The organism is Streptomyces ficellus, assembly GCF_030406405.1.
GTDB lineage: Bacteria > Actinomycetota > Actinomycetes > Streptomycetales > Streptomycetaceae > Streptomyces > Streptomyces ficellus_B.
The window spans coordinates 115,344-173,014 of the sequence record NZ_JAUEPL010000006.1; the positions used below are offsets into that span (position 1 = coordinate 115,344).

The following is a 57,671-nucleotide window of genomic DNA, read 5'->3' on the forward strand; positions in this document are numbered from 1 at the left end:
GGTCCTGTTCACCGCGGCCGGGGTGGTCCTCGGCGGCGGAGGCGTCGGCGATGGCGGCGCGGTCGCCCTGGCCCAGCCGGGGCGCCCGTCCGGGGAGACGGGCGCCGCTCGGGTGAAGGACGACCCCGACGCGCCTACCCCGCAGGGCAGCGCCGGGCCCCTGCACGGCGGCGGGCGCCCGCACGCCGGGCCGACCAGCCAGGACACCGCCCCGGTCCTGCGCAAGTCCACGCGAGCCGAGATCATCAACCGCGCCAGGCGCTGGGTCGCCGAGAAGGTCCCGTACTCCATGGAGAGGTACTGGACGGACGGCTACCGCCAGGACTGCTCGGGCTTCGTGTCGATGGCCTGGAACCTCACCGGCAACGAATGGACCGGCACGCTGGGCCGGTTCGGCACCCGGATCGACCGGTCGGAGCTCCAGCCCGGCGACATCCTGCTCTTCCACAACCCGGCCGACCCGAACAGGGGCTCCCACGTCACCATCTTCGGTGGCTGGACCGACTACACGCGCACCACGTACATCGCCTACGAGCAGGCCCGGCCGCACGCCCGCAGGCAGGTCACCCCCATGGCGTACTGGAACAACTCCAGCCGTTATGTCGCCTACCGCTACAAGGGGTTGACCAGCGGCGACCCCGGGAATCCCGGCGCCCCCGGCGTCTCGGTGGCCTACCCCGGCCCGGTGTTCGGGCTGGGCGCGGCCAACGGCCACGTCACCCGGCTCGGGCGGATGCTCGTCGAGCGGGGCGGCGCGCGGTTCTACCGGTCAGGTCCCGGGCCGCGCTGGGGCGAGGCCGACCGGAGGGCCACGCGGGCCTTCCAGCGGGCGCAGGGCTGGACCGGGCGGGAAGCGGACGGGCTCCCGGGGCCCCACACCTGGCGGCTGCTGGTGAACGGGCAGGGCCGCGACATCACCTCGGCGGCCTCGGCGCCCGCCTTCCCGGGGCGTGGCCACTTCCGGCCCGGCCAGTCCAACAAGCACGTCGAAAGACTCGGCCGCCGGCTGGTGCAACGGGGCTTCGGCGCCCACTACCGGTGGGGCCCGGGGCCGCGCTGGACGGAGGCGGACCGGCGCAACGTCGAGGCGTTCCAGCGCGCGCAGGGCTGGCGCGGCGGGGCCGCCAACGGCTACCCGGGGCCCGAGACCTGGCGGCGGCTGTTCCGATGAATGATCACGAGGAGGCAGGGTTGAGTACGGCGATGCCGGAGGGTGGTGGGGCGGCGGGCGGTCGGCGCGTCCCGGTGATCGGAAAAGAGACCACCGGGCAGATCCCGGTGCATCTGCTGTTCCGGGACGGTGGTGAGGAAGGCGCGGGCCTGCCTGTGACCTCGGTGGGTCCGGTGACCACCACGGGACCGGCCACGGTAGTAGAGGAACGGTCGGCCGCGCGCCCGCCGACGCCGCCCGCGCCGACGCCTGCGCCCCAGCCGACGACCCCGGCACTGACGCCTACGTCGAAGCCGACACCGGCACTGACGCCTGCGTCGAAGCCGACACCGGCACTGACGCCTGCGTCGAAGCCGACACCGGCATCGACGCCTGCGTCCAGGCCGGCACCGGCACCGGCACCGACGCCGAGCCGGGCACCCGCGCCCAGCCCGACCCCGGACCGGACCCGGAGGCCGGAGGGGGACCAGATTCGGGAACGAAAAGGGGAGCGGGAGGGGGAGCGGAAGGCGGCGGCCGATCCGGTGGGGGTGAGGCCCGCGCCCTCGGCCGACCCCGCGCTGGTCGAGCGGACCGGGCCGGTGCTGCCCGGCTGGGCGGGGGTGGCGGCCGGGGCGGTCGCGCTCGCCGGGTGCGCGGCGGTGCTCTGGTGGGTGGGGGCCGTGCCGGAGGCGGTGACCGTGATGCTGGGGCTGCCCTCCCGCCCGTACAACGGCATCGCGATCGGGGCGTGGGCGCTGCTGGCGCTCGGCGTGCTGATGGTGCTGTTCGCCTTCGGCGGGCTGGGGCGAGGGCGGGTCGGGTACGCGTGGGTCCTGACGCTCTTCGGGGACTATCGGGGCAGTGTGCGGCGCACCGGCCTGATGTGGGTCAGCCCCCTGCTGCTGCGCCGCCGGGTCGACGTACGGCTGAGGCACTGGCGCAGCGAGCCGCTGCCCGCCGTCGACGCGAACGGCACCGCGCTGCGCGTCGTGGTGCTGGTGGTGTGGCGGATCAGGGACACGGTGCGGGCGGCGCTCGGGGTGGCGGACCACGAGCGGTACCTGCGCGAGCAGGTGGAGGCGGCGATGGCCCGGGTGCTGTCCCAGCTGCCGGCCGACGCCTTCCATGAGGACGCCCCGACCCTGCGGGACGCGGAGGTGGTCGGGCGGGCGCTGACGCGGATGTTGTCGGCGGAGTGCGCCCCGGTCGGGATCGACGTCTTCTCGGCGCAGCCGACGCGGATCGAGTACGCGCCGGAGATCGCGGCCGCGATGCAGCGGCGGCGGATCGCGGCGATCGACGCCAAGCACCGGGACATGGTGCTGACGTCGGTGGTGGACGCGGTGGATGACATGGTCCACCGGCTGACCTCGCGTGGTCTGGTCGAGCTGGACGACTACGACCGCAAGGCGCTGGTCAAGGACCTGACGGTGGCGTTCTACACGGGGCGGACCGGACTTCCGGAAGGCCCGTGATTGGTATGGACATGCTCAATACCTGTCCATACATTGAGACTTGGTCCAGACCAAATCAGGCACCACCGCACGCGTGCAGCAGGGCTCACCGAACTCCCCCACGTTCTCCTGGAGCGACAGCATGCGACACAAGATAGGCGCGGCCGTGGTGGCCCTCGGCGTGGCCGGGGCCTCCCTCCTGGCCACCAGCAGCGCCAGCAGCCACGGCTACACCGACAGCCCCATCAGCCGCCAGAAGCTCTGCGCCAACGGCACCGTGACCAACTGCGGCAACATCCAGTGGGAGCCGCAGTCCGTCGAGGGCCCCAAGGGCTTCCCGGCCGCCGGCCCCGCCGACGGCAGGATCTGCGCCGGCGGCAACGGGCAGTTCGCCCAGCTCGACGACCCGCGCGGCGGCAACTGGCCCGCCACCAGGGTGACCGGCGGTCAGAGCTACACCTTCCGCTGGCAGTTCACCGCCCGGCACCGCACCACGGACTTCCGGTACTACATCACCAAGAACGGCTGGGACCGCACCAAGCCGCTCACCCGCGCGGCCCTGGACTCCCAGCCGTTCCTGACCGTCCCGTACAACAGCCAGCAGCCGCCGTCCACGCTTACGCACCAGGGGACGATCCCCAGCGGCAAGACCGGCAAGCACCTGATTCTGGCCGTCTGGACGATCGCGGACACGGCGAACGCCTTCTACGCCTGCTCGGACGTCCAGTTCTGACGGCTGACGGCTGACGGCTGACGGCTGACGCCTGAGGGCTGACGGCTGGCAAGCACAACAAGGAAGCCCCCCGCTCGCGCGAGGGGCTTCCTTCGTCTGTGCGCCGCCAGGGACTCGAACCCCGGACCCGCTGATTAAGAGTCAGCTGCTCTAACCAACTGAGCTAGCGGCGCCTGCTGACAGGATTAATACTACCTGGTCCGGAGGGGTGCTTCGACCACCGCGCAGTGGCCCGGCTCACAGTGCCAGGGAGAGCACCACCGGGGCCGCCTTGCGGTTCAGGGTGTCCGCCGCCGTGCGCAGCCGGTGGGCGTGCTCGATCGGCAGCGAGAGCGCCAGGCAGCCGACCGCCGACCCGGCCGTGAGCGGCACCGCCGCGCAGACCGTGCCCACGGCGTACTCCTGGAGGTCGAGCACCGGGACGGTCGGCGGCTGGCTGTCCAGCTTGGAGAACAGCACCTTCTCGCTGGTGATCGTCCGCGAGGTCAGCCGGGCGATCTTGTGGCGGGAGAGGTGATCGCGGCGGCCGTTCTGGTCGAGCTGGGTCAGCAGGCACTTGCCGACCGCGCTGGCGTGGGCGGCGGAGCGGAAGTCGACCCATTCGTTGACCTTGGGCGTGTGCGGGCCGTCGGCCATCTGTGTGATCTTGACTTCGCCGTCGATGTACCGGCTGATGTAGACGGCGGCGCCGACGGAGTCCCGCAGCTCGGTGAGCGTCTCCTGGAGCTTGCTCTCCAAGGCCTCGCGGCGGGTGGCGCCGGAGCCCAGCAGGACCAGGGAGTCGCCGACGACATAGCCGCCGTCGGTGACCTGCTCGACGTACCCCTCGCGGCGCAGCATGAGCAGCAGCGGCTTCAGGTGTCCGGCCGGGAGCCCGGTCTCGCGTGCGATCTGGGCGTCGGACACCCCGCCACCGTGCTTGGAGATCGTTTCGAGAACGCGCAGGGCGTACTGCACCGAGTGGAACGGCGCGGTCGGCTCGGGCTTCAGCGCCACGGTTTCCCCCTACCAGGTTGTGACCGCAAGCTTCCGTACCACGATAGCCGCCAAGAGCCGTTTGGTGGGCTCCTGTTGACAAGAAACTGTTCCGTCCCTCACGCATACGCTGCGACGGGACACCATGGCATATGCCGATGGCACACTTACGGACGGTAGAGGGAGGTCAGGGCACCGCACCGACGAAGTCGCGCGTGCGTTCGTCCTCGGGAGCGGAGAAGATTTTCTCCGCCGAGGCCGACTCGATGACCTTGCCCGAGTCGAACATCACCACCTCGTCCGGGGGCGGCGCGGTTCTGTAGCGACGAGCTGTTCGAGCCATGGTGGCGCGGCTACCCGAGTCGTGGCGGGGTATGCGTACGCGGTGCCGGCAGGTCGGCCGAAGGACAGGAGGGCGTGACATGACGACGGTGGGACTGCTCTGTCCCAAGCACTGCGCCGAGGACGACTACCCCCGGATCGAGACGCTGCTGACCGGCGTCAACGTGCCGATCGTCCACACCGGCGACGGCGAGGACGCCCACCGGCCCGGGGCGCTGCGGGAGATGGGTGCGGTGCCGCGGCTCGCGGGCGAGGTGGAGGCGCTGCGGCTGTCCGGCGCCGAGTCGGTGGTGTGGGGCGTGCACCAGCGGTTCGTTCGTGTACGGGTGGGAGGGCGCCCATGAGCAGATCCGCGCCCTCGCCGTGACGGCCGGGCTCCCGGCGTCGAGCACGGCGTTCGCGTTCGTCCACGCCGTACGGGAGGTGGGCGCCGCGCGGGTCGCGGTGGCGGCCACGTACCCGCAGGACGTCACGGAGCTGTTCGTCCGGTTCCTGGAGGCGGCGGGGATCGAGGTGGTCGCGGCCCGGTCGGGCGGGACCGTCACGGCGCCGGAGGTCGCGACCTGGGGGCGCGACCAGGTGCTGGAGCTGGTGCGGGCGGCCGACGACCCCCGGGCGGAGGCGGTGCTCGTGCCGGACACGGCGCCCGTCGACCAGGCGCCCCGCCGCTCCGCCAGCCGCAGCCCCTCCCATACGGTCACCTGGTTGGCCGTGAGCATAGCTGGGGACGCTGTTCGCCCGCAAGCAATAGCCCGCAAGCAATAGCCCGCAAGCAATAGCCCGCAAGTAAGAGCGCGCAGGCAAGAGCGCACAGGCAGGAGCCCACCAGGAATCGCCCGCCAGGAATAACCGGAGATCCCCTCCTGTTGACGGTGCCCGTACGTATGTTTCCGCGCAGGAGGGTCCACACCGGTGAGCGACGCGATTCGAGGCACGGCGAACGGCGCCGCGCCCGTACCCCTGTCCGTACTGGACCTGGTCACCGTCGGCAGCGGCCGCACCGCCACCCAGGCCCTGGCCACCAGCGTGGCGCTCGCGCGGCTGGCCGAGCGGCGCGGGTACCACCGCCACTGGGTCGCCGAGCACCACTCCATGCCCGGCGTCGCCTCCTCCTCCCCGGCCGTGATCCTCGCGCACCTCGCCGCCCACAGCGGCCGCATCCGGCTCGGTTCGGGCGGCGTGATGCTGCCCAACCACGCGCCGCTGGTCATCGCCGAGCAGTTCGGCACCCTGGAGGCCATGGCCCCCGGCCGTATCGACCTCGGGCTGGGCCGGGCCCCCGGCACGGACGGCGCCACCGCCGCCGCCCTGCGCAGGACCGACCGGCTGAACGAGGGCGCCGACGACTTCCCCGAGCAACTCGCCGAGCTCACCCGCTTCCTGGACGACGACTTCCCGGACGGCCACCCCTACGCCCGCATCCACGCCGTGCCCGGCCCGGTGCAGGGCCCGTCCGCGCGGCCGCCCATCTGGCTGCTCGGCTCCTCCGGCTTCAGCGCCCGGCTCGCCGGAACGCTCGGCCTGCCGTTCGCCTTCGCCCACCACTTCTCGGCGCGCAACACCATCCCGGCCCTCGACCTGTACCGGGACTCCTTCCGCCCCTCGGCCGTGCTGGACGCCCCGTACGCCCTGATCGGCGTCTCGGCACTCGCGTCGGACGACGAGCGGGAGGCCCGCCGCCAGGTGCTGACCGGCGCGTTGTCGATGGTCCGGCTGCGCACCGGGCGGCCCGGGCTGATCCCGACGCCCAAGGAGGCGGAGGCGTACCCATTCAGCGCCATGGAGCGGGACTTCGTCGACGGCTGGCTGGCCAACGTCGTGCACGGGACCCCCGACGCGGTACGCGCGGGCCTGGACGACCTCCAGAAGCGCACGGGAGCCGACGAGTTGATGATCACCGCCAACGCGCACGGCTCCGACGCGCGGCTGCGCAGCTACGCCCTGATCGCGGACGCGTACGGCCTCCCGGACTCGGCGCCCGAGGCGTAAAGCGTCGTTGACGGCACCGGTCAGCCGGGACCGACCCCGATCAGCGCGGCGATACGGTCCGGAGCCACCGCGCGCGAGTACAGCCACCCCTGCCCGGTGTCGCAGCCGATCCGCCGCAGCCGCGCCGCCTGCCCCGAGGTCTCGACGCACTCGGCGGTGACCGTCAGCCCGAGCCGGTGCGCGAGCTGCACCAGCGCCTCCACGATCACCTCGTCGGCCGGGTTGGGGTGCTCCTCGTCCTGGAATCCCCGTACGAAGGAGCCGTCCAGCTTCAGTACGGAGACGGGCAGCCGGCTGAGGTAGGCCAGGTTCGAATAGCCGGTGCCGAAGTCGTCGATGGCGATCCGTACGCCCATGTCGCTCAGCGCCTGAAGGGCTTGCAGGGGCCGCCCGGCCGAGCCCATCACCGCCGACTCGGTCAGCTCCAGCTGGAGCAGATGGGGCGCGAGCCCGGTCTCGGCGAGGATCCCGGCGACATCCGCGACCAGGTCGGAGTCCCACACCTGGCGTACGGCGACGTTCACGCTGACGAACAGCGGGCGTTCACCCGGGTGGTCCTTCTGCCACTGCCGTGCCTGGCGGCACGCGGTACGCAGCACCCAGCGGCCGAGCTGGACGATCGAGCCGTCCTCTTCAGCAATTCCGATGAACCGATTCGGCGCCAGCGGGCCGAACTGCGGGTGGTTCCAGCGGACCAGTGCCTCCACCCCTCGTACGGTCCCGTCCGACATGCCCACCAGCGGCTGGTACTCCAGCGCGAACTCGCCCCGCTCCACCGCCGGACGGAGGGTGGAGGAGAGCGACTGCCTCGTCATGCGGTGGGCGTTGCGCTCGGGGTCGAACAGGGTCCAGCGGGCCTTGCCGTCGGCCTTGGCCCAGTACAGCGTGGTGTCGGCGGCCTGCATCAGACCGTTCACGGTGGTGCCGGCGGCGGTCCGTTCCACGACCCCGATGGACGCCGAGACCGACAGCCGCTGCCCCGCCAGGTCGAACGGCCGCTGCACGGCGGCCAGTACGGACCGGGCGAGGTCGGCGAGCTGCTCCGTACCGGTGGAGTCCTCGACCAGGATCGCGAACTCGTCCCCGCCGAGCCGGGCCACCAGATGGCCGCCGCCACGGGTGTAGCCGTCGCTGTCGGCGCACTCGGTCAGCCGTGCGGCGACGGCGGCGAGCAGCCGGTCGCCGACGCGGTGCCCGAGCGTGTCGTTGACGGCCTTGAACCCGTCGAGGTCCAGGTAGCACAGGCCCACCCGGCCGGTGCCGCCGTCGTCGTACGACGAGTTCTCCAGCGCGGAGGTCAACCGCTCGATGAACAGGGTGCGGTTGGGCAGCCGGGTGACCGGGTCGTGCATCTGGAGGTGGCGCAGCCGGGCCTGGAGCTGGCGCCGGTCGCTGATGTCCGCGATGGACAGCAGCACACGGCGGCTGCGCGGTACGGGCGCGACGGTGACCTCGGCCCACAGCGAGCGCCCGTCCGGGTGTTTGAGCCGGCGCGTGCAGCGGAACCGGGAGCGGCGGCCGCGCAGCACCTCGCGGTAGGCGTGCCAGGTGCGGCTGTCGGACATGAGGTCGACCAGGTCGGCGGCGGCCTGCTCGCGCAGGGACGCGGTGTCGGTGCCGAGGAGCGCGGCGAGGGCGTCGTTGGCGGAGACGACCAGCCCCTCGGGGTCCACGACGGCCATGGCGAGGTGGGCGGCGTTGAAGGCCGCCCGGTAGTCGTGCGCGTCGCGCGGGTCGGGGTCACCGGGGTCGTGGGGGTCGCGGGGGTCGCGCGGGTCGGGCTCACCGGGGTCGTGCGCGTCCGGTTCGGTACCTGTGTCCCGTTCGGCGCCCGCGCCGTGCGAGGCGGGGGCGGCGGTGGGCGAGAGGCGCAGTTCTCCCACGGTGTGGTGACACTCTGTGACCGACCGGCGGGTCGTTCCGGTCGGTGAGACTGCCGCAGCTCCCGGTCCTTCGGAGGTTCCGTTCACGGCTCGCTCCCGCAAGGCAGTTGTGACGCACATATGTGGTCGGGATGGGTCGGCCTGGAAAGTGTGCCGATCATAGAGGCTCTTATGGCGGCCATTCCAGCGATGACGTCCAGTGGGGCGGGTGGGGTTGCTGTGGGGCACCTCACCCTCCACCCCTGCCCGATCGTTTCTGCGCGGGTCTGGCACGGGCCGGTCCCGCCACGATCGATTGTGACTGTCGGTGAACTTACCGGACCGGTGGGGCGCGTCGCGGACTCACCCAAGTGGGGCAGTGGAACAGGGCGTATCACCATAAAACGTCACAGGGTGGTGGGACGTCCCGTATCCCGCATCCGGAGGTCGACGTGGAGGGTCAGCAGACACCCGAGGGAGTGGAACGCCGCCTGCGGTCCACCGCCGCCGGGATCTTCGCTCTCCTCTCGCTCGCCGCGACCGGCCTCGTCGCCGGGCCCGCGGTCGCCGCGCCGGCGGCGGGCCCGTGCGCCCTGCCGCGTACCGACGCCCATCACTCCCTGGGCCTGGACACCTGGAACACCGCCTACCCGCGCCCCGTCCGCGACCTCGACGCCGTCATGGTCTTCCTGTCGTTCCCGGACTCCCGGCCGCTGACCCGCCCGGCGGAGCTCGCCGCCGACCACTTCCCCGCCACCAGCCACTTCTTCCAGCGGGCCTCGTACGGCAGGTTCACGCTGCGCCCGCACCCACGGCAGGAGTGGATCCAGATGCCGCACGCCTCCACCTCGTACGCCATACAGCGCGACTGGGAGCCGGGCAGGCGCGCGGCCTACCTGCGCGACGCGCTCGCCGCGGCCGATCCGGTGGTCGACTTCTCGCGGTACGACATCGTGTACCTGGTCGCCGACCCGGACGCGCCGGGCGTGGACTCCGACGCGACGAAGGTCGTCAACTTCGAGACGCCCCTGCGCGCGGACGGCACGGACCTCAAGCGGGTGGTCACGGTGTTCGAGCGGCACCCCCCGGACCGCAATGTCCTGGCCCATGAGACCGGCCACGTCTTCGACCTGCCGGACCTCTACCACCGCCCCATGGACGGCAAGGGCGACTGGGACACCCATGTGGGTGACTGGGACGTCATGGGCAGCCAGTTCGCACTCGCGCCGGAACTCTTCGGCTGGCACAAGTGGAAGCTCGGCTGGCTGGACCGGCAACAGGTGCACTGCGTGGAAGAGCCTGGCAGCAGCCGTTTCACGCTGGAGCCGCTGGCGGCGGCGCCCGAGCGCGGCGTCTCGGTCGGTACCCGGCTCGCGGTGGTCAGGACCGGCGACAACAGCGCGCTCGCGATCGAGGCGCGGGAGGCGACCGGAAACGACGGCGGTACCTGTACGGAAGGCGTGCTGATCTACCGGGTCCGTACGGACGCGGTGTCGGGCGCAGGCCCGGTCGAGGTCGTGGACACCCACCCGTCGACCGGCGCGTGCCCGGACCGGTCGGTGTACCCGCCGCTGGCGGACGCGCCGCTGGGGGTGGGGGAGACCTACACGGTGCCGGGGGAGAAGGCGCGGGTGGAGGTGGCGGACCGCACGCGTACGGGCGCGTGGACGGTGCGGGTCACCGTACCGTGACGTAGCGACCACGCAGAGCCCATACGCCGGCGTGCGAGAACCGGCGTACGAAAAAGCCCCCCGCTTCCGCGAGGGGCTTTTCCCGTCTGTGCGCCGCCAGGGACTCGAACCCCGGACCCGCTGATTAAGAGTCAGCTGCTCTAACCAACTGAGCTAGCGGCGCCTGCTGACGTCGTAGACCTTAGCACCCTGGTCGGCGGGAGGAAAAATCGATACCCGCACCCCGGCGGCGGACGCCGACCTGGCCGCCCGTACACAGGCCCAGAGGAGTACCTCCGGCCCCGGCAGCCAGGGATTCCGGGTGTCCGGCGCGACCAGCCAGCGAGGCCCGCCGTCCCCGCCGGGGGTCAGCGCCGGGACGGTCACCGCGTCCCCGGTGCCGTGGCAGAGCAGGGGCGGTACGGCGGCACCCCACTCCTCCCAGCCGAGCAGGGACGGCAGCCGCTGGGCCGTACCGGGGGCGCAGAACAGCAGCATCCGGCCGCGCTGCACGGCGACCGGGCCGGAGCCGGGCCCCTCCTCCCAGAGCCGGTCCAGCATGCGGCGGCCGAAGACCGACTCCACGTTCACCACGTCGAACACCGTGCCGCACGGCAGCACCGCCGGGGCGGTCGGCCGGTTCTCCCACAGCGCGAGCGTGGAGCGGGGGTGCGCGGCGGCCGACGTCAGCCAGTCGGCTCCGGCGGCGGTGACGTGCGTGGCGTGGTGCCGGCCCTCGTCCCGCAGGAAGCGGAAGGCGTCGGACCGTTGTCCGTCGTGTCGCTGTCCCTCGTGTCGCTGTCCGTCGAGGTGTTGTGCGTCGTGGAGGTCGTCTCGCAGCCATGCGCTCATGGCATCCACATCTACCGGCTGTGACGGAACGGTTCCGGCGGGTTCATGGAAATCGGGACAGGATGGGGTGGGAGGGAGTATCTTTCGCCGCCGTCATATGCCATCCGGCTACTCCGCCGTAGTCGGCGTTTCTGCCCCCTCGTCCGCCGCGGCGCGCGCCCTGTCGTCCCGGCTCCGGCGCATGCCCGCTCGGAGCCCGGCTGCGGGCCTGCCTACTTGTCCGGGCCCGGCGCGCGCCCTGTCGCCCCGGCTGCGGGCCTGCCTACTTGTCCGGGCCCGGCGCTGCCCGCTCGGTCCCGGCCGCGGCGCGCGCCTGCTCGTCCCGCCCCGCGTCGGCCTACTCGTCCAGGCCGCGGCCGCCGGCGCGGATCAGGTCCCGGCCGAACTCGATCATCTTCCTGGCGTAGTCCTCGGTCCACTCCGCCCGCTCGGCGATGTCCGCGGCCGTCAGCCGGTCGAACCGCCGCGGATCCGCGAGCTGCGCGGCCGCGACCGCCTGGAACTCGACCGCCCGGTCGGTCGCCGCCCGGAACGCCAGCGCCAGTTCGGTGGAGCGCGCGAGGAGCTCCCGGGGGTCGTCCATCGACTCCAGGTCGAAGAAGTGCTCGGGGTCGGAGGCGGCCTCCGCCGGCTCGAAGAGCAGGGGCGCGGGCCTCAGCCGCCGCTGCTCGCCCCGCTCGGTCTCCGCCATGTCCCTCTCCTCTGCTCCCCGGCCCCCCGCCCTCCGGTCGGCCAACGTCCATTGTCCCGCTCCGCGCAACCCCGCACCCCGCGCCCGGCATTCCGCGCCCGGCAGCCCGCACTACGGTGCCCAGCTCACCCGGTGCTCCGACAGGTGCGACAGCACCGCGTGGTTGGCCTCCCACCCGTCCGGGAACTTCACCGTGACGCCCAGCTGCACCGGCTCCGTCGAGGGATGCTCGTCCAGGAGCTCGGCCACCCCCGCGCGGCACACCACGATGCACGCGTGCCGGTGCCGCGACGCCAGCACGCACAGGCGGCCGGTCTCCAAGTGGAACGCCGTCGCGTCCGGGCGGCCGGACAGCGGGTGCAGCACGACCGTCACGTCGTACTCCCGCCCCTGGAGCCGGTTCGCCGTGTCCACCGTCACGCCCGCCACGCCGAGCCCCGCCAGCTCCGCCCGCACCGCCGCCGCCTGGTCGCGGTGGGCAGTGCCGACCGCGATCCGGTCCGGGGTGAGCGGCACGGGGGCCTCCGCCCGCTCGCTGGTCGCCGCCCCGCCCCGGTCCAGCAGCCGCCGCACCACCAGCGCCACCGCCCGTACCGCCTCGGGGTCCGTACGCGGGGTGTGCCGGGCGGGCAGCTCCAGCAGGCCCCAGCCCGACTCGGCCGCCTCGTCCAGCACACGGTCGGGCGCCGACCCGTCGGACGGCACCCCGAACGCCAGCCGCCGGTCGGCGGGCCCCGTCCCGCTGCGGAAGGGCGTGTACGGGTAGAACGCGTCCGACACCAGTGGCGCAGCCGATGCCGGGAGCCGCCACGACACCGGCAGCCGGTGCTGCGGCAGCTCCGGATTGTGCGCGAGCAGGGTGGAGACGGCGCTCGCGGAGGGGTCGTACGACAGCCCCGCCCACTGCTCGGCGCCCACCACGCTGAACGGATCCAGCTGCCCGGGGTCGCCCACGAACAGCGCCCGCTCGAACAGCCCCGCCACCGCCAGCAGCGCGTCCGACCGCATCTGGTACGCCTCGTCCACGATGGCGTGCCCCCACGGCTCGACGCCCTTCACGTGCGCCCACTTCGCGGCCGTGGAGATCACCACGTCGAGGCCGGCCAGGTCCGCCGCCTTCGCCGACTTCCGTACGTTGTCCAGGTCGTCCAGCGCCTTGTCGTACGGGTCCGACTCGTTGCTGTGCAGCCGGCCCACCGGCAGCTCGGGCTCCTTCTCGGCGAGCCGCAGCACCAGGTCGTCGACCTGCGCGTTGGTCTGGGCGACCACCATCAGCGGCCGGCCCGCCCCGGCCAGCTCCAGCGCGGCGCGCACGACGAGGGTCGACTTGCCGGCGCCCGGCGGCGAGTCCACGACGACGCCCCGCGCGTCACCGCGCAGGGTGTCGTCCAGGATCTCCCGGGTCGCCCGCGCGGCCTCCCTGCCGGGATCGAAGCTCACAGCAGGTCCTCCGGGGTCACGGCATCAGGGGCTTCCGCCACGTCGGTGCGCGGTGGGCCGCCATGCGTCCACGGCGTCTCCTCCGGGTCCGGCAGCTTGGGGCCCACCCGCTGGTCGTGCTCGAACAGCGTCCACACCAGACGGTCGCCCTTCTCCGGCACGGAGCCCTCCGCCGGTTCCTTGGACCGGCCCATCCGGTCCATCAGCCGCAGCACCAGCGCCCCGCCCTCCTCCTCGTACCGCACGAACTCCGCCGTCTGCGGCTTGCCGTCCAGCGAGCGGTACACCTTCCCCCGCTCGCCCAGGTGCGGCCGGTCATCCGTCCGCACGGTCAGCAGGGGGCGGGGTGAGGGCCGCTTCGACTCCGACCAGGCCATGGTCACGTCCACCACCTCGGCCAGGAACGCCTCCCCCGCGAGCCGCCGCCCCGCCAGCACCAGCGGGTCGTCCAGCGCCTCCTGCGCCTCCAGCTGCGCCTGCGCGCTCTCCCGCGCGGCCAGCTTGTTCGCCGCCGTCACGGCGTCGTCCCTGCGCGGCTGCGGCGGTTCGCCGGCCCGCACCCGGTCCCGGTGGCCGGTGAACGACCAGCGGTCGCGCGTCCACCGGTCCACGACGCGCGCGCCCGGCGGCAGCTCCCGCACCAGCTCGACCGCCCGCCACACCGCCCGCCACGTGGGCCGCAGCTGCGACGCGATCAGCCGCCGGACCTCGCCCTCGGCGCGGTACAGCGCGCCCAGCCGCTCGTCGGCCGCCTCACCGTCCTCCGCAGCCGCGAGCGCCTGACGCGCCCGGTCGTACCGCTCGATCGCGGGCGCCAGCAGCCGGTTGTCGAACGCCGGATCGGTCGCCGGACCGGCCGGCGGGCACAGCAGCTGACCGTCCCGGTCCCGCGCCAGCTCCGCCCGCAACGCCGCCTCCGCGCCGGATTCACCCGCCGGGGGGTCGATCCAGGCCAGCAGCGCCCCCAGGTGCTGGTCCTCCAGCGACGACTGGCCCGTCGCCCAGTGCCGGTTCAGCAGGTCGGTCGCCGCCAGCAGCAGCGACGAGCCGGGCACCCGCGCCCGCTCCCCGTAGTGCGTCAGCCACCGCCCCAGCAGCGGCACGCGCGGCGGCGCCGGGAACGGCGTCTCCGGATCCTGCTCGGCCGTGCGCCGGAACCGCATGGAGCGCCCCAGCAGCCGTACGTACGCGATGCCCGCCCGGCTCGGCACGATCAGCTGCGGCGCGTCCGCGCACAGCTCGACCTCGACCTTCACCTTCTTGCCGGTCTCCGGGTCGGTCTCGTTCCGCTCCGCCGCCTCGACGTCGTCGGCGTACCCGTCGAGATACGGGATGACCACCTCCGCCAGATCCGCGAGGAACGCGAACCGCAGGTCCCGGTCGCGCGGCTGCGGCACCACCAGCAGCCGCGGCTCCTCGGGGTCCGTCCCGACCAGCGCGCCGAGCGGCGCCCCCGCCTCACCGGCGGTCGTCAGCGGTACGAGGACGAGGGGGCGCCGCGACACATGCCGGTGCCGCACGGTCGCCAGCGGCTGCGCCCGCCCGGCCTCGACGGCCTCCAGCCGCGCGAGCGTGGAGATCAACGACATGACCCCGCCCCCTCCGCCGCCACCGGGGTCCGGGCGGCCGGGACAGCCCCCGCCTCCGCCCCGGTCTGGGCGACCGCCTCCGCCCGCAGCGCCGCCGCCCGCCGCAGCGCGGCCACCGTCGGGTCGTCCGGGTCGCCGGACTCCCCACGGGCCGCCGCCAGCACCGCGCCGACCGTCGTCAGCCCGCCCAGCTCGCCGCGCACCGAACGGCCCAGCGCCTCCACGGCGCCCGCCTCCCGGGCCCGGTCGCGGCAGTGGAACGCCAGCTCGCAGGCGGCCAGGCACTCCGGCGCGTACGCGTGCGGGACCGCCTCCACCGCCGCCGCCAACTGCTCCGCCGTGCACGCCTCCACGTCGAAGGTGAGCCCGTCCGGCAGCGCGGCGGCGATGTCCTCGATCCGGGTCAGCCGGGCCAGCTGCCGCCGCGTCACCGACAGTTGCTTGCGTACGTCGACCACCGACCCGGTCGGCTGGTTGGAGAAGTCCTTGGGGCACACCAGCAGCACCGAGTGCCCCACTTCCGCCCCGTCCGTCAGCGCCGCGACCCGCTCCAGCGCCAGCACGTACACGGCGGCCTGCCGGGCGGCGGCGCCCACCTTCGCCGCGTCCGCCGAGCCGTCGAGCATCGGGAACGACTTGATCTCGACGACCGTCCACCGCCCGTCGGGGTGCACCACGACCGCGTCCGGCTCCAGATACGCGGGCGACCCGGCGACCTCCAGGGCCAGCATCGGATGGTCCAGCAGCGACCACGCCCCGGCCGCCGTGGCGTCGCGCAGCGCCAGAGCCGTACGGGCGGCGCGCCCCTCGGGCCCGGCCGCCGCGAGATCCGGCACCCGCACCCCGTCCGGCTCGGGCACACCCAGCAGCCGCATCAGCTCCATGCCGCCCTCGGCCTTCACCTTGGCCTCGAAGGCGTTGCCCCGCATGAACGCGAACTGCGACTGCCCATAGCCCGAAGGCGACCCGAGCGCGGACGCCAGCGCCGCCTTGTCGACCCCGGCGCCGTCCAGCAGCGCCCGGCGCTCGCAGCCGGGATTGGCGGCCAGCGCCGCCAGCGCGCGGGCGTCCAGCGGATGCGGCGCGGCGGTGGGGCCGCGCAGCTCCGCCAGCCTTCCCCAAGCGCTCGGCCGCGCTGGAGTGGGGCAGGCGGCAGGCCGGAGTGTCGTCTGCGGCGGTCGAACCGGTCCGCCGCCCAGGGATTCGCTCACCCGCGGAAGTCTCGCATCCGGCACTGACAATCGCCGGACGCCCCCGGAGCCGTGGCCCCGAGTTCCCGTGCGCGATGATGGACGGGCACCCCACTTGTGAACCCCAGGAGAGCCCTCATGGCACCGCGGATCCTGCTCGCCCGGCACGGCCAGACCGAATGGTCACTGCTGGGCAGGCACACCGGCAGGACGGACATACCGCTCCTGGAGGAGGGCCGCCGTGGCGCGAAGCTGCTCGGCGAGCGCCTCCACCGCGGTCCCTGGGACGGCCTGGACGGCGTCGAGGTCCGTACCAGCCCACTGGCACGCGCGCGGGAGACCTGCGAACTGGCCGGCTTCGGCGGCCGGGCGGAGCGCTGGGACGCCCTGATGGAGTGGGACTACGGCGCGTACGAGGGCATGACGCCGGCCGAGATCAAGGCCACCCGTCCGGACTGGTTCATCTGGCGCGACGGCGTCCCCGAGGGGGAGACGCTGGCGCAGCTGTCCGACCGCGCCGACGAGATCGTCGCCTGGGCGCGCTCGGCCGACCGTGACGCCCTGGTCTTCGCGCACGGCCACATCCTGCGCTCGATCGCCGCGCGCTGGCTGGGCGAGGACGTGTCGTTCGCGGCCCGTATCCGCCTCGACCCGACCAGCCTCTCGGCCCTCGGCTGGGCCTACGGCGCCCCCGCGATCGAACGCTGGAACGACACGGGGCACCTGGAAAACTAGGCCCTGCCTGGTGGATCAGGCGCCCAGGGTGGCGCGGCGGTCCAGGAAGGCGGCCACCGGGGGCGTGCCGTGGTGCGGGGCGAGGAGGCGGACCGTTTCGGTGAGCATCGCGCGGATGCGGCTCGACCGGACCTCGCCGAGCAGGTCCAGGACCCGTTCGCCGGCCGCCGCGGCCTCCTCCAGACGGCCGCCGCGTGCCAGGTCCGCCGCCAGTTGCGCCCGGTACAGCGCCAGATTGCGGGCGAAGTGCGAGCTCGACAGCACCGTCGCGCGGTGCGCGTGCCGGGCGGCGCGCGCCCAGTCGCCCAGGGCCGACCAGCACTGCGCCTCCAGTGCCTCCACCTCCGGTTCGCCGAAGAAGGACATCCACTCCGGGTCCGCGTCGCACGGCCCGCGCCCGAACAGCGTGTGCGCCCGCCCCAGGGCCTCCTCGCACGCCGCCCGGTCGCCCAGCCCCGCCCAGCCGCCGGCCTCCCGCAGCGTCAGCAGCGCCAGCAGCCGCGCCGACGACAGGTGCTTGCCCGCCCGCTGCCCCGCCTGCGCGGCCCGTACCGCCTCCCGGTACTTGCCCGCGTCCCTGGCCAGGAACGACGTGTTGGAGAACGCGTGCGCCTCCAGGGCCGGGTCACCCGCCACGCGCGCGGTGGCCAGGGCTTCCGCGTAGTGCGAGCGGGCGTCCTCCAGACGGCCCGAGTCATGCGCCAGCCACCCCACCGACAGCGCCAGCTCACCGGTGCCCGCGTGCATCCGGTCGGCCGTCGACTGGCGGGTCGCCCGGCCGGAGTCCAGCAGCGCGTAGGCGGCACGGAGCGGTTCGGCGGCCTTCCGGTACAGCCCGTCCGCGCCGTGCCGGTCGTCGAGCAGCCGGATCCGCCGCACCGCCTCCTCGACGGCGTTCACCTCGGCCTCGCCGAACCTGTCGCCGGCGCGCGGCGCCGGGATCGGGCCGAGGCCGCCGATACCGAGCGAGGCGGCCGCCACCGTGGCGGTGCCGCCCGTCATGAATGCGCGACGCAGCACGTCGCTCTCCTCATCGTTCCGGGTGGTGATCTCTGGCGCCGGTGCGGCGGCGACCGCGGCACGCGCCCCCCGGCCGCGTACGTGCTCCCGCGCGACGAACCCCAGATCCGTCAGGGACAGCCCGGGGAACATGTGCAGGAACACCCGCTCGTACGCGTAGTTCGGGCAGCGGATCTCGCCCGACTCCACGCGCCCGATGTAGCGGGCGTCGCACGCCACCTGCTCGCCGATCTCCCGGGCGGCCCTGCGGACCGCGGCCGCGAACTCCCCCGGGGAGCGCTGCCCGCGCAGGCGGCGGAAGGCGAGATTGGGAACTGCCCGTGACGTCGCCATGGCCGAGCCCTCTCCTGCGTACTGCACTGCCGTTGTTCCGGCGAAGCAGAACGTACATGGCGTGACGGAATGAGTACGCAGGGTTTGGCTGCAAACGGGATATCTCACCCACGATCCGCCATGAACTGCCATCCTTTGCGGCGGCGTGCCGCCGTAGCTGTTGACGCGCGCGGGCGTTGAACCATGCGGAGAGACGCAACGTGTCTTCATACGGGGACTCGAGCGAGGAGGGATCCCTTGTTGGAGGTCGGCATGGAGGCGAACCGGCGGTCCGTTGACGGATCGCAGAGCATCGCGCGGCACCGGCCGGCACCGGACGCGAGCGTCCCGCCCGAGGACGGCGAGCCCTGCGACCTGGTGACCGTTCCGGCCCGGCAGGGCCTCGAAGCCGTCGACATCCTGCGGCGCGGCGGCGCCCCGCTGGTGGGGCCCGTGCTGCACGACGGGACGTGCGACACCCTCGGATTCCTGGTTCCGCCCGGCACCGCCGCCGGCTGGGACATGCCCGGCAGCGCCTGCACCCGGACCTCCGGGCGCGGCCTGCGGATCGCCGACGCCGCCGGCGAGGCCCAGCCGGAGCCCCCCGTCTCCGGCTCCGGCTGGCTCCTGCCCCCCACGGACACCGTCCCGGTCACCGACCCCGTCATGCTGCGCGAGGCACTCGGCGAAGCCGCCCGCCTGATCGAGGCCGCCGACAACTGCCGCTAGGGCCCGCGCCGGCCCGTGGTCGGCGCGCGTCCGTCGATAATGGGCGGATGGCAAGGAACAAGCAGCGTGGGCGGGTGGCGGTCGTGGAGACCGTGGCCGGCGGGGTCGCCGAGCTGATACCCGATCCCGAGCACGCCCGCGCCTGGACCCTGCTCATCGACGGCGCGCCCCAGTCGCACGTCGACCTGGACGACCCGGCCCGCCTGGGCTTCGCGTACCAGCGGCGGCTGGGCCACATCGCCGACCTCGTCGCCCCGCCGGGCCGTCCCCTCCAGGCCGTCCACCTCGGGGGCGGCGCCTTCACCCTCGCCCGCTACATCGCCGCCACCCGGCCCCGCTCCACCCAGCAGGTCGTCGAGTACGACGCGCCCCTCGTCCAGCTGGTGCGCCGCGAGCTGCCGCTCGACCCCGGCGCCCGTGTCCGCGTCCGGGGCGCCGACGCCCGGGCCGGGCTCGCCAAGGTGCCGGACGGCTGGGCGGACCTGATCATCGCGGACGTCTTCAGCGGAGCCCGTACCCCCGCGCACCTCACCAGTACGGAGTTCCTCGCCGAGGTGCGGCGCGTCCTGAAGCCCGGCGGCCACTACGCCGCCAACCTCGCGGACGGCCCGCCGCTGGCCCACCTGCGCGGCCAGATCGCCACCGCCGCCACCGTCTTCCCCGAGCTCGCGCTCGCCGCCGACCCCGCCGTGCTGCGCGGGCGCCGCTACGGCAACGCCGTGCTCCTCGCGTCCGCCGTCCCGCTGCCCGTCGCCGAGCTGACCCGCCGGGTCGCGACCGACCCGCACCCGGGGCGGGTGGAGCACGGGCGGGCGCTGACCGACTTCACGGGCGGGGCGGTCGCCGTCACCGACGCGAGCGCCAAGGACTCACCCGTACCGCCACCCTCGGTGTTCCAGTAGCGGGCGGTGTCCGCATGGTGGGCGCGTGCTTGCGATGCGTGGCCGGCGGAGGCGAGAATCGGCCAATTGTTCCCAATGATGGAAAGAGGCCCTCATGGGTAATCATGTCCATGTTCGCGTCCATCAGGGCATGGGTGTCTCGGACGGCGGCGAGCTCATCGAGCACTACCACTGCCGCTGCGGGGAGACCTGGACGAAGTCGTACGAGGTCGAAGACGAGTGAGCGTGACGCCCTAGCGGCGCTCCTCGATCCGGACGGTCGGCGCATGGTCGTGCCAGGTGCAGAAGACGTCGATCTCCGTACCGTCCCGGCTGAACGTCACGCGGATGTAGGTCGGCTGCTTCCACACCTGCATCTGCCAGCCGGCCGCCGGGGTCGCCGAGACCAGTTCCGCCGACGAGGCGCCGATGTCGAAGGCGACGCGGCCGCCGTCGACCGTGTAGCTCTTGACCTCGCCGGTGCCGGCCTTCTCCGGGGCCTTCGGGGTCTCCCGGACCGCCGGCGCCTCCCCGGCCGTCGTGCCCTCCCGGCTCGGTGACGGTGCGCGGCTGCCGCCCGGAGCGGCGGACACGGAAGGCCGCGGCGAGGGCGGCGACGAGGGCGTCGGGGACGCCGGGCGCTGAGTGGACGAGGCCTGCGGCTCCACGACCCGCGCGGCCGGGCGATCGGTGGCGAGCGGCAGGGCGCGCGGCGGGTCGTACGCCGTGCCCGCCATCACCGTGTGCACGCCCCACCACGAGAGGGTGACCGCCGCGCCCGTGGCGAGCGACCACGCCAGGGCGTGTACGAGTCCTCTACGCATCCGGGCCATAGTGCACCACCCGCCCACGCCGTCAACACCGGTCCCCCTCATTCCGCCGTATGGCGTACGGTGCCGCCCATGGCAAGTGTGCTCGTGGTCGAGGACGACCAGTTCGTACGCTCCGCCCTCATCCGGCACCTGACCGAGGCGTCCCACACCGTACGGAGCGTCGGCACGGCCCTGGAGGCGCTGCGCGAGGTCGCCCATGTCCGCTTCGACGTGGTGATCCTGGACCTCGGACTGCCCGATCTGGACGGGTCCGAGGCGCTGAAGATGCTGCGCGGCATCACCGACGTACCGGTGATCATCGCCACCGCGCGGGACGACGAGGCCGAGATCGTACGGCTCCTCAACGACGGCGCCGACGACTACCTCACCAAGCCGTTCTCGGTCGAGCACCTGTCCGCGCGGGTGGCCGCCGTGCTGCGGCGCTCCCGTGCGGCCACCGGTGAGGGCTCGCCGTCCAGCGTCCTCCGGGTCGGCGGGCTGACCGTCGACCCGCTGCGGCGCCAGGCGGAACTGGACGGCGCGCGGCTGGACCTCACGCGCCGGGAGTTCGACCTGCTGGCGTTCCTTGCCGGGCGGCCGGGCGTGGTCGTACCGCGCAAGGAACTGCTCGCCGAGGTGTGGCGGCAGTCGTACGGGGACGACCAGACCATAGACGTCCATTTGTCGTGGCTGCGGCGCAAACTGGGCGAAACGGCCGCGAAACCCCGCTACCTGCACACCTTGCGGGGTGTCGGCGTGAAGCTGGAGCCGCCGCTGTGAGCGTCGCCCCCGACATCAGCCGCTGCCGCGGCGGGGCGGCCGCCGGGCCCCGGGCGACCGTGATGGCCGCACCTCCGCTCCTCCTGCCTTCGGCGGGCGGTACCCCCGGCGCGGGCGGAGACGGGGGTACCTGCCGGGCGGAAGCCCTGGGGGAGGGCCGAGAGCGGTGAGGTGGGCGCTCGTCAAGGTGGCGCTGGCCGTGACCGTGATGGTCGTGGTGGCGTTCGCCATCCCGCTGGGGCTCGTCATCAAGGAGATGGCCCGCGACCGGGCCTTCACCAATGCCGAACGGCAGGCCGCCGCGATCGGCCCCACCCTGTCCATCACCACCGCCCGGGAGGAACTGAACCGGGCCGTCGCCTCCACCCAGGCCGGGGCCGCCGGACGCATGGCCGTGCACATCCCGGCCCCCGACGGACCGGGCGGCCGGGCCATGGAGATCGGCACCGGCCGGGCAACCGAGGAGGACCTGGCCACCGTCCAGCGGGTGCCGCGCGCCTCGACCGCCGAGGTACCGGGTGGCTACGCCCTGCTCCAGCCGACCGCCATCAGCACCGGCCGGATCGCGATCGTCGAGGTGTACGTGCCCGAGGGCGAGGTCTCCAACGGACTCGCCACCGCCTGGCTGATCCTCGCCGGGGTGGGCGTCGCCCTGATCGTCGGCTCCGTCGCGGTCGCCGACCGGCTCGGCGTACGCATGGTGCGGCCCGCCCAGCGGCTTGCGCGCGCCGCGCACGACCTGGGCGAGGGCAGACTCGGCGCCCGCGTACCCGAGGACGGGCCGCCCGAACTGAAGTCCGCCGCCGTCGCCTTCAACTCGATGGCCGACCAGGTCGTCCAGCTCCTGGCCAACGAGCGGGAACTGGCCGCCGACCTCTCCCACCGGCTGCGTACGCCGCTGACCGTGCTGCGCCTGAACGCCGCCTCGCTCGGCGACGGGCCCGCCGCCGACCAGACGCGGGCGGCCGTCGAACAGCTGGAGCGGGAGGTCGACACCATCATCCGTACGGCCAGGGCGGCCAAGCCGCAGACCCAGGCGGCGGGGCCCGGCGCCGGGTGCGACGCCTCCGAAGTCGTACGGGAGCGGATGGAGTTCTGGTCCGCGCTCGCCGAGGACGAGGGACGCAAGGTGCGCCTGGCCGGTGTCGACCGGCCCGTGCGCATCCCGGTCGCCCGCCCCGAGCTGGTCGCCGCCCTCGACGCGCTGCTCGGCAACGTCTTCCGGCACACCCCCGAGGGCACCGCCTTCTCGGTCGACGTCCACAACGGCGAGGACGCGGTCATCGTGCTCGTCTCGGACGCGGGGCCCGGCATCGCCGACCCGGACGCCGCCCTGGCGCGCGGCAACAGCGGGGCGCGCGACGGGTCCACGGGGCTGGGGCTCGACATCGTGCGCCGGGTCGCCGAGTCGACCGGCGGGGACGTACGCATCGGGCGCTCCGTCCTCGGCGGTACGGAGGTGCGCGTCTGGCTCGGGCTGGACGAGCGGCGCGCCACCGAGCACCGCCGGCGCGGGCACCGGGTGCGGCGCCGGCGCGGCCGCCTTCTTTAACCGGCGCCCATGCCGTCCTTAAGCGGAGCCTAAGATCCCCACCCCCCGTCCCAAAGTGGGCATTTGTCCGCTTCCTGCTCGCTAGCGTGCTGCCACACCCCCCACCCGCGACGCACCCCGTAGCCACTCCTCAGCCACTCCTCCAGCGCTCCGGCCGGGTCACCCCCCATCCGGCCGGAGCGCGCCCCCGCGCGCGTCGCGGGTCACCCCTTCACCGCGCCCTGCATGATGCCGCCGACGATCTGCCTGCCGAAGGCGACGAAGACCAGCAGCAGCGGCAGCGTGCCCAGCAGCGCGCCCGCCATGATGACGGACTGGTCGGGGATGTAGCCGCGGCCGAGGCCGGTCAGCGCCACCTGCACCGTGGGGCTGCCGTTCTGGGTGAGGGCGATGATCGGCCAGAAGAAGTCGTTCCAGGCCATGACGAACGTCAGCATGGCCAGCACCGCCATCGCTGGCCGGGCGGCCGGGAAGACCACGTGCCACACCACCCGGAGGCCGCTCGCGCCGTCCACTCTGGCCGCTTCGAGCAGCTCCACCGGCAGCGCCTCCAGCAGGTACTGCCGCATGAAGAACACCCCGAAGGCGCTGACCAGGGCGGGCAGGACGACCGACTGGAGCTGGTCGGTCCAGGACAGCTCGGCGATCAGCATGAACAGCGGGACGACACTGAGCTGCGGCGGCACCATCATCGTGCCGATCACCAGCAGCAGGAGCACGTTCTTGAAGCGGAAGCGCAGCTTGGCGAAGGCGAAGCCGGCCAGCGTGGAGAACAGGACCGTGCCCGCCGCGACCGTGCCCGCCACGATCACCGTGTTGAGCAGGGCGACGCCCATGTTGGCGTCGGTCCAGGCGATCCCCAGGTTCTTCGGCAGGTTCCCGCCGAACCAGAAGGGCGGTGGGGTCCGCGCGAGCCGGCCGTTGGTGCCGGACGCCGCGATCGCCGTCCACACCAGCGGAAACAGCGACAGCACGGTGAAGACGATGAGCACGGCGTACGTCATCCGGCCCGCACGAACTCTCAACCCGTCCTCCTCCGGTAGGCGTTGATCAGCCCGGCGGCCGTCCCGAGCAGCACCAGGATCAGGAACATCGCCCACGCGATCGCCGAGGCGCGGCCGAGATGGAGGTTCACCCAGCCCTGCTCGTACAGGTAGAGCCCCAGCGTCTGGAACTGATGGTCCGAACCGCCGGTCGCGCCCGCGCTGCCGTTGAACAGCAGCGGCTCGCCGAACAGCTGGGTGGCGCCGATCGTCGACACGACGATGGTGAACAGGATCGTCGGCCGCAGCGACGGCACCGTGACATGGACGAACTGCCGCCAGCGCGAGGCGCCGTCGAGCGCCGCCGACTCGTACAGCTCGTCCGGGATCGACTGCATCGCGGCGAGGTAGATCAGCGCGTTGTAGCCCGTCCACCGCCAGATGACGATCGTGGACACCGCGAACTGCGAGGCCCACGCGCCGTTCTGCCAGTTGACCGGGCCGATCCCGGCGAGCCCGAGCGCCCAGTTGACCATCCCGTAATCGCGCCCGAAGAGCAGCACGAAGACCAGCGTCGCGGCGGCGACGGAGGTGGCGTACGGGGTGAGGGCCACCACCCGGAAGAACATCGACCCGCGCAGCCGGCCGTGCAGCAGGTGCGCCACGCCGAGCGCGATCAGCAACTGCGGCACGGTGGACAGCAGCCCGATGGTGACCGTGTTCTTCAGGGCGTTCCAGAAGAACTCGTCCGCCACCAGCCGTGAGAAGTTGCGCAGCCCCACCCACTCCATGTCGGCGGGCGCGGTCAGCTCCACGCGGTGCAGCGAGGCCCAGGCCGTGTAGAGCAGCGGGACGAGCCCGAAGGCGGCGAAGAACACGAAGAAGGGGGCGATGTACGCGTACGGGCTCCACCGCACGTCCCAGCGGTGCCGGCGCGCACGCCACCGCCGCTCCCCGGCCGCGTCCTGCCGCAGTGGCGCACCGCCGGCCGTGGTCGTCCCGCTCGCCATGCCGGTCACAGGTCCAGGGCGTTGTCGATGGTCCTGACCGCCGCGTCCCAGCCCGCCTCGGGCGACCTGCCCCTCTGGTCGACCTGGAGCATGCCGACGTCGGCCAGGTTCTGGGCGATGACCAGGTCCTTCGGGCCGAGGATCGTCACCGGCACGCCCTGGGCGGCGCGGGTGTAGATCCGGCCGGTGGGCGCGTCGTTGAAGTACGGGTGCCTGGCGCCCGACACGGCGGGCAGGGCGTGTGCGGCGGATGCGCTCGGGAAGCTGCCGCGCCGCTGGAACAGCTTCGCCTGCTGCTCGGGCGCGGTCAGCCAGGCCGCGAGCCGTACCGCCTCCGCCCGGTGCTTGGCGGACCTCGGTACGACGAGGAACGAGCCGCCCCAGTTGCCCGGTCTGGGCGCGGCCGCCACGTCCCACCTGTCGCGCCCGGCCGCCCCCGCCTTGTCCTCGATGTAGCCGAGCATCCAGGCGGGGCACGAGACGGTGGCGAAGGTGGCGTTGGCGTACGCCTGATCCCAGGCGGGGGTGAACTGCTGGAGCCGGGCGGTCAGGTTCTCGGTCGCGAAGGAGGCGGCGATGTCCCAGGCCTCCCGCACGGCCGGGTTTCTCTTGTAGACGACGGTGCCGTCCTCGTCGTAGAACCTCCTGGCGCTGCTGCCGGTGATGGCCGCCAGGACGCCGGAGGCCGAGTCGGTGAACGCCGTGCCCGCCGGGGCCTTCGCCCGGTAGCGCTTGCCCGTCTCCAGATACGCGCGCCAGTCGCCCGCCCACAGCCTGCCGACCGCCTCCCGGTCGGTGGGCAGCCCGGCCCTGGCGAAGAGGTCCTTGCGGTAGCAGATGGCCTGCGGCCCGATGTCGGTGCCGAGGCCGACCGTCCTGCCGTCCTTGGTGGTGGCCTGCGCCCACTTCCACGGCAGGAAGTCGTCCTTCCGTACGCCCGGGGCGGTGCCCAGGTCCTCCAGCCGGTGCGCCTGGGTGGCGGTGATCTCCGCGATGTTGATCGCCTCGACGGCCTGGATGTCGGCGAGGCCGCTGTCGCTGACCAGGTGGGTGAGGAGCTGCGGGTAGTAGTTCTCGTTGCGCTGGATGGACGTCTGCTCGATGACCACGTCCTTGTGGAGCCTCATGTACTCGTCGTAGAGACCGGCCTCCTTGAAGCCGAAGCTGCCGAAGAGCCCCACGCTGATGGTGGTGCGGCCGTCGTCGCCGTCCCTGTCCGCGGCGCAGCCGGCGGCCGGCGCGGCGCCGAGCGCGACGGCGGCCGCGAGCAGCAGGGCCCGCGTCCGCGGCACGCGGGTATGAGTGCGCATGGGGTGATTCTGTACGGAACGGGGCCCTGACGCGCCGAGGCCCCGGCGGCGAGCCGGGACCTCGGGGACGAGCGGGAGCTCGGGGGCGGGCCTGGGCGTCGGGACGTGCCTGGGCCTCGCCGCGCTATTACATCCCCTGGGGCGGGGGCACCTCGCCCGACCGCGCCACGCGCGCGTACCAGTGGGCGGTCGACTTCGGCGTACGCTTCTGCGTCTCGTAGTCGACGTGCACCGCGCCGAACCGCTTGGCGTAGCCGTACGCCCACTCGAAGTTGTCCAGCAGCGACCACAGGAAGTAGCCCCGGACGTCCGCCCCGTCGGAGATGGCCCGGTGCACCGCCTCCAGATGGCCCTGCACGTACGCCAGGCGCTCCGGGTCGTGGACCGAGCCGTCGGCGGCGACCTCGTCCTCGTACGCCGCGCCGTTCTCCGTGATCAGCAGCGGCAGCCCCGGGTGCTCGCGGGTCATGCGCATCAGCAGGTCGTACATGCCGGACGGGTCGACGCTCCAGCCCATCGCGGTCAGCTCGCCGGGCGGCTGGTGGAAGGCGACGTCCTCCGAGCCGGGCCAGGGCGAGAAGGTGCTGGCGCCGTGGCCGTCGTGGCGTGGGGCGTCGTCGCCGTCGCGGACCACCGACACGAGGGTCGGCGTGTAGTAGTTGATGCCCACGGTGTCCAGCAACTGGTTGATCTCGGTGAGGTCGTTTCGCCGTACGAAGGACCAGTCGGTGAGCCCGGCCGTGTCCGCCAGCAGGTCCTCGGGATAGGCGCCGTTCAGCATGGGCCCGAGCCAGACCCGGTTGCCGACCGCGTCGATCCGGCGCGCCGCGTCCAGGTCTTCGGCGGCGCCGGTCAGCGGCCTGACCTGGTGCAGGTTGAGCGACACCGACACCTCGGCGTGCGAGGGCAGGGCGGCGCGCAGCGCCTGCGCCGCGAGGCCGTGCCCCAGGTTCAGGTGGTGGGCGGCGCGCAGGGCGGCGACCGGGTCCGTGCGGCCCGGGGCGTGGACGCCGGAGCCGTACCCGAGGAAGGCGCTGCACCAGGGCTCGTTGAGGGTGGTCCAGCGCGGGACGCGGTCGCCGAGCGCGTCGGCGACGATCCCGGCGTACTCCCCGAAGCGCTCGGCCGTGGTGCGCTGCGGCCAGCCGCCCGCGTCTTCGAGCTCCTGGGGCAGGTCCCAGTGGTAGAGCGTCAGGAGGGGCGTGATGCCGTGGGCGAGCAGCTCGTCGACGAGCCGCCGGTAGAAGTCCAGGCCCTTCTGTACGGCGGGCCCGCGGCCGGTCGGCTGTACGCGCGGCCAGGAGACGGAGAAGCGGTACGCGGTCAGGCCCAGGTCGGCCATGAGCCGTACGTCGTCACGGAACCGGTGGTAGTGGTCGACCGCCACATCGCCCGTGTGCCCCTCGAAGACCTTGCCCGGCGTACGGGCGAAGGTGTCCCAGATCGAGGGGGTACGGCCGTCCTCGGCGGCCGCCCCCTCGATCTGGTACGCGGCGGTGGCGGCGCCCCACAGGAACCCGGGCGGGAACCGGCGGGTCGCGGTCAGCGGCAGGGAATCGGCCGCGGTGGCACCGGCCGCGGTCGTGTCGGTCACGGCCCTATCGGGGGCAGTCACCTCGGCGGCAGTCACCTCGGTGGCGGTCATGTCGGACGCAGTCATACGGGAGCGCTCCCAACGCAGAGACGGGTGCAGAGAGGGTCAGGTAGGGCATCGGCCGCGTCAGGTCAGTTCTTGACCGCGCCCGAGGTGATGCCCCCCACGATGTGCTTGCCGAGCACCGCGAAGACGAGCAGCAGCGGCACGGTGGAGATCAGCGCGCCGGTCAGCACGACGGCCTGGTTGATGGTGTGGTTCCCCGAACCGAGGCCGGCGAGCGCCACCTGAAGGGTCGGACTGCCGTCCGGCGTGAGCGCGATGAACGGCCAGAAGAAGTCGTTCCAGGCCTGGACGAAGACCAGCATGCCCAGCACCGCCATGGCGGGCCTCGCCACCGGGAACACCACGTGCCAGATGATCCGCAGGCTGTGCGCGCCGTCCATCCGCGCCGCCTCCACCAGCTCCACCGGCAGCGCCTCCAGCAGGTACTGGCGCATGAAGAACACCCCGAACGCGGCCACCAGCGAGGGCAGCACCACCGACTGCAACTGGTCCACCCAGCCCAGGTCGGTGATGATCCGGTACAGCGGGATGACGCTGAGCTGCGGCGGGATCGTCATCGTCGCCACCACCAGCGCCAGCAGCACATTGCGGCCACGGAACGGCAGCTTGGCGAACGCGAAACCGGCCAGTGTCGAGAACAGCACGGTGGACAGCGCCACCAGGCCCGCGACCACGGTGGTGTTGACCAGCGCCTCACCCATGTCGACCTGGTTCCAGGCGAAGGTGAGGTTGTCGAACAGGCGCGGACCCGGCAGCAGCGGCGCCGGGGCCTCCACCACCCGCTCGCCCGTGTGCGAGGCGGCGACGAGGTTCCAGTACAGCGGGAAGAGCGAGACCAGGGCCGCCAGTCCCAGCAGGATGTACGTCAGCGGGCCCGCGTGGTGCTGCCGTCCCGCCCTCTGCCCGAAGGTCCTCATGCCGACTCCTTGTTCAGGCGGGCGACGAGCAGCCGGGCGGCGCCGATCAGCAGCAGGATCAGCAGCATCACCCAGGCGATCGCGGACGCCTGCCCCAGCGCGCCGGTGATCCAGCCCTTCTCGTACATCAGCAGGCTCAGCGTCTGGAACTGGTTGCCGCTGCCGCCGCTCACCCCGAGGCTGCCGCCGTACAGCATCGGCTCACCGAACAGCTGCGTGGCGCCGATCGTGGAGACGACGATGGTGAACAGGATCGTCGGGCGGATGGAGGGAATGGTGACGCTGATGAACTGCCGGAAGCGTGAGGCGCCGTCCAGGGAGGCCGCCTCGTACAGGTCCTGCGGCACGGCCTGCATCGCGGCGAGGTAGATCAGGGCGTTGTAGCCGGTCCACCGCCAGATGACGATGACCGAGATGGCGATCTGCGCCGGCCACTTCGATGACTCCCAGTCGACCGGATCGAAGCCGACCCATCCGAGCACGGTGTTGATCAGTCCGTAGTCGCTGTTGAACAGCTGGGCGAAGACGAGCGTCGCGGCGGCGATCGACGTGGCGTACGGAGCGAGCACCGCCACCCGGAAGAAACCCCGGCCGCGCAGCTTGTAGTTGAGCAGGTGCGCCAGGCCCAGGGCCATGAGCAGCTGCGGAACGGTGGAGATGACCCCGATGGTGAAGGTGTTCGCCAGCGCGTTCCAGAAGAAGTCGCTGCCCCACAGGGCCGTGTAGTTGTCCAGGCCCCGCCATTGGGCCTCCCCGCCGAGTTCGACGCGGTGCAGCGAGAGCCAGCCCGTGTAGATCAGCGGGAAGAGCCCGAAGGCGGCGAAGCAGAGGAAGAAGGGGGAGACGAACGCGTACGGGGTCGCCTTGAGGTCCCAGCGGTAGAGCCTGCCGCGCCACCTGCTGGGCGCCGGTGGTGAGGGGGGCGGTGGCGGCGAGGGGTCGGGCGGCGCGGTGCCGTCGCCGGTCGCCGCACGGACGGAGGTGGCCACGAGGGGCGGTCCTTCCAAGTCGGTACGGGGAGGTGGGCGGCCGCCCGGCGGGGGAGCGCCGGGCGGCCGGTGGCCCCGCTACTGGTCGATCTTGTCGGCGACCAGCTTCCTGACGTTCTCCCAGGCGGCGTCGGGAGAGGTGCCCCGCTGCTCGATGTCCAGGATTCCGTTGTCGGTGATGAAGGTCTTCACCTGGCCGTCGTACCGGCTGACCGGCGCGGGGGTGATACCGGCCGCGGCCTCGGAGTAGATCTTGCCGACGGGGGTGTCACCGAAGTACGGGATCGTGGCGTTCTGGACGGCCGCCGAGGCGAGGGTGTCCTTGGTGGAGGGGATGTTGCCGTTGACCCCGAACACCTTGGCGTGCTGCGCCGGCGCGGTCAGCCAGGCCGCGAGTTTGGCGGCCTCCTCCGCGTGGGGGCCGGACTTCGGTACGGCGAGGAAGGAGCCGCCCCAGTTGCCGGCGACCGGCGGGGCCGCGATGTCCCACTTGCCCTCGTTGGCCGGGCCGGCCTGGTCCTTGATGATGCCGGTCATCCAGCTCGGGCAGGCGACCGTGGCGAACTTCGCGTTCTTGAAGCCGGCGTTCCAGGTGCCCTTCTCGTCGAACTGGCGCAGCTTCGCCGTGATCCCGCTCCGCGCGGCCTCGACGGCCAGGTCCCAGGCCTTCTTCACGCCGGGGCTGTTCTCGTAGTCCAGCTCGCCCTTGTCGTTGGCGTACTGCCGCGGCTGGCTGGAGAGCACGGCGTTGAACAGGCCGCTGGCGGAGTCGTGGAAGGCGGTCCCGGCGGGGGCGCTCCGCTGGTACGCCTTGCCGGTGGCGACGAACTTCGCCCAGTCGCCCGCCCACAGGGCGGCGACCTTGGTGCGGTCGGTGGGGAGCTTGGCCTTGGCGAAGAGATCCTTGTTGTAGCAGATGGCCATCGGGCCGATGTCGGTGCCGAGGCCGATGACCTTGCCGTCCGGGGTCGTCGCCTGTTTGACCTTCCAGTCCAGGAAGGCGGAGGTGTCGGCGCCGCCGGTCTTGGACAGGTCCACCCATTTGTTGGCCATGGTGGGGCCGGTGGCCTCGGCTATGTAACCGACCTCGATGGCCTGGATGTCGGCGAGGCCGCTGTTTCTGGACAGGCGCAGCTTCAGCGTGTCCCAGTATTTCTGGCCGTCCGCGACGTTCGACTCGACGATCTTGATGTTCGGGTGGAGCTTCTCGTACTCGGCGTAGAGCTTGGCGCCGTTCTTGTTGTCGTAACCGAACGAACCGAACGTGCCGATGCGCAGGATCGTCCTGCCGTCGCCGGTGGTCTCGCCGGACCCGCCGCCCTCGCTGCTGCAGCCGGTGATCAGGACGGCGCCGGCCGCGAGCGCGGCGATGGCCGCGATTGCGGGGCGGCGTCCGCGCGTACTGCTGGAAGTGCGCATTCCACTCTCCTCGTCCAGGGTGGTGGTGCGGGTTCGGCGGCGCTGGTCGTGGGAGCGCTCCCACCCGTCATGCCCGGAAGGTTGCTGCCTGCGGGGTGCGGGTGTCAAGACATGAACACCACATTCGTGGGGCCCGGGCGGTGCGTGCGGGTGGCCGTCAGTTCCTGAAGGCGGGCGGCGGCGGGTGCGGTGGCGCCGGGGGTGGCTTTCCTCTACGGTGAGACCGCTGTGGGAGCGCTCCCATTCCGTTTACGGTGAGCAGGTACTCCCGCTCGTGCTGGGGGAGGGGGCACCCTCTAGGTTGACTACCTCATCCGGGGTACGACGAGGCACGAGGCACGAGGTTCGACGGGAGACCGATGGCGGTGAGCGGACGGCAGACCGGCAGGCCCACGCTGGAGGAGGTCGCGGCCCGCGCGGGGGTCGGGCGCGGCACCGTGTCGCGGGTGATCAACGGCTCGCCGAGGGTCAGCGACCGCGCGAAGGAGGCGGTCGGCCAGGCCATCGCCGAACTGGGGTACGTCCCCAACCGCGCCGCCCGCGCGCTGGCGGGCGCCCGCACCGACGCGGTCGCCCTGGTCATCCCGGAAACCGAGGCGCGGCTGTTCGCCGAGCCGTACTTCCTCGACATCATCCGGGGAGTCAGCGCCGAACTCGCGGACGCGGACATGCAGTTGCTGCTGACGCTCATCCGCTCCAGCAAGGAGCGGCAGCGGTTCGAGCAGTACCTGTCGGCCCAGCGCGTGGACGGCGTCCTGCTCGTCTCGGTCCACGGGGACGACCCGCTGCCCGACCTGGTCCAGGAACTGGGCATCCCCGCCGTACTCAACGGCCGCCGCTCCGCGGACGAACCGGTCGCGTACGTCGACTCCGACAACGTGGGCGCCGGCCGCTCCGCCGTCGCCCACCTCGCCGGCCGCGGCCGCCGCCGCATCGCCACCATCACGGGCCCGCTCGACATGTACGTGGCGCGCTGCCGCCTCGACGGCTACCGCCAGGGCATCGAGGCCGCGGAACTCCCGCTGGACGACCGGCTGGTCGCCGCCGCCGACTTCACCGAGGAGGGCGGCCGCCGCGCCATGCGCCAACTCCTGGACCGCTGCCCCGGCCTGGACGGCGTCTTCGCCGCCTCGGACGTCATGGCCGCGGGCGCCCGCAGCGTCCTGCGCGACGCCGGCCGCCGCGTCCCCGACGACGTGGCGCTCATCGGCGTGGACGACTCGGCGGTGGCCCGCCTGATGGACCCGGGCCTCACGAGCGTGCGCCAGCCGATCGAGGAGATGGGCCGCCGCATGGCCCGCGCCCTGCTCCAGCACATCACCGGCAGCGGCACGGAGCCGCGCCAGGTGATCCTCCCCACGGACCTGGTGGTGCGGGACTCGACGTGACGCAGGCGCGGCCGGATCACCTGGGCTCTGGATCCGCCGCGATCCGCTCGTACCGGGAGCCGGTCGTGCGCGTCTGCATCGATGGAATGGCACGGTCGTCAGATCCCGATGTCGTAGCGCGGCCGCCGGCCCTCGCGAAGCGGCGGACTACTCCCCCGAGAAGGCGATCCGCAGGTCGCGGTCCGTACGGCACCGCAGGCCCCAGGCCAACAGCGTCGCCATGATTCGATGACGAATCCCACCCCACCCGCCCTCCTCTACTCGCCCTGACGATAGCCCGGTGAGCCTCACAGCGTCGTTCCCAGGGCGTAACGGCCAAGCGCCCAGGCCCTCGTTGGTGCCGGTGACCATAAAGCGTGGCAGCTCAGCGAGCGCATAATCGGTTGCCTATTGGCGATGGTGGTGGGTCCAATCACCGGCATGATCACCCGAACGCGCCCGCCGCGGCGAGACGTGAGGAACGCGGACCGCCGGCCCCGGGCGGAGCGCCATCCGGGCGGAGCGCGACCGCATCGTCCCAGGGGAGACGCCACCCGATGAATACGCCACCATCGCCGTCCGGAGCGGAGCACACAGGCCGGCCGCCCGTCCGCCTGGGCGCTCTGGTCCCGCTGACGCGGCCCGGCTGGGTCGAGGCGGGCCGACACCTGCTCGCAGGACTCGACCTGGCCGTTCGCGAGGTCAACGAGGCCGGCGGGATCGGCGGCAGACCACTGGAGCTGGTGGTCCGGGACACCGCGGCCGATCCGGAGCGGGCCGCGGCGGCCGTGGACGAACTGGCCGGCCTGGGCGTGACCGCCGTGGCGGGCGAGTACCACAGCGTCGTCGCCCGCGCCGCCGCCGCCCGGGCCGACGCCCTCGGCGTGCCGTTCCTCTGCTCGTCCGCGGTGCTCGACGCGCTCACCGAGGAGCCGACGGAGTGGGTCGCGCGCCTGGCCCCGGCCCAGTCCCACGGCTGGCGCGTCTACGCGGACTTCCTCCTCGGCGCGGGCCGGCGCCAGGTCGCCGTGGCGACCCAGCCGAGCGTCTACTGGGCGTCCGGGACCCGCGTCCTGCGGGACCACCTCGCTCCCCGCGGCGGCACCGTCGTCGAACTCGACACGAACGCGCTCACACCCGAGGCCCTGTGCGACGCGCTCGTCGACCACGGTGCGACGGCGCTCCTCCTGCTGGTCGGCCATCCGGAGCCGGCGGTGCCGATCGTCAGGGCCGTCCGGGGCGACCAGCGGCTCGCGGAGATACTGGTCGGCGCTCCGGCCGGACAACCGGAGTTCGTCGAATGGGCCGCGGCGCTGGGCGAGGACGGCGCCGGGATTCCGTTCCTGCGCTACCTTCCCGAGCGCCTCGGTCCGCTTGGCGAACGCGTCGGGAAGCAGCTTCGCGAGCGGCTCGGCGAAGCGCCGTCCTTCGTCGCCTTCGAGGGCTGGGACACCGTCGCGGTCCTCGCCGAGGTGCTGCGATCCCACGGTACGGACCGGGCGGCCATCGCCGCGTCATGGCCGCGCGTGGCGGTCGAGGGCACCCGCGGGCCGATCCGGTTCTCCCGCACGCCGGGCATCAGCGTTTGGCAATGGGCTTGGACACCGGTCCAAGTCGTTGATCGGGACCCGGCGGAACCCGGTCGCTTTCGGATTCTCCACGCCGGCTGAGAGAGCACGGAGGCCCGACGGGGAAGCCGCTCGCTGACCCCCGGGCAAGGTCGTCACCACCGTGTGACGTCCCGGGCCCCCGCCCCCGGCCGGCCGTGAGCGGCTGCCGGGGGCGGGGGCCCGGGGGTGCGTCAGAGCGCCGGGTGGGCGTTCTTCATCAGTTCCTGGAACTGGGCCGAGAACCAGTGGCCCGAGACCGGGGCGTTCGGGAGCGCGCCCGACATGCTGTTGCCGTTGCGCGGGTTGCCCGTGTAGGTCGGGTCGCACATCCGGTCGAAGCCCTTGCCCTCGTCGTTCGGGATCGCGCTGCTCGCCCCGTCCGACTCACCCGGCGGCTTCATCCACACGTACGCGTCGATGCCCGCCGCCGGCGCCGCCTTCGGGCGTTCGCCGAGGCCCGCGCCGGCCTGGTTGCACCAGTTGCCCAGGTGGATGCGCCGGTCGTAGCGGCCGCCGTTGACGTAGGTGTCGACGTCGGTGCGCGCGCCGGGGCCGGTCGGCCGGGCCGCGCCGCCCCAGCCGTTGCGGGAGGTGTCGATCAGCATGCCGAGGTTCTGGTCGAAGCCGAGCGAGACCAGCTTGGCGCGCATGGCCTGGGCGTACGACAGCTCGTCGGTGTACCGGTTCCAGTCGACCCACTTCGACTGGCGTACGGAGACGCCGTTGACCGAGTCGTCGATCGTGAAGTGGTCCTCCTTCAGGGCGCTGTAGTTGGCCGTGTTGACGATGAAACCGTGCACCTTGGAGACCGTGGAGCCCTCGGCGGTCGCCGCCTGCTTGAACAGTTCGGCCGAGGCGCCGAAGTTGTCGTCCCAGCCCAGCCAGCCGTGGTGGCCGGCGTCCACGTAGTTGTAGACGTTGGCGATGGCGCCCAGCTTGTTCAGCGCGTACCCGACGCCCTTGACGTAGTTGCCGTTCGCCTTCATCACGTCACAGTTGGGTGTGGCGGTCGGGCGGGGCGTCACGTTGGTGACCAGGTTGGGCAGGGAGTCGATCTCGACCGTGGTGACGATCCGCAGGCCCGCGTACTTGGGGTCGGCCAGGATCGCGGCGATCGGGTCGATGTACTGGGTCTTGTACTTGTCGATCTCGGTGGGGCCCAGCTCGCCGTTGGAGGCGAGGGCGGCGCAGTCGCGGCCGGGCAGGTTGTAGATCACCAGCTGGACGGCGAGCTCGCCGGTGCCCTTCTGCCGCAGCGCCTCGTCGAGGTGGGCGCGCAGGCCCATGCCGCCGTTGACGCCGTTGATGGCGGCGATCCGGTCCAGCCAGACGCCGGTCGGCTGGCTGGAGATGCGGCTGCCGCCCGGCTCGGCCGCGGCCTTCGCGGACCATTCCGGGTTCACGTACACCTTGGCGCCCGCGTACGGGTTGTCGACGCGGCTGCCGGACGGCGGCGGGGTGGTGGGCGGGTCGGTCGGGCCGGGCGGGTCGGTCGGGCCGCCCGGACCGGCGTTGCAGGTGACGCCGTTCAGCTTGAAGGCCGCCGGTATGGCGTTGGTGCCGCTGTACGAGGCGTTGAAGCCGAAGGAGGCGGAGCCGTTGGTGGCCAGCGTGCCGTTGTACGAGACGTTCTTGGCGGTGACGGCGGCGCCGGCCTGCGTGATGGTGGCGTTCCAGCCCTGGGTGACGCGCTGGTTTCCCGCGTAGGTCCACTCCAGGGTCCAGGAGCTCACCGGGTCACCGGTGTTGGTGATGGTGACATTGGCGCCGAAGCCGGCGTTCCACTGGTTGGTGACCTGGTAGTCGACCGTGCAGCCGGGGGCGGCGGCGCCGGCCGTGGTGGTCAGCGCGGTGGCGGTCGCGCCGGTCGCCGCGATCAGGGTGCAGGCGGCCAGCAGGGCGGTGCGACGGCGGCGAGGCGCGGTCGCGGTGCTGCCCGAGGCGCTGCCCGAGGCGCTGCCCGTGGTGGTGTTCGTGGTGCGGCTCATGTCCGGTGTTACCTCTCAGTCGAGGGCGCGCAGATGGTCGCGCAACCCGATGCCGAATGCGGTGGGGGTGCCGTTGTAGTCGCTGATCAGGGCCGGGCCCGAGGAGCAGTCCCAGGTGTTCCAGGTCCAGCCGAGGTACGACAGGCCACGGGCGTCGAACCACCTCATGACGCGGTCGATGAAGCCGTGCCCGCAGGTGTTCTCGCCGATCTCGCCCGCCACCAGCGGTACGCGGGCGGCGACCGGCGCGAGCGTGGAGTCCCAGCACGCCTCGTTCGCGCAGGCGTTGAAGTTGTAGACGTGCCAGGCGGCGGCGAGATTGCCGGCCGGGTCGGCCGGTGCGTACGCGAGCCACTGGCTCAGGTCGTTGGAGTACGCGATTCCGGGGACCAGGACGAGGTTGCGGGCCCCGGTGGCCCGTACCGCGTCCAGGAGATCCTGCATCCCGGCGACCTCGTAGCCGATCCCCGGGCAGGTGCCGCCGTCGCGCCAGCAGGTCCAGGCCTGGGCGGCGGTGGAGGTGGCGCGGTCCGGGTAGGGCTCGTTGAACAGGTCGAAGACGACGCGCCGGTCGTCCTTGAAGGTGTTCGCCACCGAGGTCCAGAAGGTCGGGGTGTAGCGGGCGTTGGGCATCGGCTTCTGGCAGCTCGCGTGGATGTCCGAGCAGCCCGCGGAGTTGCCGGTGTACTGCCCCCAGCTCCAGTGCAGCTCCACGATCGGCGTCATGCCGTGCGCCTCGACCCGCGCCACCAGGTCCTTCACGGCGTTGATGTAGGCCGTGCCCCGGTAGGCCGGCTTGATGTTGTCCAGGCCCAGCCAGCACTCCTCATTGAGCGGGATGCGGACCGTGTTGGCGTTCCAGCCGGCGATGGCGCGTACGGAGGCGTCGTCCACCGGCCCGTCGAAGATGCCGTGCCCCTGCACGCACATGAACTCGCCGCCGGAGCGGTTCACGCCGAGCATCCGGCGGGTGGCGCCGTTCTCGTCCACCAGCTTGTTGCCGTTCACGGTGAGCACGGGCGGCCCACTGCCCGGGTCCGGCGGGTTCGGCGGGTTCGGCGGGTCGGTCGGGCCGCCGGGGTCGGCGTTGCACACCGTGCCGTTGAGCGTGAACGACGCCGGGGCGGGGTTCGTACCCGACCAGGAGGCGATGAACCCGGCGGTGACACGGGCGCCGGTGGGAAGCGAGCCGTTCCAGCTCTCGTTCACGGCGGTGACCGACGCACCGGACTGGGACCATGTGGCGCCCCAGCCCTGGGACACCTTCTGGCCGCCCGTGAAGGCGAAGCCCAGGGTCCAGCCGTTCAGCGCGGCACCGTTGTTGGTCACGGTGACCGATCCCTGGAAACCGCCGGCCCACTGGTTGGTGGCGCTGTACTCCACCGTGCAGACGGGTGCGGCGGCCGCCGAAGCGGCCCCGGCAGCCGCCGGGGCCGGTGCGGCCTTCGCCGGGGACATGGCGCCCGCCTGGACCGGCGCGGCCACCGCCGCCGACCCGGGCGGGAGAGCGGCGCCGACCACAGCGAGCGCCGTTCCGGTGAGCACCGCTCCGATACGGGAGCGTAAGGACGGGGCGTGTCGCGGGGAGTATCGCGGGGGGTGTCGCATGAGCGACTCCTTGCAGAACGGGCGCGTACCTGACAACGCGCCGACTGAATGGAACCGCTCCCACTGGTGCAGCAGACCGTAGCGCCAAGCGCTGTCAAGGAACAGAGGGGCCGTCAATTTTCGCTGTCGATTTTCTTCGACTCTTCAAGCACCTTGACCCCCTCGCCGCCTCTCCGCATAGTGGGAGCGCTCCCACTGGTCAAAGCTTGTGCTCATCCCCACCTCCCTCACGAGCCGCGAGGAGAAGCAAGCACATGTCACCAGGACCAAGACGGTTATGGGCCGCGCTGGTCGCCGTCGTCTCCCTGCCTCTCGGGATGACCGCCGCCGCCGGAACCACCCCCGCACAGGCCGCCGCGGCCGTGCAGTGCAGCGTCGACTACAAGACCACCAATGACTGGGGCTCCGGCTTCACCGCCGAGCTGACCCTCACCAACCGGGGCACCGCCCCCCTCGACGGCTGGACCCTCACCTACGACCAGGCGGGCGACCAGAGGCTCACCAACGGCTGGAACGGCACCTGGTCCCAGACCGGAAAGTCCGTCAGCGTCCAGAGCGCCGCCTGGAACAGGACCGTCGCCGCGGGCGCGGCCGTCACCACCGGTGCCCAGTTCACCTACACCGGCACCAACAAGGCACCCGCCTCGTTCGCCGTCAACGGCACGACCTGCGCCGGTGCCCAGCAGCCGCCGGTCGCCGTGCTCACCAGCCCGGCCCCCGGCGCCGTCTTCACCGCCGGCGATCCCGTCCCGATGGCCGCCACCGCCGCGGCCGCGGACGGAGCCACCGTCAGCAAGGTCGAGTTCTACCGCAGCGGCGGCAGCGGCACACCGGCCCTGCTCGGTACGGACACCACCGCACCCTTCACCCACAGCGCCACGGGCCTCGCCGCCGGCGCCCACTCCCTCTACGCCAAGGCGTACGACAGCCGGGGCGCCGCGGCCGAGTCCGCGCCGGTCGGCATCACGGTCGCCGCAGGCCCCGCCCTGGTCGCCACCCCCGCCCAGCTCGGCGTCCGCCAGGGCACCACCGGCAGCTTCGACCTGAAGCTGTCCACCCAGCCGCCCGCCAACGGCAACGTCACGGTGACCATCGCCCGCACCTCCGGCACCACCGGCCTCACCGCGGCTCCCACGACCCTCACCTTCACCCCGGCGAACTGGAACACCGCCCAGAAGGTGACCGTCACCGCCGCGCGGACCGGCACCGGCTCGGCCGTCTTCACCGCGACCGCCCCCGGCCACACCAAGGCCGAGGTCACCGTCACGCAGCTGGCCGCCGACTCCACGTACGACGCCCGCTTCCTCGACCTCCACGGGAAGATCACCAACCCGGGCAACGGCTACTTCTCGCCCGAGGGCATCCCGTACCACTCGGTGGAGACGCTGATCGTCGAGGCGCCGGACCACGGGCACGAGACGACCTCGGAGGCGTACAGCTATCTGATCTGGCTCCAGGCCATGTACGGGAAGATCACCGGCGACTGGACCAAGTTCAACGGCGCGTGGGAAACCATGGAGAAGTACATGATCCCCACCCGCGCCGACCAGCCCACCAACTCCTCCTACAACGCTTCGAAACCGGCCACGTACGCCCCCGAGCACGACCTGCCGGCGCAGTACCCCTCGCGCCTGGACTCCGGTGTCACCGCGGGCGTCGACCCGATCGCCGGCGAGCTGAAGAGCGCGTACGGCACGGATGACATCTACGGCATGCACTGGCTCCAGGACGTCGACAACGTCTACGGGTTCGGCAACGAGCCCGGCACGTGCTCCGCCGGGCCGGCCGCGCAGGGACCGTCGTACATCAACACCTTCCAGCGCGGCCCCCAGGAGTCCGTCTGGGAGACCGTCACCCACCCCACCTGCGACAACTTCCGCTACGGCGGCAGGAACGGCTACCTGGACCTGTTCACCGGGGACGCCTCCTACGCCAAGCAGTGGAAGTTCACCAACGCCCCCGACGCCGACGCCCGCGCCGTCCAGGCCGCGTACTGGGCCGACGTCTGGGCCAAGCAGCAGGGCAAGGGCGGGCAGGTCACCGCGACCGTCACCAAGGCCGCCAAGATGGGCGACTACCTGCGCTACTCCCTGTTCGACAAGTACTTCAAGAAGGCCGGCGACTGCGTCGGCCCGACCACCTGCCCGGCCGGTACCGGCAAGAGCAGCGCGCACTACCTGATGTCCTGGTACTACGCCTGGGGCGGCGCCACCGACACCAGCGCCGGCTGGTCCTGGCGCATCGGCTCCAGCCACGCCCACGGCGGCTACCAGAACCCGCTGGCCGCGTACGCGCTCAGCGAGTACGCCCCGCTCAAGCCCAAGTCGGCCACCGGGCAGGCGGACTGGGCGACCAGCCTGGACCGGCAGCTGGAGTTCTACCGCTGGCTCCAGTCCGCCGAGGGCGCCATCGCGGGCGGCGCCACCAACAGCTGGCAGGGCCGGTACGCCACGCCCCCGGCCGGCACGCCGACCTTCCACGGCCTGTACTACGACGAGAAGCCGGTCTACCACGACCCGCCGTCCAACCAGTGGTTCGGCTTCCAGGCGTGGTCGATGGAACGGGTCGCCGAGTTCTACCACCAGACCGGTGACGCGGCCGCCAAGGCCGTCCTCGACAAGTGGGTCGACTGGGCCGTCTCCAAGACCACCATCAACCCCGACGGCACCTACCGCTTCCCCTCCACCCTCCAGTGGTCCGGCAAGCCCGACACCTGGAACCCCGCGAACCCCGGCGCCAACACCGGGCTGCACGTCACCGTCGCCGACTACACCGACGACGTGGGCGTGGCCGCCGCGTACGCCAAGACCCTGACGTACTACGGCGCCAAGTCCGGCGACGCGGACGCCAAACGGGTCGCCAAGGCGCTGCTGGACGGCATGTGGGCCCACCACCAGGACCCGCTGGGCATCGCGGTCCCCGAGACACGCGCCGACTACAACCGGTTCGACGACGCCGTGTACGTACCGAGCGGCTGGACCGGCGTCATGCCGAACGGCGACACGGTCGACTCCTCCTCGACGTTCGCCTCGATCCGCTCCTTCTACCAGGACGACCCGGCCTGGCCGAAGGTCGAGGCCTACCTCAAGGGCGGTGCCGCGCCGGTCTTCACGTACCACCGGTTCTGGGCCCAGGCGGACATCGCCCTGGCCATGGGCTCGTACGCGGAGCTTCTCGAATAGCCCCGCGGGGCTTCGCGTACGTACCAAGCCGGGAGGGCCGCGCTGCCTGCGGCCCTCCCGGCTCATGCCTTTCCCCCCGATGCCGCACGCCCGCACGCCCCCACGCCCGAGAGGAAGCCCCCGTGCGCAGAACACGACACCTGCTCCTCGGCCTGGCACTCGCCGCCGGCCTGCTGACCGGCACCCACCCGCCCGCCGCCACGGCCGCCGCCCAGGCAGCACCCGCCGCCCCGCCGGGGCCCGCCGCCGAGTCGTACACCTGGAAGAACGTCCGCATCGACGGCGGCGGCTTCGTCCCCGGCATCGTCTTCAGCCGCACCGAGAAGAACCTCGCCTACGCCCGCACCGACATCGGCGGCGCCTACCGCTGGCAGCAGGCCACCAAGACCTGGACGCCGCTGCTCGACTCGGTCGGCTGGGACCGCTGGGGCCACACGGGCGTCGTCAGCATCGCGTCCGACTCCATCGACCCGAACCGGGTGTACGCGGCGGTCGGCACGTACACCAACAGCTGGGACCCCGGCAACGGCGCCGTCCTGCGCTCCGCCGACCGGGGCGCCACCTGGCAGAAGGCCGACCTGCCCTTCAAGCTCGGCGGCAACATGCCAGGGCGCGGCATGGGTGAACGCCTCGCCGTCGACCCGCACCTGGGCAGTGTGCTGTACCTCGGCGCGCCCAGCGGCAAGGGCCTGTGGCGCTCCACCGACGCGGGCGCCACCTGGTCGCAGGTCACCGCCTTCCCCAACCCCGGCACCTACGCCCAGGACCCGTCCGACACCTCCGGTTACGCCTCCGACAACCAGGGCATCGTCTGGGTCACCTTCGACGAGACGACCGGCACGCGCGGAACCGCCACCAGGACGATCTACGTCGGTGTCGCCGACAAGGACAACGCCGTCTACCGCTCCACCGACGCGGGCGCCACCTGGACCCGGCTGCCCGGCCAGCCCACCGGCCTCCTCGCCCACAAGGGCGTCCTCGACGCGGCGAGCGGCCACCTCTACCTGGCGTACAGCGACACGGGCGGCCCGTACGACGGCGGCAAGGGCGCGGTGTGGCGGTACGCCACGAAGACCGCGACCTGGCGGGACATCACCCCGGACGCCCAGGCGCACTACGGTTTCAGCGGGCTGAGCGCCGACCGGCAGAAACCCGGCACGGTCATGGTGACCGGCTACAGCTCCTGGTGGCCCGACACCCAGATCTTCCGCACCACCGACAGCGGCGCCACCTGGACCCGGGCGTGGGAGTACACCTCGTACCCCACCCGCTCCAACCGCTACACCATGGACGTCTCCTCCTCCCCCTGGCTCACCTGGGGCGCCGACCCCGCACCGCCCGAGCAGTCCCCGAAGCTGGGCTGGATGACCGAGTCGCTGGAGATCGACCCGTTCGACTCGAACCGGATGATGTACGGGACGGGCGCCACGATCTACGGCACGGAGAACCTCGGGCAGTGGGACGGCGGCGGCAGGATCACCATCACGCCGATGGTGCGGGGCCTGGAGGAGACGGCCGTCAACGACCTCGTCTCGCCGCCCTCCGGGGCCCCGCTGATCAGCGCGCTCGGTGACATCGGCGGCTTCCGGCACACCGACGTCACCAAGGTGCCGCCGATGATGTTCACCTCGCCCAACTTCACGACCACGACGAGCCTGGACTACGCCGAGTCCCGCCCGGACACGGTCGTCCGCGTCGGCAACCTCGACAGCGGCCCGCGCATCGCCTTCTCCACCGACAACGGCGCCACCTGGTTCGCGGGTCAGGAGCCTTCGGGCGTCTCCGGCGGCGGCACGGTGGCGGCGGCGGCGGACGGCAGCCGGTTCGTGTGGAGCCCGGACGGCGCGGCGGTGCACACCACGTCCGGCTTCGGCACGTCGTGGACGGCGGCTCGGGGCATCCCGGCCGGCGCGGTCGTCGAGGCCGACCGGGTCGACCCGAAGAAGTTCTACGGCTTCGCGGCCGGGACGTTCTACGTCAGTACGGACGGTGGCGCCACCTTCACCGCGTCCGGGGCCACCGGCCTGCCCGCGTCGGGCGGGGTGCGCTTCCAGGCCGTCCCGGGCCGGGGCGGCGACATCTGGCTGGCGGGCGGCGAGGCCGGCGGCACGTACGGCCTGTGGCGCTCGACCGACTCGGGCGCGACGTTCGCCAGGGTCCGGGGCGTCGAGGAGGCCGACACCATCGGCTTCGGCAAGGCCGCGCCGGGCGCCTCGTACCAGGCGCTGTACACCAGCGCGAAGATCGGCGGCGTACGCGGGATCTTCCGCTCCACGGACGCGGGCGCGAGCTGGGTCCGCATCAACGACGACGCCCACCAGTGGGGCTGGACGGGCGCCGCGATCACCGGCGACCCGAGGGTCTACGGGCGCGTGTACGTGTCGACCAACGGCCGTGGCGTCATCTACGGCGACACGGCGGGCACGCCCACCGGCCCCCCTGGGGAAGGCCCGTGTTCCGCGACGTACAAGGTGACCAGCCAGTGGCAGGGCGGCTTCCAGGCGGAGGTGACGCTCAAGAACACGGGCACGGCGGCGTGGAACGGTTGGTCGGCCGGCTGGAGTTTCCCCTCCGGCCAGCAGATCAGCCAGATCTGGAACGCCACCCACACCCAGACCGGGGCCGCCGTCACGGCGAAGAACACCGCCTGGAACGGCACGGTGCAGCCGGGCGCGTCGGTCGCCTTCGGCTTCACCGGCTCGTGGTCGGGGACGAACCCGCCCCCGACCACGCTCGCCTGCGCTACGGGGTAGTGATCACCGGCCGGGGTGCGGTCCGCATCCCGGCCCCGATGTGGAAGCCCGGGTGCGGGGGCTGGTTGTAGGCGGTGTTCTGCCAGGCCAGCCCCACGCGGTACATGGTGTCGTGCAGCAGCGTGGTGATCCTCGTGTCCGTCCGGTGCGGCGTGGAGTAGATCCGCAGCGCCCGGTTGTCCGACGTGCGCCAGACGACCTCCTCGCGCCAGTCGCCGAGGATGTCACCGGAGAGCGCCGGGGTGGACTTGCTGCCGTTGTTGGACGACACCGAGGCGCCGGTCAGCAGCCGGGTGTCGCCGCCCGTGCCGTACTTGTCGATACGGGTGCCGTCCAGCAGCTCGCGGGTCGTGTCCCCGTCCCACCAGCTGACGAAGTTGACGCTGGACGGCTCGCGCCCGAGCGAGGCCCCGGTCGCCGACCTGAGCGTGGTGTCGGTCGCCGACCAGGACTCGGCCCCGGCGGACCCCGCGTAGACGTCGGCGGAGACGCCACGGCCGTTGTCGCCCCCCGTGGCGGTCTGCCAGAGAACCTGTCCGGTACGGGCGTCGGCCATCCAGGAGCCGGGCTTGGAGGTGTCCTCGGAGACCTTGAAGTACTCCAGCCCGGCGCGGGCCGGGTTCAGGTCACCGACATGCCCGGCGTCCCCGTGCCCGAGCCGGTTGGTCCAGAGCCCGGTCCCGTTGTCGTCGACGGTCATCGCCCCGTAGACAACCTCGTCCCTGCCGTCACCGTCCACGTCCGCGACCGACAGGCTGTGGTTGCCCTGCCCGTCGTAGCCCTTGCCGGCGTTGGCCGAGGCGCTGCTGTCGAACGTCCAGCGACGCGTGAACCGCCCGTCGCGCCAGTCCCAGGCCGCGATCACCGAGCGCGTGTAGTAGCCGCGCGCCATGATGAGCGAGGGCCGGGTGCCGTCCAGGTAAGCGGTCCCGGCGAGGAACCGGTCGACCCGGTTGCCGTAACCGTCGCCCCACGACGCCACGTTGCCGCGCGCGGGCACATAGTCCACGGTGCCCATGGCGGCGCCGGTACGCCCGTTGAACATGGTCAGGTACTCGGGCCCGGCCAGCACATAGCCGCCCGAGTTGCGGTGGTCGGCCGAGCCGCTGCCGATGACCTTCCCGGTTCCGTCGACGGTCCCGTCCGCCGTCTTCATGGCGACCTCGGCCTTGCCGTCGCCGTCGTAGTCGTACACCTGGAACTGCGTGTAGTGCGCGCCGGAGCGGATGTTGCGCCCGAGGTCGACGCGCCACAGCCGGGTGCCGTCGAGCTTGACGCCGTCGATGACGGTGTTTCCGGTGTAGCCGGACTGGGAGTTGTCCTTGGCGTTGGTCGGCTGCCACTTCAGTACGAAGTCCAGGGCGCCGTCCCCGTCGAGGTCGCCCACGGACGCGTCGTTCGCCTCGTACGTGTACGAGACGCCGTCCGGCGTACGGCCTCCGGCGGGCGGCGAGATGGGCACGTCCCGGTAGCCGGTGCGGAACTGGACGGCGTGGACGGAGTCGCCCTGCTCGACACCGCCGACGACCGCGCGGACGGTGTAGTCGGCGGAGTTGGGCGCCCCGGAGTGGAAGTAGTTGGTCGAGCCGGTGACGGGCGTGGCGTTGACCTTCGTACCGCCCCGGTAGACGTTGAACGCCACGTTGTCCGGGTCGGTGCCGAGCCAGCGCCAGCTGACGAGGTTGCCGCTGCCGGTGTGGACGCTGACGACGCCCCGGTCGAGCCGCTCGGCCTGCCGGGCGGGCGCGGCGGCCTCGGCCGTCCCGGCCGGCAGCACCCCGACGAGCGGGGCGACCACGGCGGCCACGGCGACAGCGGCGGCGGCGACCGGGGTGGAGCGGCTTCTCCTGCGGCGCGGAGTGCGCGGGTGCGGGTGCGGGTGCTGCACTTTTCCTCCTGTGGGGGGGGGAAGAGGGGTGTTGCGTACCGCACAGTCGCCACCGCGGGGCCAAGGGTTGCCGCGGCCGGGGGCCCCGCCCGGCCGGGTTGTCGCTCGACGCCGACACATCGGCGACCACATCCGGGCCGCGCGGCTACACGCCAACCTCAGCCAAGAGGCCGTGGCCCGACCTCGTACGGTGAACCTCGGCCGACCAGGGACGCCGGCCGGCCGAGGCGGTCACCTCGCGGTGGCCACGCGCTTCGGCGCCGGCTCGATGATCCGCTCCGGGTGGTGCAGCCACACCTGCTGGCCCCTGGCCGTCACCGTCAGCCCGAAGTCGCGAGGCTCGGGCGAGCCCAGGGCGACGTACTCCTGATGCACCTGCTCCACCTCCCCCCACAAGTCACGCGACCCGTACAGCCACGCGTCCTCACATGTCGCGGCGGTCGCTGCGGAGCCGTCCCGGTCCTGGAGCCACACCTGTGCGCCGTCCGGCCTGTCGGCATGGACCATGCGAACGCCTGGCACGCGGGTGCCCGCGTACAAGGCGAACCCCAGCGAGAGCAGCTCACGCGGGTCCACGTTGGCCTTCGCCGACCGCGCCGTCGTCTGATCGACAGCCGCCGGCGCGGGCGCCCGGTGGGACCGCATCGGCATGTAGGACGCACCGCCCTGAAATCGGCCGGCCGCCGATCCCCGGCCGTCGCTCGTGAGCTGTACGAGGGCGCCGCTCCAGAAGTCGCGGTCCATCGGGGCTACGAGGATGCCGCCCGGGGCGAGCTGTTGCACAAGCTGGTGTGGGATCGTTCGGAGCGCGCACGTGGAGATGATGCGGTCGAAGGGGGCTTGGTCGGGCCGGCCACATTCGCCGTCCACGCACGCGAGGTTCGGCTCGTACCCGGCCGAGCGCAGAACAGCGGCCGCGTGGTGAGCGAGGCCGGGGTCGATCTCCACGCTGTGGACGAGCGGGTCACCAAGCCGTCGCGACAGGAGCGCGGCGACATATCCGGACGCGGTGCCGATCTCCAGCACGCGATGACCCGACTCGACAAGCAGCAGCCGCAGCATGCGCGCCACCATGGAGGGCTGGCTGTTGGACGAGGTGGCGATGCCGGGGCCGTCCGGCCGGCCGTCGTCCAGCTGGATGACGACCGGCTCGTCGGAGTGGATGAGGGCGAGCCGCTCGGCCTCGGTGGTCAGCGGCTCGCAGCCGGTCGGGCCCTGGCGCCACGCCTGCTGGGGGATGAACGGTTCGCGGGGGACGGCGTGCCAGACGGCGCGCCATGTCTCATCGAGCAGGCCGCGCTCGTAGAGGTCCTCTACGAGCGCGGCGTGCCCGCCCACTTGGGCGGTGGTCACATCAGCTCCCGTTGGGGTCGATGTACTTGCCGGGGCCGGAGCCGTCCGGGGACGGCGGGGCCGGCGGCGGCGTCCACGGCTTGTCGGACGGCTCCCCGCCGTGCTTGCCCGCGTCGGTCATCGTGTCGCTCATCTGCTACCTCCTGGGTAGGTCGTGCCGGATGCGGCGGGGTGGTGGTGCCCGCCCGCTGAGCCGTCCCTGCCATCGGTCGTGGGCAGCGGGCGGAGCTCAATGGGGCGCGCGGCGCCGGCTCTGGTACCAGGCCAGGGCCGCCAGCGTGTCGTCAAAGGGGGCCGCGAGGTCCGCGGCGTGCTCGTGGCAGGCCCACACGTCCTTACCGTCCCGGACCGCGACGACCCGCAGATGCTGCGTGGACCCGCACGCGGCGCACGCGGCGCTCACCGGCCGGCCGCCGACCGGCAGCGATGGCAGACGCACGGCGGGTACGAGGCGAACACCGGCGGCGGGGCGTCGGCGGGAGGGACTTCCCGCTGCCGCCGGATGGTGCGTGTCGATCCGTCCGGACGTACCTGGTACACCTTGATTGTCATCACGGGTCGCTCCCCGTCGCGTCAGTAGTTGCTTCACAACTGACGGTAAGGGTGAACCTCGGGGGTGAGGGGGAGAGTTCCTCACCCCTTGTCGAGGGGGAGGAAACCTCCCTGCCGGCCCGTCATACCGGTACGCCGATCTCCACCGCGAGCCGGCGCGCGTCCTCCCGAACCATCGGCGGCCCCGACTTCACCAGCCCCGGGAGAGCGGCCCGAGTGTGCAGGTTGTACTGGATCGTTTCCGGGGATTCCTCCCACGCCTTCCGCAGCAGGTGTACAGCGGCGACGCCCTCATCACGCATCCCATGCGCGCGGGCCGCTTCGATGAGATGGTACGAGCGGCGCGTGGCGGACGGCACCGCGCTCACGTCGAGCGCGGCCGCAACCTCCAGCGCCTGACCCGGCCGCGCGAGGTCGTTGTGCATGGTCAGCGCGTACGCATCGACCACGCCCCGGCCGAACATCAGCCACTCGTGGGCGTAGTCGTTGCCGAGGCGCCGCGCGGCGTCGTCGGCCTTGTCCCAGTACCGCCACGCGGGACCGCTCCGGCCGACCTTCGCGAAGGACAGGGCGACCGCCAGCATGAGGAGCCCCCAGCGAGCGATCTGCTCCGGGTCATCGTCCGTGCGCAGCAGGCTGGCGGCTTCCTCGGCCAGCTCCACACGGGCCTCGGCTGCCTCACCGGCATCCCGGTAGACGTGGTTCATGTACCAGGCTGCCGAGGCGATGGCCTGCGGGCTGTCGGCGTCCTGCGCCACTGTCATGGCGCGGTCGCCTGCGAGGACGACGAGGTCGGGTACGGGCTGGAACGACAGGTACAGCTGGGCGAGATGGTAGGTCTGCGCCTGCGCAACGAGGGCGCGGCGCCGTTCCACACCTTCGAGGGTCCGTGCGGAGTGCTGAGTGTCGAGCAGCAGGTCCGGCAGGAGCCGCGCAATTGCGGAGCGGTGCGCGCCGGGGCTGTGCCACATCTTCCATGCCTGGCGTACCCGGGCGGCGAGTGCCTCGGCTGGCTCGGGTTCGTCGTCGCGACGCGTGAGGTGGTAGGTGTTCAGCGCCCGCCTGATCAAGGGCAGGTCGACGTGAGCGGTCTTGGCGTACGTCGATGAGGCGATGCGTTCTTCGCCGGTCAGGTCGGCGACGTCTTCCACGCCGAGGACGTGTGCGAGGTGCAGGAGCATGGGGAGTCGGGGCATACCGATGGTTCCGGTCTCGATGCCTTTTACCCAGTCGCTGGAGCGGCCGACGAGACCGGCGACGACGGGGCGTGTGAGCCCGGCGCGCTCCCGTGCGCGCCGCACGCGCTGGCCGAAGGTAAGGGCGTTGTCTGTGCGATCGGGCATGTGGGCTCCGTTCGTTCTGACCTCGACGCTCAGAACGCTACTCCCTGTCGGTGACGGGGGAACGACGAAAGCGCCCCTCTGCCCGGCCCGAAGGCCAGAAGAGCGGCGTCGCCATTCACGGGTACCGGCGGCAGTACGGATCGAGCGCGAGCGGGAGAGGCCCGCCGGCTCCGGGTCCGGGTCTGGCGGTGGCGAGCTGTCCTTCCGGCACACCACGACCAGGGCGCCGTTCCCGTCCTTCTCGACCCGCAGCTCGTGCGACAGCTGGTGCCCGCTCACCTTCACGCTCGGACACGACGAAGGGCTGACCTGTTTTCACAGGTCAGCCCTTGATCGTTCAGGGTGAGTAACGGGACTCGAACCCGCGACATCCTGGACCACAACCAGGTGCTCTACCAGCTGAGCTATACCCACCACGACCGGTCTTCTTCCCGACCGGCCGAGAAAAAGTGTACAGGGTCCGAGAGGGTGCTCGCTCCAGCCTTTCGCGGGGTGGCGGGCGGGTGTCAGTCGGGCAGGACGTGGCGGGCCGCGATCTGCTTGGCGGTCTCGGAGTCCGGGCCGGGCTGCGGGACGAAGATCGCCTCGCGGTAGTAGCGCAGCTCGGCGATGGATTCGCGGATGTCGGTGAGCGCGCGGTGGTTGCCGGCCTTCTCCGGACTGTTGAAGTACGCCCTCGGGTACCAGCGGCGAGCCAGCTCCTTGACCGAGGAGACATCGACGATCCGGTAGTGGAGGTAGTCCTCCAGCGTCGGCATGTCACGCAGCAGGAACCCGCGGTCGGTGGAGACGGAGTTTCCGCACAGCGGGGCCTTGCCGGGCTCCTTGACGTGTTCGCGTACGTAGGTGAGGAGCTGCTCCTCGGCGTCGGCGAGCGTGGTGCCGAGCGCCAGCTCGTCGAGGAGTCCGGAGGCGGTGTGCATCTGCCGCACCACGTCGGGCATGGTCTCCAGCGCCGCGTCCGGCGGGCGGATCACGATGTCCACGCCGTGACCGAGTACGTTCAGTTCTGAGTCGGTGACCAGCGCGGCCACCTCGATAAGTGCGTCGTCCGTCAGCGAGAGTCCGGTCATCTCGCAGTCGATCCACACCATGCGATCGTTCATGCGTCCTACCTTAGAGGGGCGGTACGTGGCGGTACGGCGGGTCCCGCGGTACCGCTACGGCGCGCTGCGCTGGCCCGGGAGGGCCGCCCGGCCCCCGGTGAAGGCGTCCGCGTGGTGCCTGCCCTGCTCCGGCGGAGCGGTGGACGTGGTCGTGGCGCCCGCCGCCGCGCGCCGCGCCGAGTGCGGGAACTGCGAGGCGACGACCGGGTCCACGGCTCCGGACGGCCCCGAGGAGTCGCCCTGCGGGCGGCGGGCCCGGTAGGCGGCCCGGTACGCGGCGGGCGAGGAGCCCAGCTGGCGGCGGAAGTGCCCGCGCAGCGCGACGGGGGAGCGGAAGCCGCAGCGGCCCGCCACCTCGTCGACCGAGTAGTCGGACGTCTCCAGCAGCCGCTGTGCCTGGAGCACCCGCTGGGTGATCAGCCACTGGAGCGGCGCGCTGCCCGTCAGCGAGCGGAAGCGGCGGTCGAACGTCCGCCGGCTCATGTACGCGCGGGCGGCGAGCGTCTCCACGTCGAACTGCTCATGGAGGTGCTCCAGCGCCCAGGCGACCACCTCGGCGAGCGGGTCCGCGCCGATCTCCTCGGGCAGCGACCGGTCGAGGTACCGCTCCTGTCCGCCACTGCGCCGGGGCGGCACCACCAGCCGCCGGGCGAGTGCCCCGGCCGCCTCGGTGCCGTGGTCCGTGCGCACGATGTGCAGGCACAGGTCGATTCCGGCCGCCGTCCCCGCGGAGGTCAGCACGTCCCCGTCGTCGACGAAGAGCTCCCGCGGGTCCACATGGACCGACGGGTAGCGCTTGGCGAGCGTCGGCGCGTACATCCAGTGCGTGGTGGCGGGCCGCCCGTCCAGTAAACCGGCGGCGGCCAGTACGAACGCCCCGGTGCACAGCCCCACGATCCGGGCGCCCTCCTCATGCGCCCGGCGCAGCGCGTCGAGCGCCTCGGCCGGTGGCGGCGAGGTGATCGACCGCCAGGCCGGTACGACGACGGTGCCGGCCCTGCTGATCGCCTCCAGGCCGTACGGCGCGGTCAGTTCGAGTCCGCCCGTGGTGCGCAGTGGTCCGTCCTCGCCCGCGCAGACCAGCAGCCTGTAGCGCGGAACCCCGGCGTCCTGGCGGTCAATCCCGAACACCGAGAGCGGAATGGAACTCTCGAAGATGGGGCCGCCGCTGAACAGCAGCACTGCGACGACCTCGCGACGGCGCCGTCCGGACAGTTTGCGTCCGTTCTCCGGTGCGGCGGAGTCCTGGCTCATGACGCTAAGCCCCCCTCGGTGTTCGCGTCTCCTAGGTCCTGTCGCTCCTGCACGTTTCCCCTCGGTTTTGCACGAGTCCCCAGTCTTCGATAGTCATGATCGAATCTACTGCGTCCCGTGGCGCCGGAGTGACAAGTTCCGCATCCGGCACTATGTCGACAAGGCAACTTGGCGCGAAGCATTCGATCACGAAGCGTTCCACTCACGGGCCCCGCAGGGAAGTGCGCCTCACGCGCATGGCCCATCCGCGTAGGGTGCGAGCGACCCCGGCGGTCCTTTCTTGCCTGGTGACAAGGGGGTTGGCAGGCCATTTTGACAAGGATCGGCCGGTAGGCCGAAGTTGGCTGAAAACCTACGGGCGCGTGTGTGCGAACGTGTCAGTCTCCGGGCGCGCCCCGGCACCGTGCCGGCCCCCGCGGTGTGCCCCCGTACCCGTCCGGGAGTGCCGGCCGCGGTGCGGGGCGGTCCGGTGCCGGCTCTTCTCGGCGATCCGCTCCGAGCGGCGCAGCAGCACCCGGCAGACGGCGGTCACGGCCGCGAGCCCCAGCGCGGTGCCGGCCGCGCCGCCGAAGGACGTGCCGTACACCAGGAGGACGACGGGGACCAGGGCACAGCTGAAGGCTGCCCAGCGGATCACGTCGCTCGCCGACTCGGAGGTGGACGACGGGGCCGGGGTGGACGAGTGTGCGGGCACGAGGACTCCCTGAGGGCTGCGGTGTGACCGGTGTGACCGGGCGGACCGTGTGGCCAACGATCACGGGACGGTTACGGTCACTGCGGGCGCCTGGCGTCCTTTTCGTCACGCGTTATCACACGCGTCCCTCACGCCCCTGTGTTACCGGCGGTCACGCATGGCACCGCTGTCACGCAGGTCAGCGGGCGGGACGCCGGGGCCGCGGGCGCGGCGGGCGCGGGGGTTGTGCGCCGTCGCGAGCGGGGGCGGCGGGAGGCGCGGAGGGGGCGCGGGGAGGGGCACCGGGAACGCTGTAGGGCACATCCGGCATTGCCATACGGGTCGGGGCTCGTGCATGCTCCCTGGAACGCCCTGTGACCGCTGTGGCAGGGCGGTGGGCACTGGGCAGCGGAGGCGTGCCGCCGTACCCTTGGGGGTATGGGGTTGGGAAGATGATTCCCGGACACAGCTCCGCAGCCAACCGTCGTCACCCTGTTCCTTCCCACAAGGACCTTCTTCGCCGAGACACCGATGGCCGGTCACGAAATCCCTGAACCCGCGGACCGCAGGCAGGTCGCCGACTCCCCGGTCGACCCCCTGGCGGCGGACGAGACGCGCCACGCCTGCGATCCCGCCTTCCAGCACGGGGTGGTCGTCGGCTTCGACGGCTCCACCTCCAGCGAGCGAGCGCTCGCGTACGCCATCGGCATGGCCCGCCGCTCCGGCTCCGGCCTGATCATCGTGCACGTGGCGAACCGGCTGCCCACCACCGTCTGGGCCGGCTGCGAGCCCCCCGTCTTCGTCGACGTACCCGATCACCGCACCGAGGTCCTCGGACTGGAGCTGGCCTGCGCGGACTACCTCTCCGAGGTGCCGTGGATCCTGGTCGAGCGGGGCGGGGACATCTGCCACGAGCTGGAGGAGGTCGGCCGCGAGTACTCGGCCGACGCGATCGTGGTCGGGTCCACGCACGGCCTCGTCGGCCGGCTCTTCGGCTCGGTGGCCGGACGGCTCGCGCGGCGCGCGCAGCGGCCGGTCGTCGTCATCCCGTAGCCCTGCCGTTATCCGCCGGTGATACCGCGTCAATTTCCTTCCCCTTGGGCGAGATTCGGCGCCCCGCGAGGTGGGTTGTGCGCTTGTGAAGGGTATATCCAGGTGGCTGGGAAGCAGCACAACTGCACATGAGCATGAAGGGAGCCCGCCGTGGACAACGACGTCTCTGCGGGGAGCACCACCTCTACTCTCGGCCACCTCGCACTCGGCCTGACACTGCTGGCGTTCGGCATCGGCAGCACCGGTGTGATCGACAACGTCGCGGCCTCCGACGCCGCGACTCTCGCGACCTGGGTCGGCGGGGTCGCCCTCTTCGTCGCCGGCCTCTTCGAACTGCGCGCGGGCAACGGCCGCACCGGCACCGCGTTCGCCGGCCTCGGTGCCTTCTGGTTCGCCTGGGGCATGGGCGTGGGCAGCGCGGTCTCCGCGGAGGCCGGCGGGCTGTTCATGATCCTGTGGGCCATGCTGTCGCTGAGCCTGACGGCTGCCGCCTCCGGCAGCGGGCTGCTCGCGCAGGGCGTGTACGGGCTGCTGACCCTCTCCCTGCTGCTCTCCGGCATCGGCGCCTTCGCGGACGCCTCCGCGCTCGCGCAGATCGGCGGCTGGGCCGCCGCACTCGCGGGCCTCGGTGCCTGGTACGGCGCGACCGCGTCGCTCGCCAAGTGGCCGACGTTCTCGGGGCGCGCCGCGGGCCGGGGCGTGACGGCCACCGGCTGAGCGGCCACCGAGGCCGGTGCGAGGGCGGCACCGGCCGTACGGAAAAGGGCGACCCCCGGCGCGTTGGTGGCACGCGCCGGGGGGCGCCCCCTTTGCGCCTAAACCGGCTCCGCTCTCGCGGAGGTGGCTGGCCGCCGTGGGGGTTGCCGCCCCTTTGCGGCTGAACCGCCGCCGCTCTCGCGGAGGTGGCTGGCCGCCGTGGGGGTTGCTCAATTGTCGCTTCGGCCGTCGTCGGTGAGGACTACTCCACCGTGACGGACTTCGCCAGGTTGCGCGGCTTGTCGATGTCGCGGCCGAGGGCCAGGGCCGTGTGGTAGGCCAGGAGCTGGAGCGGGATGCCCATCAGGATCGGGTCCAGCTCGTCCTCGTTCTTCGGGACGATGATCGTGTGGTCCGCCTTCTCCTGGACCTGGTGCGCGACCGCGAGGATCTTGCCGCTGCGGGCCTTGATCTCCTCCATCGCCGCCCGGTTCTTCTCCAGCAGGGAGTCGTTCGGGACGATCGCGACGGTCGGCATCGCGGGCTCGATGAGCGCCAGCGGGCCGTGCTTCAGCTCGGAGGCCGGGTACGCCTCGGCGTGGATGTAGGAGATCTCCTTGAGCTTCAGGGAGGCCTCCAGGGCGACCGGGTAGCCCCGGACACGGCCGATGAACATCATCGACTTGGCGTCCGCGTACTCGGCGGCCAGCTTCTTGATGTCCTCCTCGCCTTCGAGGATCTCCTGGATCTGCCCGGGCAGCTTGCGCAGGCCCTCGATGATGCGCTTGCCGTCGGCGACGGACAGGTCGCGGATACGGCCCAGGTGCAGGGCCAGCAGCGCGAACGCGACGACCGTGTTGGTGAAGCACTTGGTGGACACCACGCAGACCTCCGGGCCGGCGTGGACGTACACGCCGCCGTCCGCCTCGCGGGCGATCGCCGAGCCCACCACGTTGACCACGCCGAGGACGCGGGCGCCCTTGCGCTTCAGCTCCTGGACTGCGGCCAGCACGTCGTACGTCTCACCGGACTGCGAGACGGCGATGTAGAGCGTGTCGGGGTCCACGACCGGGTTGCGGTAGCGGAACTCGGAGGCCGGCTCGGAGTCGGCCGGGATACGGGCCAGGCCCTCGATGAGCGAGGCGCCGATCATGCCGGCGTGGTACGAGGTGCCGCAGCCGAGGATCTTCACGCGGCGGATGCCACGCGCCTCGCGGGCGTCCAGGTTCAGCCCGCCCAGGTGCACGGTGGAGAACTTCTCGTCGATGCGGCCGCGCAGGACGCGGTCCACCGCGTCGGCCTGCTCCGAGATCTCCTTGTGCATATACGTGTCGTGACCGCCCATGTCGTACGAGGCGGCCTCCCACTCCACGGTCTCGGGCGTGGCGGTGGTCAGCGTGCCCGAGGTGGTGTACGTACGGAACTCGTCGGCCTTGAGCGTGGCCATCTCGCCGTCGTCCAGGGTGACGATCTGGCGGGTGTGGGCGATCAGCGCGGCGATGTCGGAGGCGACCAGCATCTCCTTCTCGCCGATGCCGAGGACGACCGGGGAGCCGTTGCGGGCGACGACGATACGGTCGTTGAAGTCGGCGTGCATGACGGCGATGCCGTAGGTGCCCTCGACCACCTTGAGCGCCTCGCGGACCTTCTCCTCCAGCGTCTCGGCCTGCGAGCGGGCGATCAGGTGCGTGAGCACCTCGGTGTCGGTCTCGGAGGCGAAGACGACGCCGTCCGCCTCCAGCTTGGCGCGCAGCTCGGCGGCGTTGTCGACGATGCCGTTGTGGACGACCGCGACCTTGTTCTCGGGGTCCATGTGCGGGTGCGAGTTGATGTCGCTGGGGGCGCCGTGCGTGGCCCAGCGGGTGTGGGCGATGCCGGTGGTGCCGGTGAAGCGCTTGGGGACGCGGGCCTCCAGGTCACGGACGCGGCCCTTGGCCTTGACCATCTTCAGGCCGGTGCTCTTGGGGCTGGTGATCACCATGCCCGCGGAGTCGTATCCCCGGTACTCCAGCCGCGCCAGGCCTTCCAGCAGCAGCGGAGCCACATCGCGCTTACCGATGTAACCGACAATTCCGCACATAAAGTTCTGCCCCTCCGAGTGGTTTGCGGGTGTGCTCAGCCGTAGACGATGCGGCGCAACTGCCGGAGCGAGAGCTCCGGGGGCGCCACGGCGCGGTGCGGCAGTTCGGCCGCGATGCGCTCGAAGATCACGGAGTTGACCTCGCCGCCGGACTGCAGTTCGCGGTGGCGGCGGCGGACGAACTCCTCGGTCGTCTCGTCGAAGTACGCCAGCACGTCGAGCACCACCCGGGAGGCCTCACCGCGCTGGAGCGCGGTGCTGCGGCACAGGTGGTCGATGAGGTCGTCATGCGACGGGCGGCGTTCGAGCACCCGTAGATACTGAGGCGCGACGGGCTCTCTTTGCAAGAATGCTGCCCGATATCGGGCAGCTTCATCATGATCGAGGTGATGGAGGTCATGAGGCGGCGTGGGAAATGGTCCATACCTTGACCGCTTCCGGGGTGCGCGGTACGGATGGTGACCGTTCGGTTGCGCAAGCCACGGTTGTGACGCCCGTCGAAGGGACCAGCTTGTGAGACAGCACGGAACGTTCCCCCGCCCCTGCCCCCTCCCTCGCTTCCGCCTCCGCCTGTTCGGTTCGCTGTTACTCGTCATGGCGGCCGGCGTCGGCGGCATCGGGGCCACGCCGGGAGGCGCCGCCCCGGGAGGCGCCGCGCCGGCCGTGCGGCCGCTCGGTGACATCGTGCCCGTACCGTTCTCCGTACGGCCCTCGGGAGCCCCGTACACCCTCACCCCGCGCACCCGCATCCACGTCGACGACGACTCGCGCGAGGCGCGCCGGATCGGCGCGTACCTCGCGGGCGTGCTGCGGCCGTCCACCGGGTACGCCCTGCCCCTCACGGACGACGAGGCGGGGCGCGGCGGGATCCGGCTCCGGCTCAGCCGGGGCGAGAAGGCCCTGGGGGACGAGGGGTACCGGCTGGAGTCCGGACGCCGTGGCGTCACCATCACCGCCCGCGAGCCCGCCGGGCTCTTCCACGGCGTCCAGACGCTGCGCCAGCAGCTCCCGGCCGCCATAGAGAAGGACACCCGCCGGCCAGGCCCCTGGCAGGTCGCGGGCGGGACCATCACCGACACGCCCCGCTACGGCTACCGGGGCGCGATGCTCGACGTCTCCCGGCACTTCTTCACCGTCGAGCAGGTCAAGCGCTACATCGACCAGATGGCGCTGTACAAGGTCAATGTCCTGCACCTGCACCTGAGCGACGACCAGGGCTGGCGCCTCGCCATCGACTCCTGGCCGCGCCTGGCCACCTACGGCGGCTCCACCCAGGTCGGCGGCGGGCCCGGCGGCTACTACACCAAGGCCCAGTACAAGGAGATCGTCGCGTACGCCGCCTCCCGCTACCTGGAGGTCGTGCCCGAGATCGACATGCCCGGCCACACCAACGCCGCCCTCGCCTCGTACGCCGAGCTCAACTGCGACGGCATCGCCCCGCCCCTCTACACCGGCACGGCCGTCGGGTTCAGCTCCCTGTGCGTCGACAAGCCGGTCACGTACGACTTCGTGGACGACGTCATCCGCGAGCTGGCCGCGCTCACCCCCGGCCGGTACCTCCACATCGGCGGCGACGAGGCCCACTCCACCAGCCACCAGGACTACGTCACCTTCATGGACAAGGTGCAGCCGATCGTGGCCACGTACGGCAAGAAGGTCATCGGCTGGCACCAGCTGGCCGGGGCCACCCCCGCCAAGGGCGCGCTGGCGCAGTACTGGGGCCTGGACCGTACGAGCGACGCGGAGAAGGCCGAGGTCGCCAGGGCCGCGCGGAACGGCACCGGGCTGATCCTGTCGCCCGCCGACCGGATCTACCTGGACATGAAGTACACCGAGGACACCAAGCTGGGCCTGTCCTGGGCCGGGTACGTGGAGGTGCGGCGCTCCTACGACTGGGACCCGGCGACCTACCTGCCGGGTGCCCCCGCCTCGGCCGTGGCCGGGGTCGAGGCACCGCTGTGGACGGAGACCATCGCGTCCGGCTCCCACATCGACCACATGGCGTTCCCGCGCCTGCTCGGCGCGGCGGAGCTGGGCTGGTCCCCGGCGGCGTCGCACGACTGGCCCGCGTACCGGGAACGGCTCGCGGGGCAGGGGCCGCGCATGGCGGCGCTGG

Annotated in this window: 45 protein-coding genes, 3 tRNA genes and 3 pseudogenes (2 of these 51 cut by a window edge); 19 read left to right on the top strand and 32 right to left on the bottom strand. The window is 72.2% G+C overall.

Features of this window, described 5'->3' with window-relative positions:
• From QWM81_RS06715 to QWM81_RS06725, 3 genes and pseudogenes are all read left to right on the top strand, one after another.
• Window positions 1–1,171, top strand: the 3' portion of a protein-coding gene (locus QWM81_RS06715) for a peptidoglycan-binding protein (protein ID WP_290110671.1). The gene continues 143 nt to the left of window position 1, outside the view; 1,171 of the gene's 1,314 nt are visible here — the last part of the coding sequence; the start codon falls outside the window, past its left edge; its stop codon occupies window positions 1,169–1,171.
• A 527-nt stretch (window positions 1,172–1,698) separates the two neighbouring features.
• Window positions 1,699–2,628: pseudogene (locus tag QWM81_RS06720) on the top strand (SPFH domain-containing protein); the annotation flags it as partial.
• 121 nt (window positions 2,629–2,749) lie between these two features.
• The gene (locus QWM81_RS06725) at window positions 2,750–3,340 is read left to right on the top strand and encodes a lytic polysaccharide monooxygenase auxiliary activity family 9 protein (RefSeq protein WP_290110673.1); all 591 of its coding nucleotides are present in this window, start codon (window positions 2,750–2,752) and stop codon (window positions 3,338–3,340) included.
• Window positions 3,341–3,439: 99 nt separating this feature from the next.
• Here QWM81_RS06725 and QWM81_RS06730 read toward each other — a convergent pair.
• The 3 genes and pseudogenes from QWM81_RS06730 to QWM81_RS06740 form a co-directional block, all read right to left on the bottom strand.
• A tRNA-Lys gene (locus tag QWM81_RS06730) sits at window positions 3,440–3,513 on the bottom strand.
• A gap of 64 nt (window positions 3,514–3,577) precedes the next feature.
• Window positions 3,578–4,336, bottom strand: coding sequence for an IclR family transcriptional regulator (locus QWM81_RS06735; protein ID WP_290110674.1), 759 nt, complete (start codon window positions 4,334–4,336; stop codon window positions 3,578–3,580).
• Between the two features lie 166 nt (window positions 4,337–4,502).
• Window positions 4,503–4,616, bottom strand: a pseudogene (locus QWM81_RS06740) (L-cystine ABC transporter ATP-binding protein YecC); the annotation flags it as partial.
• 121 nt (window positions 4,617–4,737) lie between these two features.
• On the opposite strand from QWM81_RS06740, the pseudogene QWM81_RS06745 reads away from it, so the two are divergent.
• Together QWM81_RS06745 and QWM81_RS06750 are read left to right on the top strand one after the other, a co-directional pair.
• Window positions 4,738–5,302 (top strand): annotated as a pseudogene (locus QWM81_RS06745) (aspartate racemase/maleate isomerase family protein); the annotation flags it as partial.
• Between the two features lie 267 nt (window positions 5,303–5,569).
• Entirely contained in the window at window positions 5,570–6,646 is a 1,077-nt protein-coding gene (locus QWM81_RS06750) for an LLM class flavin-dependent oxidoreductase (RefSeq protein WP_290110675.1), read from the top strand.
• Between the two features lie 20 nt (window positions 6,647–6,666).
• Here the strand turns inward: QWM81_RS06750 and QWM81_RS06755 are convergent, their stop codons facing one another.
• Window positions 6,667–8,616, bottom strand: coding sequence for a putative bifunctional diguanylate cyclase/phosphodiesterase (locus tag QWM81_RS06755; RefSeq protein ID WP_290110676.1), 1,950 nt, complete (start codon window positions 8,614–8,616; stop codon window positions 6,667–6,669).
• A gap of 344 nt (window positions 8,617–8,960) precedes the next feature.
• Between QWM81_RS06755 and QWM81_RS06760 the strand changes: the two genes are divergently transcribed.
• On the top strand, window positions 8,961–10,199 hold the full coding sequence (locus tag QWM81_RS06760; RefSeq protein WP_290110677.1) for a M6 family metalloprotease domain-containing protein: 1,239 nt from the start codon (window positions 8,961–8,963) through the stop codon (window positions 10,197–10,199).
• Between the two features lie 89 nt (window positions 10,200–10,288).
• On the opposite strand, the gene QWM81_RS06765 is transcribed toward QWM81_RS06760, so the two are convergent.
• The 6 genes from QWM81_RS06765 to QWM81_RS06790 form a co-directional block, all read right to left on the bottom strand.
• Window positions 10,289–10,362, bottom strand: a tRNA-Lys gene (locus tag QWM81_RS06765).
• Window positions 10,353–11,030, bottom strand: coding sequence for a bifunctional DNA primase/polymerase (locus QWM81_RS06770; RefSeq protein ID WP_290110678.1), 678 nt, complete (start codon window positions 11,028–11,030; stop codon window positions 10,353–10,355). The genes QWM81_RS06765 and QWM81_RS06770 overlap by 10 nt, the downstream gene beginning before the upstream one ends.
• Window positions 11,031–11,367: 337 nt before the next feature.
• Entirely contained in the window at window positions 11,368–11,721 is a 354-nt protein-coding gene (locus QWM81_RS06775) for a DUF8844 domain-containing protein (protein ID WP_290110679.1), read from the bottom strand.
• A 111-nt stretch (window positions 11,722–11,832) separates the two neighbouring features.
• Window positions 11,833–13,161 carry an AAA domain-containing protein gene (locus tag QWM81_RS06780; RefSeq protein ID WP_290110680.1) on the bottom strand — a complete coding sequence of 443 codons (1,329 nt, stop codon included), beginning with the start codon at window positions 13,159–13,161 and terminating at the stop codon, window positions 11,833–11,835.
• Window positions 13,158–14,750, bottom strand: coding sequence for a hypothetical protein (locus tag QWM81_RS06785; RefSeq protein ID WP_290110681.1), 1,593 nt, complete (start codon window positions 14,748–14,750; stop codon window positions 13,158–13,160). Before QWM81_RS06785 ends, QWM81_RS06780 begins: the two co-directional genes overlap by 4 nt.
• Window positions 14,741–15,961, bottom strand: a complete 1,221-nt coding sequence (locus tag QWM81_RS06790; protein ID WP_290110682.1) for a hypothetical protein — start codon at window positions 15,959–15,961, stop codon at window positions 14,741–14,743. Before QWM81_RS06790 ends, QWM81_RS06785 begins: the two co-directional genes overlap by 10 nt.
• A gap of 117 nt (window positions 15,962–16,078) precedes the next feature.
• On the opposite strand from QWM81_RS06790, the gene QWM81_RS06795 reads away from it, so the two are divergent.
• Window positions 16,079–16,675, top strand: a complete 597-nt coding sequence (locus QWM81_RS06795) for a histidine phosphatase family protein (protein WP_290110684.1) — start codon at window positions 16,079–16,081, stop codon at window positions 16,673–16,675.
• 15 nt (window positions 16,676–16,690) lie between these two features.
• On the opposite strand, the gene QWM81_RS06800 is transcribed toward QWM81_RS06795, so the two are convergent.
• Window positions 16,691–18,028, bottom strand: a complete 1,338-nt coding sequence (locus QWM81_RS06800; RefSeq protein WP_290110686.1) for an NsdA family TPR-like regulatory protein — start codon at window positions 18,026–18,028, stop codon at window positions 16,691–16,693.
• Between the two features lie 252 nt (window positions 18,029–18,280).
• On the opposite strand from QWM81_RS06800, the gene QWM81_RS06805 reads away from it, so the two are divergent.
• The 3 genes from QWM81_RS06805 to QWM81_RS06815 all read left to right on the top strand — a co-directional run bounded on the left by QWM81_RS06805 (window position 18,281) and on the right by QWM81_RS06815 (window position 19,861).
• Complete coding sequence (locus QWM81_RS06805) at window positions 18,281–18,736, top strand: hypothetical protein (RefSeq protein WP_290110776.1); 456 nt, start codon at window positions 18,281–18,283, stop codon at window positions 18,734–18,736.
• Between the two features lie 47 nt (window positions 18,737–18,783).
• Window positions 18,784–19,638: a spermidine synthase gene (locus QWM81_RS06810; RefSeq protein ID WP_290110687.1), complete on the top strand. Its 855-nt coding sequence runs from the start codon at window positions 18,784–18,786 to the stop codon at window positions 19,636–19,638.
• A gap of 94 nt (window positions 19,639–19,732) precedes the next feature.
• Complete coding sequence (locus QWM81_RS06815) at window positions 19,733–19,861, top strand: hypothetical protein (RefSeq protein WP_290110688.1); 129 nt, start codon at window positions 19,733–19,735, stop codon at window positions 19,859–19,861.
• Window positions 19,862–19,871: 10 nt separating this feature from the next.
• Here the strand turns inward: QWM81_RS06815 and QWM81_RS06820 are convergent, their stop codons facing one another.
• Window positions 19,872–20,450 (bottom strand): hypothetical protein, encoded by a 579-nt coding sequence (locus QWM81_RS06820; protein WP_290110689.1) that lies wholly within the window; start codon window positions 20,448–20,450, stop codon window positions 19,872–19,874.
• A 69-nt stretch (window positions 20,451–20,519) separates the two neighbouring features.
• Here QWM81_RS06820 and QWM81_RS06825 point away from each other — a divergent pair, with 69 nt between their 5' ends.
• A complete protein-coding gene (locus tag QWM81_RS06825) occupies window positions 20,520–21,209 on the top strand; it encodes a response regulator transcription factor (RefSeq protein ID WP_290110690.1) in 690 nt (229 codons plus the stop codon).
• Window positions 21,210–21,375: 166 nt separating this feature from the next.
• Window positions 21,376–22,761: a HAMP domain-containing sensor histidine kinase gene (locus tag QWM81_RS06830; RefSeq protein ID WP_290110691.1), complete on the top strand. Its 1,386-nt coding sequence runs from the start codon at window positions 21,376–21,378 to the stop codon at window positions 22,759–22,761.
• A 203-nt stretch (window positions 22,762–22,964) separates the two neighbouring features.
• Here the strand turns inward: QWM81_RS06830 and QWM81_RS06835 are convergent, their stop codons facing one another.
• The 7 genes from QWM81_RS06835 to QWM81_RS06865 form a co-directional block, all read right to left on the bottom strand.
• Complete coding sequence (locus QWM81_RS06835; RefSeq protein WP_290110777.1) at window positions 22,965–23,765, bottom strand: carbohydrate ABC transporter permease; 801 nt, start codon at window positions 23,763–23,765, stop codon at window positions 22,965–22,967.
• 17 nt (window positions 23,766–23,782) lie between these two features.
• Complete coding sequence (locus tag QWM81_RS06840; protein WP_290110692.1) at window positions 23,783–24,754, bottom strand: carbohydrate ABC transporter permease; 972 nt, start codon at window positions 24,752–24,754, stop codon at window positions 23,783–23,785.
• 5 nt (window positions 24,755–24,759) lie between these two features.
• Window positions 24,760–26,064 (bottom strand): ABC transporter substrate-binding protein, encoded by a 1,305-nt coding sequence (locus tag QWM81_RS06845; RefSeq protein WP_290110693.1) that lies wholly within the window; start codon window positions 26,062–26,064, stop codon window positions 24,760–24,762.
• A gap of 127 nt (window positions 26,065–26,191) precedes the next feature.
• Window positions 26,192–27,709, bottom strand: a complete 1,518-nt coding sequence (locus tag QWM81_RS06850) for a GH1 family beta-glucosidase (protein WP_435372335.1) — start codon at window positions 27,707–27,709, stop codon at window positions 26,192–26,194.
• 80 nt (window positions 27,710–27,789) lie between these two features.
• The gene (locus QWM81_RS06855) at window positions 27,790–28,641 is read right to left on the bottom strand and encodes a carbohydrate ABC transporter permease (protein ID WP_290110694.1); all 852 of its coding nucleotides are present in this window, start codon (window positions 28,639–28,641) and stop codon (window positions 27,790–27,792) included.
• Window positions 28,638–29,630, bottom strand: coding sequence for a carbohydrate ABC transporter permease (locus QWM81_RS06860; RefSeq protein WP_290110695.1), 993 nt, complete (start codon window positions 29,628–29,630; stop codon window positions 28,638–28,640). Before QWM81_RS06860 ends, QWM81_RS06855 begins: the two co-directional genes overlap by 4 nt.
• Window positions 29,631–29,708: 78 nt before the next feature.
• Window positions 29,709–31,049, bottom strand: a complete 1,341-nt coding sequence (locus tag QWM81_RS06865; protein ID WP_290110696.1) for an ABC transporter substrate-binding protein — start codon at window positions 31,047–31,049, stop codon at window positions 29,709–29,711.
• Window positions 31,050–31,408: 359 nt separating this feature from the next.
• On the opposite strand from QWM81_RS06865, the gene QWM81_RS06870 reads away from it, so the two are divergent.
• Both QWM81_RS06870 and QWM81_RS06875 read left to right on the top strand, forming a co-directional pair.
• Window positions 31,409–32,437 (top strand): LacI family DNA-binding transcriptional regulator, encoded by a 1,029-nt coding sequence (locus tag QWM81_RS06870; RefSeq protein WP_290110697.1) that lies wholly within the window; start codon window positions 31,409–31,411, stop codon window positions 32,435–32,437.
• Window positions 32,438–32,973: 536 nt separating this feature from the next.
• Entirely contained in the window at window positions 32,974–34,086 is a 1,113-nt protein-coding gene (locus QWM81_RS06875; RefSeq protein WP_290110698.1) for an ABC transporter substrate-binding protein, read from the top strand.
• Between the two features lie 131 nt (window positions 34,087–34,217).
• Here the strand turns inward: QWM81_RS06875 and QWM81_RS06880 are convergent, their stop codons facing one another.
• The gene (locus tag QWM81_RS06880; RefSeq protein ID WP_290110699.1) at window positions 34,218–36,014 is read right to left on the bottom strand and encodes a glycoside hydrolase family 6 protein; all 1,797 of its coding nucleotides are present in this window, start codon (window positions 36,012–36,014) and stop codon (window positions 34,218–34,220) included.
• 15 nt (window positions 36,015–36,029) lie between these two features.
• A complete protein-coding gene (locus QWM81_RS06885; RefSeq protein ID WP_290110779.1) occupies window positions 36,030–37,472 on the bottom strand; it encodes a cellulase family glycosylhydrolase in 1,443 nt (480 codons plus the stop codon).
• A 404-nt stretch (window positions 37,473–37,876) separates the two neighbouring features.
• Here QWM81_RS06885 and QWM81_RS06890 point away from each other — a divergent pair, with 404 nt between their 5' ends.
• Together QWM81_RS06890 and QWM81_RS06895 are read left to right on the top strand one after the other, a co-directional pair.
• Window positions 37,877–40,804, top strand: a complete 2,928-nt coding sequence (locus tag QWM81_RS06890; RefSeq protein ID WP_290110700.1) for a glycoside hydrolase family 48 protein — start codon at window positions 37,877–37,879, stop codon at window positions 40,802–40,804.
• A gap of 122 nt (window positions 40,805–40,926) precedes the next feature.
• A complete protein-coding gene (locus QWM81_RS06895) occupies window positions 40,927–43,557 on the top strand; it encodes a cellulose binding domain-containing protein (RefSeq protein WP_290110701.1) in 2,631 nt (876 codons plus the stop codon).
• Here the strand turns inward: QWM81_RS06895 and QWM81_RS06900 are convergent.
• From QWM81_RS06900 to QWM81_RS06940, 9 genes are all read right to left on the bottom strand, one after another.
• Complete coding sequence (locus QWM81_RS06900; RefSeq protein ID WP_290110702.1) at window positions 43,547–45,445, bottom strand: rhamnogalacturonan lyase; 1,899 nt, start codon at window positions 45,443–45,445, stop codon at window positions 43,547–43,549. The two genes, QWM81_RS06895 and QWM81_RS06900, sit on opposite strands and share 11 nt — an antisense overlap.
• A 231-nt stretch (window positions 45,446–45,676) precedes the next feature.
• Window positions 45,677–46,798 (bottom strand): methyltransferase domain-containing protein, encoded by a 1,122-nt coding sequence (locus QWM81_RS06905; protein WP_290110703.1) that lies wholly within the window; start codon window positions 46,796–46,798, stop codon window positions 45,677–45,679.
• Between the two features lies 1 nt (window position 46,799).
• Window positions 46,800–46,931 carry a hypothetical protein gene (locus QWM81_RS06910; RefSeq protein WP_290110704.1) on the bottom strand — a complete coding sequence of 44 codons (132 nt, stop codon included), beginning with the start codon at window positions 46,929–46,931 and terminating at the stop codon, window positions 46,800–46,802.
• A gap of 96 nt (window positions 46,932–47,027) precedes the next feature.
• A complete protein-coding gene (locus QWM81_RS06915) occupies window positions 47,028–47,237 on the bottom strand; it encodes a hypothetical protein (RefSeq protein ID WP_290110705.1) in 210 nt (69 codons plus the stop codon).
• A 235-nt stretch (window positions 47,238–47,472) separates the two neighbouring features.
• Entirely contained in the window at window positions 47,473–48,693 is a 1,221-nt protein-coding gene (locus tag QWM81_RS06920; RefSeq protein WP_435372336.1) for a helix-turn-helix domain-containing protein, read from the bottom strand.
• 341 nt (window positions 48,694–49,034) lie between these two features.
• Window positions 49,035–49,107 (bottom strand) — tRNA-His (locus tag QWM81_RS06925).
• A gap of 92 nt (window positions 49,108–49,199) precedes the next feature.
• Window positions 49,200–49,799 (bottom strand): oligoribonuclease, encoded by a 600-nt coding sequence (gene orn, locus QWM81_RS06930; RefSeq protein ID WP_290110708.1) that lies wholly within the window; start codon window positions 49,797–49,799, stop codon window positions 49,200–49,202.
• A gap of 54 nt (window positions 49,800–49,853) precedes the next feature.
• Complete coding sequence (locus tag QWM81_RS06935; RefSeq protein ID WP_290110709.1) at window positions 49,854–51,053, bottom strand: helix-turn-helix domain-containing protein; 1,200 nt, start codon at window positions 51,051–51,053, stop codon at window positions 49,854–49,856.
• A gap of 352 nt (window positions 51,054–51,405) precedes the next feature.
• Window positions 51,406–51,747 (bottom strand): hypothetical protein, encoded by a 342-nt coding sequence (locus QWM81_RS06940; RefSeq protein ID WP_290110710.1) that lies wholly within the window; start codon window positions 51,745–51,747, stop codon window positions 51,406–51,408.
• 510 nt (window positions 51,748–52,257) lie between these two features.
• On the opposite strand from QWM81_RS06940, the gene QWM81_RS06945 reads away from it, so the two are divergent.
• Entirely contained in the window at window positions 52,258–52,779 is a 522-nt protein-coding gene (locus tag QWM81_RS06945; protein ID WP_290110713.1) for a universal stress protein, read from the top strand.
• Between the two features lie 150 nt (window positions 52,780–52,929).
• Complete coding sequence (locus QWM81_RS06950) at window positions 52,930–53,496, top strand: GPR1/FUN34/YaaH family transporter (protein WP_290110714.1); 567 nt, start codon at window positions 52,930–52,932, stop codon at window positions 53,494–53,496.
• A 241-nt stretch (window positions 53,497–53,737) separates the two neighbouring features.
• Here QWM81_RS06950 and glmS read toward each other — a convergent pair whose 3' ends face one another.
• Together glmS and QWM81_RS06960 are read right to left on the bottom strand one after the other, a co-directional pair.
• Window positions 53,738–55,555 (bottom strand): glutamine--fructose-6-phosphate transaminase (isomerizing), encoded by a 1,818-nt coding sequence (gene glmS, locus QWM81_RS06955; RefSeq protein ID WP_290110715.1) that lies wholly within the window; start codon window positions 55,553–55,555, stop codon window positions 53,738–53,740.
• Window positions 55,556–55,590: 35 nt separating this feature from the next.
• On the bottom strand, window positions 55,591–55,866 hold the full coding sequence (locus tag QWM81_RS06960) for a hypothetical protein (protein WP_290110717.1): 276 nt from the start codon (window positions 55,864–55,866) through the stop codon (window positions 55,591–55,593).
• Between the two features lie 283 nt (window positions 55,867–56,149).
• On the opposite strand from QWM81_RS06960, the gene QWM81_RS06965 reads away from it, so the two are divergent.
• Window positions 56,150–57,671, top strand: partial view of a beta-N-acetylhexosaminidase gene (locus tag QWM81_RS06965; protein ID WP_290110719.1) — the 5' portion only. Its footprint extends 47 nt past the window's final position; the window shows 1,522 of its 1,569 coding nt (coding positions 1–1,522); the start codon lies at window positions 56,150–56,152; its stop codon lies beyond the right edge, outside the window.

Coding starts and splice junctions, on each gene's coding strand:
- QWM81_RS06725 (WP_290110673.1), top strand. CDS start 2,750: ATGCGACACAAGATAGGCGCGGCCGTGGTGGCCCTCGGCGTGGCCGGG.
- QWM81_RS06770 (WP_290110678.1), bottom strand. CDS start 11,030: ATGAGCGCATGGCTGCGAGACGACCTCCACGACGCACAACACCTCGAC.
- QWM81_RS06775 (WP_290110679.1), bottom strand. CDS start 11,721: ATGGCGGAGACCGAGCGGGGCGAGCAGCGGCGGCTGAGGCCCGCGCCC.
- QWM81_RS06785 (WP_290110681.1), bottom strand. CDS start 14,750: ATGTCGTTGATCTCCACGCTCGCGCGGCTGGAGGCCGTCGAGGCCGGG.
- QWM81_RS06795 (WP_290110684.1), top strand. CDS start 16,079: ATGGCACCGCGGATCCTGCTCGCCCGGCACGGCCAGACCGAATGGTCA.
- QWM81_RS06800 (WP_290110686.1), bottom strand. CDS start 18,028: ATGGCGACGTCACGGGCAGTTCCCAATCTCGCCTTCCGCCGCCTGCGC.
- QWM81_RS06805 (WP_290110776.1), top strand. CDS start 18,281: ATGGAGGCGAACCGGCGGTCCGTTGACGGATCGCAGAGCATCGCGCGG.
- QWM81_RS06810 (WP_290110687.1), top strand. CDS start 18,784: ATGGCAAGGAACAAGCAGCGTGGGCGGGTGGCGGTCGTGGAGACCGTG.
- QWM81_RS06815 (WP_290110688.1), top strand. CDS start 19,733: ATGGGTAATCATGTCCATGTTCGCGTCCATCAGGGCATGGGTGTCTCG.
- QWM81_RS06820 (WP_290110689.1), bottom strand. CDS start 20,450: ATGGCCCGGATGCGTAGAGGACTCGTACACGCCCTGGCGTGGTCGCTC.
- QWM81_RS06825 (WP_290110690.1), top strand. CDS start 20,520: ATGGCAAGTGTGCTCGTGGTCGAGGACGACCAGTTCGTACGCTCCGCC.
- QWM81_RS06835 (WP_290110777.1), bottom strand. CDS start 23,765: ATGACGTACGCCGTGCTCATCGTCTTCACCGTGCTGTCGCTGTTTCCG.
- QWM81_RS06840 (WP_290110692.1), bottom strand. CDS start 24,754: ATGGCGAGCGGGACGACCACGGCCGGCGGTGCGCCACTGCGGCAGGAC.
- QWM81_RS06845 (WP_290110693.1), bottom strand. CDS start 26,064: ATGCGCACTCATACCCGCGTGCCGCGGACGCGGGCCCTGCTGCTCGCG.
- QWM81_RS06850 (WP_435372335.1), bottom strand. CDS start 27,709: ATGACCGCCACCGAGGTGACTGCCGCCGAGGTGACTGCCCCCGATAGG.
- QWM81_RS06855 (WP_290110694.1), bottom strand. CDS start 28,641: ATGAGGACCTTCGGGCAGAGGGCGGGACGGCAGCACCACGCGGGCCCG.
- QWM81_RS06865 (WP_290110696.1), bottom strand. CDS start 31,049: ATGCGCACTTCCAGCAGTACGCGCGGACGCCGCCCCGCAATCGCGGCC.
- QWM81_RS06870 (WP_290110697.1), top strand. CDS start 31,409: ATGGCGGTGAGCGGACGGCAGACCGGCAGGCCCACGCTGGAGGAGGTC.
- QWM81_RS06875 (WP_290110698.1), top strand. CDS start 32,974: ATGAATACGCCACCATCGCCGTCCGGAGCGGAGCACACAGGCCGGCCG.
- QWM81_RS06880 (WP_290110699.1), bottom strand. CDS start 36,014: ATGAGCCGCACCACGAACACCACCACGGGCAGCGCCTCGGGCAGCGCC.
- QWM81_RS06885 (WP_290110779.1), bottom strand. CDS start 37,472: ATGTCCCCGGCGAAGGCCGCACCGGCCCCGGCGGCTGCCGGGGCCGCT.
- QWM81_RS06890 (WP_290110700.1), top strand. CDS start 37,877: ATGTCACCAGGACCAAGACGGTTATGGGCCGCGCTGGTCGCCGTCGTC.
- QWM81_RS06910 (WP_290110704.1), bottom strand. CDS start 46,931: ATGAGCGACACGATGACCGACGCGGGCAAGCACGGCGGGGAGCCGTCC.
- QWM81_RS06920 (WP_435372336.1), bottom strand. CDS start 48,693: ATGCCCGATCGCACAGACAACGCCCTTACCTTCGGCCAGCGCGTGCGG.
- orn (WP_290110708.1), bottom strand. CDS start 49,799: ATGAACGATCGCATGGTGTGGATCGACTGCGAGATGACCGGACTCTCG.
- QWM81_RS06935 (WP_290110709.1), bottom strand. CDS start 51,053: ATGAGCCAGGACTCCGCCGCACCGGAGAACGGACGCAAACTGTCCGGA.
- QWM81_RS06945 (WP_290110713.1), top strand. CDS start 52,258: ATGGCCGGTCACGAAATCCCTGAACCCGCGGACCGCAGGCAGGTCGCC.
- glmS (WP_290110715.1), bottom strand. CDS start 55,555: ATGTGCGGAATTGTCGGTTACATCGGTAAGCGCGATGTGGCTCCGCTG.